Raw genomic sequence first — 52,828 nt, 5'->3', positions numbered from 1 at the left:
TTTTTTATTTTATCTACCATGTTTTTGTTTATGAAGCTTATAATATTCCGCAGTAGCTCAGTGGTAGAGCTATCGGCTGTTAACCGATCGGTCGTAGGTTCGAGTCCTACCTGCGGAGCCATTGCTTCCATAGCTCAGCAGGTAGAGCACTTCCATGGTAAGGAAGAGGTCAGCGGTTCGAGCCCGCTTGGAAGCTTATCTAAAATACGTTGATCTGAAACAGTTTCCGCATGTTATGGAACTGTTATTTTTTTTGTCTAAAAATGATTTGGGTGGCAGAGAGGTGGCAAATTAGCAATTACCTTTAAGATGTTCTTAATAATTTGTTGATTGCGTCTGCCACTAGCGTATCCGATTCTTGGCCGGCATGAGTATAGACATTCAATGTAGTCTGTACATTTGCGTGACCCAGACGTTGAGAAATTGCTTTGATGTTTAATCCCGGCACTTTTCCAATTTGATTTATCAGCATGGTCGCATGGGAATGACGCATGTCATGTAGCCGGCCAGGCTTAATTTTATGTCTTTGAACAAACCTTTGCCAATAGGTATTAGGTGATGTTGGGTATTGGGGTTTCCCTAAGTCTCCCCCAAACAATAAAAGTTTTTCTGTCCCTTGCCAGAGTTCCCCTAACATCAACCGATTTCTCTTTATTTCCCGTAATAAAATCGCTGCTTCTTTCATTACATCTGCAGGCATTGTGATTTTACGGAATGAGTTACTTTTGGGTTCTTTAAATCTGTATCCATTCTTTTTCGTATATTGTAATGACTCATCAATTCTAACTTCGTTTGTGTCAAAGAACAAATCCGATTCATCAATGGCTAACAGTTCACCTTTCCGAAAACCACCGGTAAAGGCGAACTTAATCATAACCCTGTTTCTCAGCGGTGCATGCTCATCGAGTAAATGGAAGATCTCCTTGATTTCTTCTTCAGTATAAATGTCATACTCTTTATATTTCTGTTTTGGACGTTTAACACTTTGAGCTGGATTCTCATCTATGATATGCCATTCTGCAGCTCTTCCTAATATATCTCTTATGATCCGATATCTAGCGTGAACACTTGATGTTGAAACGTTATTTTCTTCTTGGTATTCATCTAAGAAATTTAGAATATGAATTGGTTTAATCTCATCTAAGTACATATCACCAAAGTATGGCAAAATTTCTTTTCCCATAATATATTCATAAGTTTCAATCGTCTGATCATCTAAATGTTGAAGGGCATATTTTTTCTCCCAGTCTTTTATAAACATCCTAAAAGTTCTTTTTCCAGGTGTTATATATGCGCCGGCTTCAATTTCTGTTTTGAATTTATACCATTCGCTCTCAAGATATTGGCGAAGCTTCTTTTTAGTTTTCAATAAGGCTGGATCATCTATTTTTATAGTTTTTACTTTCCGTTTACGTTTGCTCTTAGTGCCAATATCAACGACTAAACGGAAAGATTTATCATTTCTTTTTTCAATAGTTGGCATATAAGATCTCCTCCTCCGTATATTTTTGAGTTAGGAAAGCATGATATTTAAAACTAAATAGCTTGCGGAGATACATATCTAGGCGTATCTCTGCGAATGGATACGTAACTTGAAATAAGTTGGATATGTAGGCTATTGCCTCTCGTTTGGAAGCCGGTAAAACGAGATTCCTCAACATAAAAGTGGGAACAGCGAAGTGATACATAAAAGCATTTGCCTGATTCTCCTGCAGCTCCCTAAATAGGGATGGGATCTTGTATTGAACACCGACATGATTAATGTGATGGCAGAGTTCATGGCAAAAATCTTCCCATTGCTTCTTTTTAGACATACGTGAATCAAGGATAATACAAGCCATCCCCAGTAATTTCACAGCTACACTCTTTTCATTTTTGTAGTAAATTAATATCTTTAATCGTTCTGCGATTTTTTCTAAGTCTCCAGTTCCTGGCTCAGTAATTCCTATACCGGAATAAATAGATCTAATTCTTTCTTCAAGTAATGATAGTTGAAACAAAATAAATCCTCCTGCAGTAACTACAAACCTATGTTCGGTTTTTTGTTTAAAAGAAAAGCCTGAAAAAGCAGGCTCATTTTAATGATCTAAGTTAATCTTTATATCTATTTTATCCCCTAGTGCTGTAGCATTCTCATCGCTTGGGGATGCAACCCTTAGACGAATTGAATCTAAATTTTCTATATCATCTTCATTTTGAAAGATATAAAAAACAGATCCACTGTCTTTCACTTTCCCAATATACTCTCCTAGAAGGTCGTCGCTTTCATCAAGAGAAGGTTCCTCAACTTGTACTCCGGTGCTTGTAGCAAGTTTTATACTATCTGGAGTGAAATTCACTACTCCATCAGATGTATTCTTCGCTTCCAGTTCAAGTTCAATAAAAGGCGTTTTCTCATTAGCCACCGCTGCAATTACTCTTTTCACAGTAAGTTGCATAGGGCCGGATTTAGCTGTGGTTTCTTTATTGCTTATGGCCGTTACTTTTGCTGTTCCACCATCAATTTCATATACATCTCCAACTTCATTGGGCCCGTTTTCGGAAATATCCTGACTCTCCGACGAGCTATTATCAGGAACACTGCTTTTGTTCCCGGAAGATGAAGAAGAAGACTCTTCACTATTTTTGCAGGCTGTGAGTAACACGAGCGAAGCAATCAATAGCAAAGTCCCCAACCTCTTAAACAATTTTTGTCCCCCTTTTGATTTTCTTTATATCTCAATCAATTTACTTATTCGTGAACAGTTTATTTTACAGTACACGCTTACCGCAAAGCCTTGGTAATTATATGTTTTCATGGGGCTGAAAATTTTTAATTTAACAGTTAATTTTCTTTTTGTTAAACAAATGCTAAACAAATGTTTTACCAAAAGAAGAATTAAGAAGTTAAGAATTAAGAAGTGGAGAATGATTGTCTGCTATTCATCGAACCCTTTTTTGAGAAGATACTCTAAAAGCTCTTTCGCTTGTTCCTTGGTGATTTTTCCGTCACGGCCAGCAATTAAAGTTTCAGGGTCATTTAAGAGTTCATCTATTTTTGAGTCATGGGAGTCACCTTTTAGAAGGTAGTCTGTAGAGACATCCAATACTTTAGATAAACTAATAATTTCTGAATCAGTAATAGGGCGAGTACCTTTTTCTATACGGTTCATAACAGCATAATTTAGGTTTACACGGCGAGCCAACTCCCTTTGGGACCAGCCTTTTCTTTCTCTTAATAAAACGATCCGATCACCTATATTCAATGTTTTCACCACTTTCCAAGTAAGACAAATGATATCACGTTTCCGATATGGAAACAAAAAAAGTTTCTAAATTGTAAACAAAAATCGTTGACATTTCTGTTTTAGAAATGTATTATGTGATTACAGTGTTTCTGAAACAGAAACGAAAGGAGTGAAGAAATGCAGCAGCTTAATTTAATTTTCATCAAGAATAGACGTAAAGAATTAAAAATCTCTCTGCAATATATGGCGACAAAATTAGGTTTCAAAACTGGCTCAAGTTATTTGAAATATGAGCAAGGCCTATACGCTTTTAAAGCTGAACAATTGCCGATCTTAGCACACCATTTACAATGCAAAATAACAGATTTTTTTGCAGAAAACGTTTCTGATTTAGAAACAAGTAGTGCTTAAGGGATTTCGTAATGAGAAATAAACCGTTAATCCCTAAAAATAATGATTAATGGTGAGGTGTGAAATTTTGCAACGAACAGCATTAAGCCCTCAAGAAACAGCTGCTTTTTTGGGGGTTCATAAAGAAACCATTTATAGCATGGTAAGAAACAACCAAATCCCTCATTTTAGGGTGGGGAGGAAGATTTTCTTTAGGGTTGATTCACTCAATGCATGGATAAAAGAACAGGAAGAAAACAGCGTGCTTACTATTGAAATGTAGATTTCTTCCACCTAAGAGTACAACATGCTCCGACACAAATCTGTTCTGTTTCAGAACATGTTCCATTTTGGAACATTGAGGGGGGGTGAACAAGTTGAAATTAGGGGCACTACTTCGAAGCACACGGGAGCGGGCGGGTCTTTCTCAAGAACATCTAGCTGAATTACTACACCGATCCCGCAGCTGTATATCAAAATTTGAAAACGACAAAAAATCTTTAGATGTTCCTACATACGTACGATGGATGGAAGCGACAAATGCAAAGGAGGCTATGATTGCAACGTTATGCGGCATTGATCCGAGTGCAGTCGCTCAAAGCATCCAAAACATCATGACTCTATTTGGAGGTTGAAATGAAAAACGAAATGGAAAAGCCAGTCTATACGGGCATTCATCATAGTGGAATAACACTGGAAATGATCTGTATTGAAACATTGCACACAAGAATCATGGAAGCGTTAAAAACGGGAGACACAGCTAAAGCGTTTGAGGCTCATAAAGATGTGTTGCGTTCGTTGATCCAGATCAAACGATATCAGACTGCCGAACGAGTGGAAAAGTTGAAGGCATCATCAAAAATAGTATCTGTCCAGTATCCGGAATCATTAAAAAAATTGAGAGGAATGGTTTGAAATGAAATTTGTCTTGTCTGTCAGCAAAGTCATGAAGGGGCGCCAAGTTAGAGAAAAGATTGAGGAGTCACGTGAAAATCCTGCGAAATTATACTTAGCAGACGCTGAAGCGAGAAAAGAATGTCAAATCAGAATGGAACAAATAAAAAAGCAGCAAGCCGGCACGCTCACTGCATAAAACAAATGTTCGTATCTATTATACCGCTCTTTTGAGAGCACGGCAAGTTTGTTCTTGTCGTCAGGCCAGGGGGAGAGGCGCTATCCCACAACCCCCTTGACTTTGTCTCTTTCTCTGGTCTGACGATGCGTGCAAGCATCAGAAAGGAGTGTGAGTAAATTGGGTAATACGTTTGACGCTGTGGAGGACTTAGTCGCGGCAACAAAAATTATCGGCGAGCTCCGTGCAGATATGTCGATTGTGAAGACAATGGCATCCTTATTGGCAGAGAGTAAAGATATTAACGTTCTGCAGAATACATTGAACAAAATATCTGATGACATTTCAGCATCACTGGCAAAACACAAATTTTAAGCATTAAAAAAGCTCACTGTGCAGAGTGAGCTTCGGAAGGTGTTGCAATCTTTGGTACTACCAAGTTTACTTTATCACCTTCCAAAAATCAAATATTGGAGGTCTTTGACAAATGAACGAAGTTTTTTACACTGAGCCATTTAGCGAGAATTATCGCGATCAGGTCAATCTGGCATCTGCCGGGGGATCTATCTCTTTTGATATTCAAGGGAATGCGGCTTTTCGTTTTCCTACTGCCGCCGCTCGTGAGGAATATCGCGCTCTTAAACAAAGAGCTGAAGGAGGCGGCAACAAATGAAAAAGGAAATGAAGCTATTGAAGTTGGAACTGCTGAATTTCAAGGGTGTTAAGCAATTCACCCTTGATACTCAAGGTGAGAATGCCAAGGTGTACGGAGATAATGCCACTGGTAAAACAACCCTATTTGATGCCTTCATCTGGCTGCTGTTTGACAAAGACAGTCAAAACAAAAAGGATTTTCAAATTAAGACACTGACAAAAGAAAATGAACCGGTATCCGGATTGAATCATGAGGTAACAGGAGTTTTCGTTGTTGACGGTAGTCATCTCACTCTTAAAAAAGTTTATTCCGAGAAATGGACGAGAAAGCGCGGCAGCAGTCAGGCTGTATTTTCTGGCCATACCACAGATTATTTTATTGATGGTGTGCCGGCAAAGAAAAAAGAGTTCAATGATCGTGTAAATGGGATCATTTCGGAAGATATTTTCCGCCTTGTCACTTCTCCATCATTTTTCAATGAACAAATGAAATGGCAGGACAGACGAAAGATTCTCCTTGAAATTTGCGGTGACATTACGCAAGAAGAAGTTTTTAAAGCGAATCCATCCGTAAAGGCTTTAGAGAGCATCTTAAACAAACGATCAATTGAGGATCACAGAAAAGTAATCTCGGCCAAACAAGCGAAGATAAATAAAGAGTTGAAGGCGATTCCTGTCAGGATTGATGAAGCGCTCCGGTCGGTCGAGGATATATCTGACCTAAATGAACAGGAATTAAACGACGAAATCAATTGTCTCCAAAATGATATCGATTTGTTGGATGATCAGCTGCAATCCGCTCGAAATGGAGAGGCGGTATCGGAAAAAAGAAATGCCATCCTGCATATAGAGAACGAGCTTCAGGAAATGAAAAATGCTCATCAGGAGAAAGAATACAGCAATATCAGGGCACTGAAAGAAAAACTGTTCTCAGTAAAAAATAAGCTGGAGGAAATTTCTCTGGAGATTAAATCGAATACCCGTCAGCTGTCGCTTGAAAAAGACAACCAGGAAAGATTAACTGCGGAAATCCAGTCGCTGCGCCAGAATTGGCTCGATAAGAATGAGGAAACGTTTGATCAGCATCAAACTGAATGCCCTACATGCGGCCAGGCATTACCGCCGGAACAGGTTGAACAAGCGAAAGAGAATTTCAATTCTCACAAAAGCAGTGAATTAGAAAAAATTAATGAGCGGGGTAAATCGCGTAGCGAAGAGCTGAAGAGATCAGAAGACATAATTGCAGAAATAGAGTCATCCGCTCAAAAACTGCAGAAGGATTATGAGAGCAAAAGTGAGGAATGGTCACAACTTGATACTGAAATCAAGGCGGCCGAGAGCAACATGTCAGATATCACCACGGATGATGCTTACAAAAACAAACAATCAGAAATTGATAGCATCCGTAAACAGATTGAGCAATTGGAGTCATCAAAGAACGAAGCAATTCAATTGATCAAAGATGATATTAACGGCAAAAAACAGGAGATGCTGCTGCTTCAAAAAGATTTGGCGAAAATTTCGCATTCTAAAAAAGTGAACAAGCGGATCATGCAGCTTGAAGAGGAACAGAAGGGCTTAGCCGAGGAGTATGAAGGGCTTCAGCATCAACTCTATTTGACTGAGGAATTTGTTCGTACAAAGGTAGATCTCCTGGAAGAAAAAATAAACAACAAATTCAAATTTGCCCGCTTTAAGCTCTTTAAGAGTCAGATCAATGGAGGTCTTGAAGAGACGTGCGAAACGCTATATGAAGGCATTCCGTACTCTTCCGGCTTGAACAACGCCGCCCGAATAAATGTTGGACTGGACATCATTAATACCCTTAATGAGCATTACGGCATTTCTGCTCCAATCTTCGTAGATAACTCTGAAGCGGTGACTAAATTGATCGATACAAATTCACAGATTCTCAGTCTGATTGTCTCTGAAAAAGACAAGCAGCTGCGGATTGAATTAGAAGATAGTACGCTCATTCCAGTGGATTGTGAGGTAAGTGCATGAGTGAAATTGTCACAGTAACAGTAGTTACGGGGAAAGGTTGGGAAGATCAACGCCGTGAAACCTTGCGTATAAATTCGGAAGAGATTATGCATGTGGGTCCGCTTTCTGAATGTCCAGAAGATGCGATTTTAGAAAGAGATTTAGTCGGACCCTCCGACTTTGCTGAACTGCTTAAAAATTTTCTAATTGAGCATAAGGGAAAACAGGTGAAATTTGTGTACGAGGATGAGGAGGATTCAAATGAGTAATCAACAAGTAGCAAATACAACGAAGAAGAGCACTGTGGTCGATCAAGTAGCTGCAAAAGTTCAGACGTTTCAGGAAAATGGGGAGATTCATTTCCCCCCTTCATATTCACCGGATAACGCCTTGAAATCGGCATATCTCATGCTACAGAACACGAAAACCGGTAAACAAGATGGGAACCGACCTGTACTCGATGTTTGTACAAAGGAGAGCGTTGCTAATGCACTGCTAGACATGGTTGTGCAGGGTCTTAACCCGATGAAGAAGCAAGGATACTTTATCGCTTATGGGAATACACTGACTTTTCAACGTTCGTATATGGGAACAATGGCTGTAACAAAAAGAGTGGCTAAGGTTAAAGAGATAAATGCTCAAGTCATCTATGAAGGTGATGACGTTGAGTATGAGATCGAAAAAGCGAAAATTACAAATTTCAAACATAAAACCAAATTTGGAAATATCAATAAAGATAAGATCATGGGTGCTTATTGTGTACTTGAATTTGAAAATGATACTGACTATATAGAACTCATGACAATTGATGAAATCAGAAAAGCATGGAGTAAAGCGCAATTTTGGGGAAAAGATCAAACCGCAGAGAAGAAAGGATCGACACATGATGACTATAAGCAGGAGATGGCAAAGAAGACCGTAATAAATCGGGCCTGCAAACGGTTTTTAAATAGCTCAGACGATGAAAGCCTTCTGATGAATACTATTCAAAAATCAGATGATACAGCAATTGAGGAAGCCACAAAGGCCGAGATTGAGGAGAACGCAAATTCTGAGGTTTTGGACATGCAATATGAAGAAGTTTCAGAGACTCAATCCGGGGACGAGCTTAGGGAAGAACCGGCGGTAGAAGCAAAGACTGAAGCTCCAGAGAACAAACCCTCTGCTTTTGAGAACGGACCAGACTTTTGATTGAAATTACAGCCCTGTCATCAAGCAGTAAGGGGAATTGCTATCGGGTTACCGATGGTAAGACCCCGCTTCTTTTGGAATGCGGCATCAGCTTTAAACAGATGCAAAAAGGCTTTCAGTTTAGAATGTCTCAATTCGCTGGCTGCCTTGTCTCTCATGAACATGGGGACCACTGCAAAGCTATTAAGGATGTTCTGAACGCCGGCATTGATTGTTATATGTCTCCTGGGACGGCCGGAGCAATTGGCCTCACTCATAACAGAATTAAGCCTGTGCCCGTAAAACAGCCGTTTAAGGTTGGTTCCTGGTCTATTATGCCCTTTGACGTGCAGCACGATGTAGCGGAGCCGTATGGCTTCCTATTGGCGAATGACGCCGGGGATAAACTGCTTTTCGCCACTGATACCTATTACATACGCTATAGGTTCCCTGGTCTCACTCATATCATGGTGGAATGCAATTACTCAGAGGAGATATTGAATGAAAATATTGAGAGCGGCATTACCGCTCCCGCCATGAAAAAGCGCCTTTTACAATCTCATTTTAGTTTAGAAAACGTCAAGAAATTTTTAATGGCCAATGATTTAAGCAAAGTACAGGAGATATGGCTGCTTCATCTTTCAGAATCAAACAGCGACGAAAAGATCTTTAAAGAAGACATCATGAAATTGACAGGAAAGGTTGTCTATATCCCGTGAGTGAACTGATTAAAACTACGTATCCTTATTGCTATGTGTTTTTGGCACAGACTTCTGCTCCGCATATGAGAAAAGCTGTGCTTGAGAATTATATTAAGACATTCATGAGCAAGTATGAGCCGAGCCTTGAATATGTGGCTATTAAAGGCACTTACGCTCTTTGTCGAAGAAAATAAACTCTTTGGAGAGGAGGAAGGCTCTTGTCAGGCTGGGTGAAATTATACAAGTCAGTCGTCGATCATGAGATCTTTACAGATAATGTGGGCTTTAGGCTATTTACCTTCTTAATGGCTAAAGCAGCTTATCAGGACGGTATGAAAATAAATGATTATGAATTGAAGAAAGGACAATATATCCGCTCGTATTCAAAACTATGTGATGATTTAGCAGTAAAAAAGGGACGAGGGTTAACCAGATTTACGAGAGCGGCAATTAAGGCTGCAGCTGAAAGGCTTCAAGCAAAAGGCATGATTGCTGCAGAGGAAACGGAATACGGAATGCTCTGGACCATTGTGAACTATTCGAAATTTCAAGGCTCTGAAAGAATCGTAAATGAAGAGAGCTTTTCAGAAAGGCGGCAAATATCCCAACCAATTGATGAGAAACTGTCTCCTTTCCAAAAAATCGAGGAAAAGTACCTGTCCCGAAAGGGCGGCATGTTTACAACCCCATATGATGTGGCTGCCATAAACAGAATCCTTGATCAACAAATTCCAATTGGGGACGTCCTGACTTGGATAGATGAAATATTTGATCGTTACGTTCCTAAGCATCGAGCGGATGGTATCAAATCCTTTACTTACTGTGAGCAAGGTATTTTAGACAGGTGGCACGCTAAACAGAATCCACCTCCAAAAACAAACGTTTCGGAGTTCCGGCCGCGCGGATCAAAACAAGAGGAGAGTTTTGCCGCACTTGAAGCATATGCCAAAGAAAACGGCATTTCGATGGGGTGATCATATTGAAAAAAGAAGAAGCAATGAAAATTCTAAGGCGGCTCTCCGCCGCGTATACCCGCTTTGATTTAACAGGGGATGTGGGTATGGAGCGGATTGGATTATGGATGGAGCATCTGACTGAAATGCCGTTCAAACCTGTTTATGACAAAGTCAATGAGCATATTTCTAATAAACCATTTCCTCCGACTATCTCAGAAATTAAAGTCAAACAACCAGAGAAAAATGAGTTTTTAGAGCAACAGAAAGAGTGGGAACGGAATGCAAAACATGCTAAAAAACCTTGAAGCAGAAGAGAGCCTGTTGGGCTGTATCCTTGTTGAAAATGAATTGATTAAGGAAACCACCTTGGAGCCGAAACACTTCGCAGATGAGCGGCATAAACGGATTTTTAAGGCTATGCGAGATGTAGATTCCTCTGGCCAGCCTGTTGAAATCGTGACGGTGGTTACAGAGTTAGGAGAAACTGTCGAAGCGATCGGCGGCACCGGCTATCTTGTCGATTTAGCCAGTGCTGTTCCATCTGTTATTAACTTCGAGACCTATCAGACATTAATCTACGAAGCTTTTAAACTGCGTGATATGCAAAAGGCCGCTCTTGATTTTGCAAATAATCCAAGCGATGAGGGAATTTTGCAGGTTTATCAGAAGACCGTGGAGCTGCAGGAGATCGGTGTTACAAATAAACGAACTAAGATGGATGTTTTAACCGAGATTTACGAAGACATGTATCAAGAAAAAGGAGAAATAACAGGTGTGGAATCCGGTTTGGCCGATTTAGATGCTATGACTGGCGGCTGGCAGGACAGTGATTTAATTATCGTAGCTGCCCGGCCTTCTATGGGAAAGACTGCTTTCGCTCTAAGTTTGGCGCAGAATGCAGCGCTAAAAGGTGGGGTTGTCGATGTTTTTTCTTTGGAGATGTCCGACCGTCAACTCGTTAACCGGATGCTCAGCAATTTAGGTTCAATCGAGGGTACAAAATGGAGAAACCCGCACAAGTATTTCAGTGAAAAAGACTATGAAAATGCAAATCGGGCCATTGGTGAATATGAAAAATTAGACATCTATATTCATGATAAACCGTCACAGTCAGTGGCTGATATTCGTTCTGCCATTCGGAAGACCAAAAAGGACCACCCGGACAAAAAACATTTGGTTGTGATTGATTATCTTCAATTAATCCGACCTATCGGCAAATTTGAAACGAAAAACTTAGAGGTCGCAAGCATAACGGGCGAATTGAAGAACATAGCCCGGACCTTCAATGTGCCAATCATTCTTCTTTCTCAACTTTCTCGCGGCGTTGAGCAGCGGCAAGATAAGCGGCCGATGATGTCTGACCTTCGAGATTCAGGCAGCATTGAGCAGGATGCCGATATCGTTAGTTTTCTCTACAGGGATGACTATTACGATAAACAAAGCGATCTGAAAAACGTAGTGGAAATCATTTTTGCAAAACAAAGAAACGGATCCGTCGGCACTGTCATGGCTGCCTTTATTAAAGAGTACGGACGATTCTTAAACCTTGATAGACAAATGGAAGCCCTTGTGGGTTAAAAAGGAGCGGTTTTATGCCAAATAATGAAGTGGAGAAGCGGAGAGAATTTCTAATCAATGAATTGATTCGGTATGGCTATTCCATTGAAAAAGGAGCGGACTTGAGCCATTTGACGCTATTCGATCTGGAGAACCTCACAATTCAAGTAAAATGCCAGTTTGGCCGCAAGCTATCCGAAGAGGAGGAATCCTGCTGATGTACACCGTCCTGGCACTCATTTACGTGGTAAAGGAAGGCGAACAGCAGGAAATGATCATACAGCAGTGGATTCAGGATGACGGGAGGTAACAGCATGATCCAATTTACTATTTATGGGGAGCCAGTTGCACAGGGGCGCCCCAGGGCAGCCACAAGAAACGGCATGACCAGGTTATATGATCCAAAGAAATCAAGGGATTTTAAGCAATACGTTAAACTTGCCGCCTCAGATCATCGGCCAAGTTCCTTGCTGACGGGCCCGCTTGAGTTAAGAGTCAAGGTCTATAAATCTACCTTGAAGAGTTTCAGTAAGAAAAAAGCGGCTGAAGCTGAACAAGGATTACTAAGACCCAGCAAAAAGCCTGATGTGGACAATTATATAAAGGGCATTAAAGACGGCTTAAATAAAGTCCTCTGGCATGATGACAGTCAAATTGTAGACCTCCATGTCAGTAAGTATTACAGCCAAAACCCAAGAATCGAAATTCTAGTAAAACCACTATCACAAGAGGAGGAACAATTATGTCTTTCGTTGACTTCAAAGGAATCGTAAAAAAGGTGAACCACAAACCCAAAGGAATTACCGAGGTCGTTCTGGAGGTCCCAACTAAAGAGGTAGGAAGCGGCATTCAAAATTTAGCCGAGATGATTGATAAGGACGTTCAGGCGCAACTGGAGAGCGAGGTTGTACAGTTTAATGTACAAGTCAACGCGCTCACCGATCGCCCGATTATTAATTACACAGTTGGCTCTGATGGAATTGTAAAGGTAGCAGATCCGGAACCAGAACAACTTGAGGCAAACCTCGGGCTTCCTAAAGAGAAGCCAAAAATCGAAGAAGTAACAGAGGAAATCGAGAGAAAGGTTGTTGACTCCTTCATTACTGAAGATATGGCCCCGATCCTTGATGGATTCCCTGTATACATTACTGAAATGGCTAAGCGGCGCATAGAGGGTGAATCATACCGGAAGATTGCGAATGATTATGTAATGTCTGCAGAGGGCCTTATAGACCTTATCAACGAGTACAGAAAAGAAGTTGCTCCGTATGCTCAAGCTTGGTGGGACTGGAAGCAGGATCAGGAAGCGGAGGCAGAGCCGATGGAAAAGCAGGCGCCGCGTGTTCCTCTTGATGAAGCTGATAAACCCGAGCCGTCAACCGAGGATGAAAAAGAGGATGAGAATAAGGACGAGGACGAACACGGAGCGGCATAAATGGGGAGAAGGAAAAAGCAGCCGCGTTGGTATCTGCTGTTTCGCATAGAGGATGGACAAGCTGTCCACCTCTATGAACCTTTAAAGAAATACGAGCTGGTGAGCCGGATCCGGAATGGATGGAGGGTAAGAAGATGACAGAGAAGAGAAAAAAGCTCTTAGAAAAATTGAGTGATTTCCGCATGGTTCCTGGCCATGGTCCTGATCTTTCCGCGATGACAGATGAGCAATTAGAAAAACAACTATGGTTTTTAGAAACTGCTTTCAAGACGGCTTGGGAAGAAGCAGATAATGAGGACGGTGATGATATATGAGCGTAAGACATCATCTGAAAATCTTACCGGAATATTTTAAAGCGCTGAAGGATGGCCGAAAAACTTTTGAAATAAGGCACGATGATAGAGGATTTAAGGAAGGGGATACCCTCTCTCTAAATGAATGGCAGGACGGATACACTGGCCGCTCAATTGAAGTAGAAGTGACATACGTTACAGATTTTGAACAGAAGTCAGGCAATGTCGTTCTCGGCATTAAAAAGAAAGTAGGAGAAGGCGATGATTGAGATATTTGAAGGTGATTGGGTAAGAGCAAAGGGGAACGGGATCGTCGTAACGGGATATGTAGAGGAAATCAGAAGGAACTCAGTTGTTATCCGCCTTGTAGATGGAGAAATAATAAATGCTTCAAGCCGGGTAGTGAAGAAGATGGATGACACGCTGCATGCCGAAGACCTTGATACAATGATTGATTTTTCCTTATTTATGGGGGATGAAGAATGGTTTCGGGAATTGTCTGAACTGAAATACAAACGCGGTGCCCGTATAACATAAAAAAACCGCAGCACAAGGCCCCGGTTTTAGTTAATCTCGACAATTAATTATAACACGGGGAGTGCTGCAATATGAACAGACCTGAAAAAATTGAAAATTTACATCAACTTTCCGTTAAGGACTTAATGGAAGATCAAAAAACGAAGCTGATCATCTTGGATGGCTCAAGCGGGTCAGCCTATCTTGTAGATACACCGGAATATGGAAAGACCATTGTACAGACAGCCAATAGCAAGCACACAAAGCTGAATTACGATTATGGCTTCTTGCCGTAACGCGGAGGGGAACTCCCCTCTTTTTTTGGAGGAATGTTTATGGCCATGAAGGGAGAATGTCTCAGCGCAGACATTACACCGCTTGAAAAAGGAAAAGAGTATTTCCTCTTTCCTTTAGGAGAAAGTCATTTCTACGTATCAAAATTTAACAATGTAAACGCCCATTGCGGAGCCTATCAAAAGAAACTATTCCGGATAACTGATGCCAGTCAGAGTGAAGTGCCTGAACCGAATGAATGGCATCAAATGAGTTTGTTTTGATTCCAAATCAAATAGCAGGGACATTCCCTGCGGGGAGGAAACGGAAATGAGTGAGAGAGTTGAACGGTTAAAACAGCTTACTTACATCCCACAAAAGGAAATAGGATGGCTTCTTGAACAAGCTGAACTGGCTGACAAACAGCGGGCTATCATTGAGGAACACCAGCGCCAGCAGGACATTGCGGTCAATCAATTTCGGCAGGCTCAAAAGGACATTCAGCATCTAAGCGGGGAAAGGAGCAGATACAAGAAGGCTTTACAGCAAACTATTAAGAATATGCAATTCACTATAACGGTTGCCCAAAATGAATTGGAGGGGGAAGCAAAATGAATGAATTGGGAGTGAGAAGACATGGACGGAAGATATAAGCGGTTTATCGTATTCGGCTATGATTTGTTTTACCCGAGCGGCGCCCTGTCTGATAGCATATTTGACTTTGATTCAATCGACGAACTGACAGAACAAACACGAAACACACCTGAAAGATTTTTATACGACACTTTGGAGATATTCGACTTGCAAGAACGAAAAATCATCTGGGAAGGCGGTTCGAGTATCTCTTACCGAGATTTAAAAAAGATTGAAGAGATGATGAAGGAGGATGCACAATCATGAAAAAACGATTCAAATCAATCATGCTATCAGCAGTATTACTTACGGGAGCCGCGGCCGTTGCGCCGTCTGCTTCCGCCGCATGGTCCGGTTGGCAAAATGAATCCGGGTACAGCGGCCGGGTGTTTACGGATGCCACGACTTACACGGCCGGCGCCTCAACGGTGGACTGGAAAGCCGAGAAGAAAGGCTCAAGGGCACTTTATTACACGGCTGGCGTGTACAAGAAGCGTAGCGGCGGCGGGCTGACTGATACAAATTTGGTTCAGCGGGGCAGCTTCAAAACGGCAACGCCTCTGAAATCATTCAATGTGAAATCGATCCGGAATAAGACCGGGAAAGGAACCTATGTCATTCAGCTGGACTGCTATTCTGATTCCGGCAAACGGAACTATATCGGAACATTTGAATCAGCGAAATTTTACGTCAAGTGATTCAATTTCGTTACCAAATAAAATGAGCAATTGCGGACATCAGACATTCGGCATAAGGCTGGGTGTTTGACGCCCGCTCTATTACTTTAAGGAGGGAACAGAGTGCAAGCAGTCAAACAATTGTCATTCATTCCAGAAGTAAATGAAAAAGAAGTACGTAACATCGTCATTAAAGAGCTCAAAACGTATAGATCATTAAAAACCCAAGCGGAAAATAGACAAGAGCAAAAGGAAAAGGGAATCATCGGGCTGTTTCCGCAGTTACGAAAAAACACTGATTATAATGAGCTGAAGGTCAAGCAGATGGATAGGGCGCTAGAGAACTGCCTTGACCAAGATGAGCGCAGTATTCTTGAAAAGAAATATTTGTCTCCAAGAAAAATAAAGGATTTAGAAATTATGACTGAGCTCGGCCTCAAAAGAGATAAGTTTTATCAGGTGAAAAGACAGGCCATCTACAATATCGCGACAGCGCTCGGAATAATCTGAGGGCTGTCTTTTTGTCCGTTAAATTAAATTCATCTTTAGAGTCTCAGCCAAGCGAGAAGGCTTTATAGTCAAGGCTTTTTTCACTGGTGCACTTATTGGTTGCACGATAAAATTGCAATAACTGAAAGGAGGGGTGCAAGTGATAAAAAGAAAAAGGACTCAGAGGAGTTTAGATAATGGATGATAAAAAGAAAGAGGTTCAAAGAAAATATAGAGAAGAGATTAAGAGAAAGAAACAGCAAAAAGAAGATGATAAAAACTTCACAAGAGAAGCCTTTATTGTTGTGACGATAATCGTGCTGTTTATTTTTTTGAATTTCATGTTCAAAAGTTTTTAACAAAAAATCCCTTATCCCCACTTGTACTTATTACCTATTAAGTTTATTATTGGAATAGGTAGAATATTACCAATAAGAAAAGAGGGAGAGATGATGAAAGACTTAAAAGTGTGGAAAATACTCTTACTAACGTTGGTTTGTTCAGTGATTTTTTCTGTCGTGTTTGTGACTGTTCAAAGGATTGACCTGTATTTTAATCCGTCAGAAGTACCTGTTAAATCGATTGAAAAAATAAAATAACTTGTGTGGGGGATAAGGGAAAGTGAAAAAAATATTCTTTGTAAGTGCTATTGTTGCAGGGTTTTTTATGTCTGGGATCGGTGTTAACACGGTTAAAGCGGAAGAGTATAAAATTGATCCTATTGGAGATGAAATTGGTTCGGAAGATGGACGATCTGATGTGATTGATCCAGTTGTAGCAAAAGATGGTCCAGAAGATGGGGTTAACGATGAATCTAGCGTGCAGCCTAAGATCAGAAAAATATCAGATGACATAAGCTTATTTTCTCTTCTAGGAGCCGGAGAGTGGGATTACTTAGGTTCTTCAACATTTAAAACTCGTTCAAAAACATTCTATTCTGGTGGAGGAGACCTTGGAATTCAGATTTCTCAGCCATATATTGGCCCTGGATTCGCATGGCAGTATAAGCTTGTAGAAGAAGATCCAGTTATCAATGATACAGTCTCTCGCTTTAATTTAGCTAACCAAAAAGGAACATACGAAGTAGTATTCAATGTACGTAGTTTTGTTGATGGAGATAATAAAAAAGCAGAATTACACCTGGAGAAACTAACAAACCCTGCAACAAGTGTCTCTACAAAATGGTGGGATTGATGTAAAAGAGCAAGCCTGAGTGGTTTGCTCTTTTTGTATGTCCAAAAAAACACCGATAAAAAGCCGAGAAAATGCCGACAAAAAGCCGACAAAACGGGGGATAAAATGGGTACTTTTTTTAGCTGCGGTTTGTCATACGATAGAGACAAGAAGAAAACGAACGTGAATATCTGTCCCAAAAGGAGAAACCTGCGGACGCTGATCTTTTGCATGAGTCTATTTGTGCATCTGATTAGTGGCCGCTTTTTTTATGGCAGATTGGGAGACGCACCTTTCCCGTATCAAGTGTGCACTCGGATGTATCGAATGACAATGAAGGCCGTTAGCTTCACAGGAGGAGCGGCTGGAGTCTATGCAGTATTGCGCGCGATAGTCACGGGGAACGCAAACGGTGAGATCCCGATTGCAAGGAAAGTCTTTTAAACCGGCTCTCCATTTTCTTTGCTTACCTCCTGGGGAAAATCGGCGGGCCACAAATAAATAAAAGCGAATAGCGTAAGGCGGTGCTTATTCGGCAAGGAGAAATGAAAGATGAAGATGAGAGACATTTTATCTGCAGAAACGAAACAGCAACTTGAAAAAGAGAAAAGCCCCTCAACAAAGGAAGCTGATCCTTTGACGAGAAGGGATTGGGAAGAAATCATGGGAGTCAGAAAAGACACCTATAAACGGACAGGCGGCCGTATTCGCCGTAAACAATAGTAATATGTTTTTCGTCCATGTCAATTACCGTTAATAAACCATATTTTATAGTGAGTTAAGCCTCCCATTGTTAAGCGAGGATCAACAAAGAGGGAGGCTTTCTCAGTGAATTCGGGCGGTTCTAACAGCAGCATAATATTTGCTTGCAAAATAATTATTCCCTGCAAAATATGGTTTTATTCAGATGATTTAGGCGCTTTCTTAAGTGGGAGGGCGTTTTTTATGTTCTCTGTAAACTGCTTCTAGTAAGTCTCAGAATAGACAATTGGCGGTTAACGGCTTGAATGTGGAGGCAGCAGGCATTCAAAACCGCTATGACCCACGCTTTGTTATACCGTTCTCCTTTAAAGCGTTGAAAATGAATCTTTTTGACCACGTTGAAAACAATTGTGATATTTTCTTACAAATTTTCTTGAAAAGGTTAAAAATTTACTAAAATTTTTATTAAATAAGACTCAATTGATTGACATGACCGATCGATTTGTCCCGTGGTCTAATTTCTTTTCTGCCCATTTATATGATTTATTACTTATCGGAAAATACTAAATTTTCATCATTTTTCTAAACGAGAAACTTTATATACTGGTTTCATAGAAAGGAGGGGGGCATAAAGCAGGAAACGAGTATTAAGTTGTCTGTTGTTAGCCTATGGATATCTTTAAAATCTAAAGGAGGAATTGAATTGAATAAAAAGATAATCACATCCGTCACCGCTCTGATGCTCGCTACTTCCAGTCTGCCTGCTTTTGCCCACGCTAAAGAAAAAGAGGCTGAACCCACTGTTTCCTCAGCACCAGCCGTTAAACAAACAATGAACCTTAATCAGCCTAAAGCCGGAACTGGTATCCCTGGTGTTAATTTCAATGTAAATCTTGACGTCCTCGGCATAGCAAATTCAATCCGAGATGCTGTTGTGCAAAACGCAAATCGACCGGGTTTTGTCAAAAATATGATGGAATCTACTTTTTACTCTGCGGGGCAGAAATATAATGTCATGGTATTTAATTTGGCCCAGAATTACGACGATCACTTCAGAGGCGTCAAATTCTATGGATCTGCCGTTCTAAATGGAGTGGTATACGGGATCTGGGTGTTTGAAGATGGGGAATTCACAAACCAAGGAGATGGCGGCTGGGATAACTGGGCGTTCAGAGGCTGGTTTGACAGAGATGGCAAATACGTAAAATTTTATAGACCGTAAAACATCAAAAAGGTATGCGGTTGAAAAGTGAAGTGACACACCTTTTTGATGTTTTGTAGAAAGCAAACGGAATATAACTTAAGCATCCTTCGGGGTGCTTTTTTATTTGTACCAGGAGGCGATACATCATGAATATTAGAACTATACCAGTAGAAAAGATTAACCCCGCTACATACAATCCTCGGATTGATCTTCAGCCAGGTAATCCCGATTATGAAAAATTAAAGTCTTCAATAAATAAATTTGGTACTGTAGAACCTCTTGTGTGGAACGAGAGAACAGGGAATTTAGTTGGTGGCCATCAACGATTTAAAATACTTATGGAGCGCCAGCCGGCAGAGTTAGAAGTATCAGTTGTAAACCTGAGTGAAACCGATGAGAAAATACTCAATCTTGCACTCAACAAAACCGGCGGCGACTGGGACGAGGATAAGCTCGAACAAATACTAAGAGAATTAAACGATCTTAATATAGACATTGATCCCACTGGATTTAGTACAGAGGAATTAGAAGGCATACTCGATTTAGATGTATCTGAAGATGTTGATTTTGATTTTAACGAGTCTGGGGAAACAAATACTAATGAGAGTTTAGTTGATAGGTTTATCATCCCTCCGTTTTCAATTTTCGATGCTCGCCAGGGGTATTGGCAGGAAAGAAAACGGGCATGGCACGCTATAGGAATTAGTTCAGATGAAGGAAGAGAAGAGAATCTTTTATACCCGGATTTTTCGAAGTACGCAAAAAAAATGAAAGGAACGTCAATTTTTGATCCTGTCTTATGTGAAATAATTTATAAATGGTTCAATATTGATGGCGGAAAAATTTATGATCCGTTCGCGGGTGGAAGTGTAAGAGGGATTGTGGCTTCTTTCTTAAATTATGAATATTACGGAATCGATATAAGGGAGGAGCAGGTTAAAGCAAATAAAATGAACGCAGCTACTATTGAAGGGCTAAAAATGCCTAACTGGATTTGTGATGACAGTTTAAATGTTAACAGTCACATTACTGAAAATGAAATAGATTTGATGTTTAGCTGCCCGCCTTATGGTGATCTTGAAGTTTATTCCGATAATCCAAATGATATTAGCACTATGGAGTATGATGATTTTGTTGCCGCTTATTCGGAAATAATAAAGAGGGGTGCCTCCAGGCTGAAAAATGATAGGTTTGCAGTTTTTGTGGTCGGTGATATAAGAGATAAAAAAGGCATATACAGAAATTTTGTTGACGATACCAAAAAGGCATTCCTGGAATCGGGCCTTCACTTTTATAACGAGATAGTTCTTATTAATGCATTTGGAACAGCTGGTGTAAGAGCAGCGAATACCTTTGTTAATAGAAAAGTAGTAAAGGTTCATCAAAATGTGTTGGTTTTTTATAAAGGAGATCCAAAGAACATAAAGGATAATTTTAAAGAAATTGATGTTTCCCACTTGGAAGAATTTATTGAGGAAGCATAAATAAAAAGACGCCCCATCAGGCGTCATCTTAAAAAAGAAGTTAATGAAACTTTACGAGGGCGTTGGTTATATTTCTTTGCGATAGCCACTGCTTTTTCATTTACTCTAATCAAGTAAGGTTCTATTTTAATTATCGCTTCCTCTCGGCTTAAGTGCCCCATTTTGTAGGCTGCACGAGCCGCTTCTGCCGTAGTTTTAAGATCTAAAATATCTTTATTCATATCTATCCTCTCCTTTGCTCTGACAGCATATATGAGTCCTACACAGAACTCGAGAGGTTTTTGGGAAAAAATCAAAAAAAGAGGGTGCTGCTAACACCCTCCAATCACAACAGAGATAGCTCCCTGTCGAGAGCGTGATCATGACGCGGCCGCGTTTGTGGGAAATCACGCTCTGATTCATATTGTAATGGAGGACGGGGAGCATGACAAGAGAAAAAACAAACGTATGTTCCTATTCTGATGAAGAGAAGGAAAAGCTTCTGCTTTTACATAAAGCCGATGTTCTTGAAAATATCAGTGAATCAAAAGAGAAGTATCGGAAAATCGTTAGTGCAGGCATTGCACAGTGGATCAGAGACTTTCAAAACGGTCGAATAGAGGTAAACACTGTGGACGACTTAAAAAAGCTCATAGAGCTTGATATACAGCTTCAGAAGGATGAAGAAATATAAGTTATCTCACATTTTTGTGTTTTTCTCTCCTCTTAGTATAATATTCATAAAGGGGAGGTAAAACATGGAAGTCATTCATTATAATAGTTCTTAGTAACTTGTCATAAGTCCTTAGAGAATATAAAAAATATAAGGAGCGAATTTAATGACATTAAATTTTACAAAAGAGCAGCGAGCTATATTAATCAACCAAATGGAAATCCTAAAAAGATTAGACCCTCAAAGCGAGGCTGAATATGAAAGAAACATAGAAGTGCTTTATAATGGCTATTCTCACTTTTATGAAGAGATTTTTGGGCACATTGAAGATGAGTTTTCTCCTGAAATTACCCGTAAGGTTTTTGATGTTTTAACTATGTATAGAGCTCTATATTTTGGCTTCAAGAATCTGACAAGTGAAGAACAAGAGGAAATTTCTGAAGAAGATGTTTTATTCCAAGGGTTTGATGGGAATGAAGAACCGGATCATTACTGTTTTGCAAACCATGTTGTGAAAGAAGCGGGACTTTATTCTGAAATGGAAGACCTGATCAAAGAAGGAAAGATAGAAATGAATTCTCATAGAAACAGAGTTCGTTATTATAATGAGTTGCTCTCACGTTGGACAAAAGTCAGAGAAGATGCTGGCGGAGAACATCTAACACTTCAACAAATAAAAAATGTATTAGGTAAATGATCAAAAGGCCTCGTAAGGCCTTTTTGATTTTCTAAAAACAAACTCAAACTCAATTAGATGGCTCGGGGGTGGGTGATGATGTAATGCCAAGAAAAAGAGATCCACGCAGAGACGAGGCTTTTCATTTGTGGAAAGAGAGCGGCGGAACCAAGAAATTAAAAGACATTGCCGATGAATTGGGCGTCACCAGCAGCACTGTCCGCAAATGGAAAGCGAATGATAAATGGGAAGAAAAAATCAATGGGAGCGCTCCTAAATCGAAAGGGAGCGCTCCTTTTCGTCCGGGCGCTCCAAAAGGTAACAAAAATGCCCGGGGTAATAAAGGAGGCAAGGCGCCGCCTGGCAACAAAAACGCCAAAGGGAACAGAGGCGGTGCCGCTCCCAAAGGAAATAAAAACTCTGTGCGTACAGGTGAGTATGAATCAATCTTGTTTGATTTCATGGATGATACAGAAAAAGAGCTGTTTGATCAGATTGAAACTGACCCGCTCTATCAAATTGAGTTAACGATCCGGGAGCTTTATTTAAAAGAGCGGCGTATGATGCAACGCATTATGAGAATTGAAAATGGATTAAATGAGAAGCAGCGCCGTGTTCTTCAACAAATGCGCAAGGTAAAAGACATCATCCCAACTAATGACAAGAAAACAGGACTTGTAAAGCATGTGCCGCTTATGAACGAGCGGCTGGTTGTCACGGAAGTGGAAGAAACAGCGATGCGGTCCATTGACGATATCTTAAATATTGAAGAAGCAATGACCCGTGTTACCGACAGGCGGCTGAAGGCTATTCGTCAAAAGCATGATATCACCCGCTCTATGGATGAACACGATCTGAAGCTACGCGCCATGTATCTGACAAACGAGACAAAACAAGCTGAGCTTGAACGCTTGACCGCAAGACCTGTGGATAACTCTGTGAATATCATAATAGAGCGTAAGCGCAAGGATAAGGATGACAGCTGATGACTGTTAAAAAAGTAAACCCACATTTCGAGGATTTCCTTTTTGACTGGAACCAAAAGTTTCAGTTTTTGGTTGGCGGCTATGGGTCATCGAAAAGCTATCATGCTGCGCTGAAGATCATTCTGAAATTACTCACAGAGAAGCGGACAGCGCTTGTTATCCGGGAAGTTTATGACACACACAGAGACTCAACCTTTTCTCTCTTCGAAGAGATTGTCAACGAATTAGAGATTGATCACGTTGTTAGGTGTGTTTCGTCACCGATGCAAATACGGTTTCCGAATGGCAGCCGAATTATTTTTAAAGGGCTGGATAAGCCGGCCAAGCTGAAATCAATTAATAACATTTCGATCATATGGATTGAGGAATGTTCTGAGGTGAAGTATGAAGGCTTTAAGGAATTGCTTGGGCGCCTACGTCACCCGACATTGCCGCTCCACATGATTCTTTCTACAAACCCGGTCGGAGAGGATAACTGGACATTCCGGCATTTCTTCAAAGATGACCGCCAAAAACGGTTTGTGCTTGATGATAAAGAGCTTTATGAAAAGCGGACGATCGTTGTGAATGACACCTATTATCATCATTCAACTGCGGAAGATAATCTGTTTCTGCCCGAAAGCTATGTGAAGCAGCTCGATGAACTGAAAGATTATGATCCAGACCTTTACCGTATTGCGCGGAAGGGGCGCTTTGGCGTTAATGGTGTGCGGGTTCTTCCTCAATTTGAAGAGCGTCCGCACGAAGAAGTCATGGAGGCTATCGAAAACATTCACCGCCCACTTAAACGAGTCGGCATGGACTTTGGTTTTGAGGGATCGTATAACGCTATTGTCCGGCTCGCTGTGGACACGGAGAAGAAGTACCTCTATATCTATTGGGAGTATTACAAAAATCAAATGACGGACGATAGGACGGCCGAAGAGATAAAGGAATTTGCGGAGACAAAGGAATTGATCAAAGCGGATGCCGCCGAGCCGAAAACAATCCGTTATTATCAGCAGCAAGGGTTCAATATGGTGGGGGCTCGGAAGTTCCAGGGTTCACGTCTTCAATACATTAAGAAGATCAAGCGGTTTAAAAAGATCATTTGCTCTGACCGTTGTGAAAATACGGTGTATGAGCTGAAGCCGCTCACCTATGCTACCGATAAGCTGGGTCACATCATTGAAGACAAGTTCACGATTGACCCACATACTTTTTCAGCGATATGGTACGCGCTGGATGATTACGAGGTTTCCGATCTTAAAGAAAAACCAAAAGGACGCCCGCAGCGGGCCAGACCGGTTAGGGAAGAAAGGGGGTTATCAGATGACGAAGCAATCAGTCAAAGCACGAGTGATTAAAGCCGCTCCGCCTGCCGAAACGACAAAACAAATATATGCTGATGAATTTGCAGGCCATTACACGGAAAACATGATCATGGAGCCGCCATACAACCTGAAGGAATTAAAAATGATAGCTGAGTATTCAACAATGCTCCAGCAATGTGTGGATGCCTATAGGACAAATATTCTTGGTTTTGGCTTTGACATGCGATACACAAAGGATATCAATTCACATGAAGTAGATCCTGCAGAAAAAGCGGATGCGGATAAAGAATGGCAACAGCTCGAGGAGTTCATAAAGCATCTTCATTTTGATGAATCAGCAGAAACACTGCTCGGCTTCTGTTTAGAAGATCGGGAAAAGACAGGAAACGGATATATAGAGGTTATCCGTAACGGTAAAAATCAGCCTGCCGGCATTGAATACATGGCTGCGGAATATGTCCGGGTGTGCAAGCTATCTGATCCTATAGAAGTTCCTTTCAAATACTTTGAATCAGGTCAACTAAAGACTATGAAAAGGCAGAAGCGGTTTCGGAAATATGCTCAGATGATTGATGGGCGAGTCATTTATTTTAAGGAGTACGGCGACCCGCGCACCCTTAACCTTGAGACAGGGCAGTATGAAGAAAACACTCCTATAGAAAAGCAGGCCAACGAGGTTGTGCATTTTAAGATAGGAAGCGGCGCTTATGGGAAGCCGCGGTGGATCGGTCATATTGTCAATCTATACGGCGCCCGCAAAGCAGAAGAGCTGAATTTCATGTACTTTAAACAAGGCCGGCATATTCCCGCTGCTATTACGATCGAGAACGGAATGCTCTCGGAGGATTCGTATAAACAGCTGCAGGACTATATGAACGGCCTTGAAGGCGTGGAAAACTCACATAAATTTCTTTTGCTCGAAGCTGAAGGGATAGCCAAAGGGAAGAATATTCATGGTGATGAAGAAATCGTACCGGTCAAAGTGGACATCAAGTCACTGGCCGAGATTCTTCAGGAAGATGCTTTGTTCCTGGAATATGACCAAAAGAGCCGGGATAAAATCCGCTCTGCTTTCCGGTTACCGCCGATTTATACCGGGGAAGCGCAGGATTACAACAGGGCGACAGCTGACACAGCCAGAAAGATTACTGAAGAGCAAGTCTTTCAGCCGGAACGAAATGTACTTACCGGCAGACTGAACGCGTTATTTTTAAATGATCTTGAAATTCATAAAGTAGAGCTGCAGTTGAAAGGCCCGGACTTTCAGGATCCGCTTGAAATTGCAAAAGTGCTGACTCCTTTCATTACGGCTGGTGCTGTATCACCTAACGATCTGAGGGATCTGGCCGGGCGCGTACTCGGCAAAACGCTTGAGGAATGGCCGGAGGAAGAATACAATCGGCCAATTGGTAAGAACGAATCAACGCCTGCAGCGGATCCATTTACGGCTCTGTTTAAATCCGAGAGCGGCACTCCTGATGTGATCGGGCTGTTGAAAGATATGCGGGATGTGTTGGAGGATTTGAAAAATGAACAAAACCGATAAGCTGCTGGTCAGTCTTAACTCATTCATTCAAAAAGCCGAGGAAAGCGAAGGTCAGAAGCTTGTGGAGACGATTCCTGACTTCCCCGGCCGCTCTAGGATACCTCGTTACGTGGAAGATTATGAAAAAGGCATCGCCAGATTGTTCAGGAGCCAGCGTAAGAGGTTTTTAAAAGGATTGAACGGCTTTGTAAGCAAAGCTGATTCAGAGACGCTACAGGAGCTTCTGGTGTTTTTTACGCAGAACCTTTTTGCAGAGGATGATTTTCAGGAAGAGTTCCAGGAACTGACCGAGGATTTTCTGCAGCAGACGCTTGAAGAGCTGGCCGCTGTCATAATGGATTCAATCGATCCTGAAGTTCCGTTCAAAGTTCTTTCCGCTCGCTCGATCGACTGGATTAAGGGGTGGTCAAAGAGACTGGCCGAGATTATGCAGCTCAACACACATGAGGCGGTGGAAACGGTGCTGACGGAAGCTATTGACTCAGGCTCGTCTATCCAGGAGATTGAACTGACTCTGAAGGATATGCCGCATTTCGATAGACCGAGAGCCCGGACAACGGCCATAACCGAGGTGCTTGCCGCTTCCTCTGCCGCTCAGCATGAATCTTATACGCAGTCCCCGGCGGTATCTAAAAAGAAATGGCGGCACAGCGGAGGAAAGAAAAACAACCCGCGTGAGAATCATATAGACCTCGACGGCACCATTGTTGGTGTTGATGAAGAATTCAAGATACCAGGAAGCAGCGAAACCTGTATGTATCCGCGAGACACAAAGCTTTCCGCTGCTGAGCGGGTTCATTGTCATTGTGTATTATCTCCTGTAGTAGATAACAAGATTTTAGGTTTGTCAGCTGACGAAAAAGAAGAGATTCGCAGAGAAGCCTTAGCAAACATGGAATAAAATAGTATAATCTCCATATCAAACTAGGAATGGAGAATTAGCTATGGAATGGAGCAAGGTTTTTGATCTTCTAAAAACAATCTTAACTTCATGGCCGTTGGCTGCAGTAGTAATAGTATTTGCTATTCGTAAAAGTCTAAAGACGGTTATAGAAAATAGGCTATTTAGCTTTAAAGTAGGGAACGTAGAGATTATTTTCGATAGACTCTTGGAAAAAGTGGATCAAAGTTTACAAGAGGCGAGTCAACGATCTGAAGAAGAAAAGGTAGATTCTGAGACAATGAAAGAAGCTGAGAATACTAAAACAGAAAAATTTGAATACAAGCTACCAGAGACCCCGCCTTCAATCGTAAAAGAGTCGAATGATTATTCTTACATTGTAGCAACAAAGCCAAGGCTATTAGTGAAAGAATCCTGGAGGGAAGTTGAACGTAAAATTAGAAGTTTAGTGATCGAAAGTGGAGGTAACGATTTTCGTTTCAAGCACCCTAAAAATAGCATGATTTATTTAACTAAAGAATACCCACAGTTAGGGAAAGCACTTAAGTCTCTTTTAGAGCTACGAAACTTCTTATTAAATGAAAACTACGAGCTAAAAAGTGTCGATGCGACTATTTTTCGTTCTCGGTGTCTAAGCGCAATTGACGAATTAAATAAATACATGGAAAAGTCTAATGTTGCAAATTAGTTTCTTGAAAGGAGGTGAACAAAATGCCAAGAGAATTGGTGAACGCAAAAATCACACATGTTTCTTATGTAGACAAGGCTGCTAATCAAAAGCAGTTCTTTTTTATGAAATCAGAAAAACAGCCGGACTTTCAAAAGGAAGTCAAGGTCCTTGCAAAAGAAGCGGACGAGCAAAAACTTGTTTACGGTATCGTTTATGAACCGGACACAGTGGATGCTCACGGGGATTTCATGACAGCTGCAGAAATTGAGAAGGCCGCTCACGGCTTCCTGAAAGATGCCCGTGAAATTGATAAGCAGCATGACTTTCAAGGCGGTGTCGGTGAAGTTGTTGAATCTTATGTCGCCCCTGCTGATTTTGAAATGAACGGTGAAACCATCAAAAAAGGATCCTGGGTGCTTGTGACAAAGGCTTCCGAGGCAGTTTGGGATGAAATCAAAAAGGGCGAGATTACCGGTTATTCAATGGCCGGCATCGCGGATATCGCAAAACAAAAAGAAAAGCCTGTTTCTCCAGAGGACAACCACGAGAAAGGGCTTTTTAATTTGGTCAAAAACTTTTTTAATGCCAGTGTGGCCAAGGGCGCGGTTCGGGACAAATATGACGAGGGGCGCCAACGCCGTGAGTTTTGGGCCGCACAAGATGCGTTAAACTCAGCTTTATTCAAATGGGACTATCCCGGAGAGATGGAAAATGACCCTGCAAAAATCAAAGAAGCTCTGCAAGACTTCGTGGATATCGCTCAGGATGTATTGATTTCCGATGACATTCTAAAAGCGATCGGGCCGAAGCCGGAAGAGCTGCAAAAGGCCGGCCGGAAATTCTCGGCTTCAAGCTTACAAGAAATTAAAAGCGCTCATACCGCTCTCGGCAACTTGCTGAGTCAGGTGGAGACGGAAGGAGAGGAAGAAGAAATGAACTCAGAGGATGTAGCAAAATCCATCGAAGCAGCGTTAGAGCCAATTCAGAAGCGGCTCGCGGAATTGGAAAAAGAGGAAGAACCTAAAAAGAAGAAAGACGAGGAAAAAGCATCTGAGGAAGAAGAGGCTGAGAAGTTGAAAAAAGCCATCACAGACGCTGTTCAACCGCTCGCTGATCGTATTGATGCCATTGAAAAAAGCCGCGGCTTTTCTAAACAAGAAGAGACCACGCAGGAAACCGCAGATGTTAAAAAATCAATCTGGGCCGGGCTTCTTTAAGTAGAAGCGGCAAACACAAGGAGGATCACATGAGAAATCACGAGGTAATTGAAAAGGCAGAGATGACGCTTGCCAGCTTAAAGAGCGGCGGCATGATGAACCCAACACAGGCAAATGCTTTTATTCGAATGGTTCAAGATGCGCCGACTATCTTAAATGAGGCGCGTGTCATTCCTATGGATCACGATACGCAAAAAATTGAGAAGATCGGGTTTGGGCAGCGGATTCTCAGAGCTGCCCAGGAAGGTGTTTCGCTGACAAAAGATCAAAAGGTTGTTCCGTCAACAAGCACTGTCAGCTTGAGCACAAAAGAAGTCATTGCAGAAGTAAATATCACCTATGACACACTTGAAAACAACATTGAAAAAGAGGGATTGCAAAATACAATTATGCAGATGCTCGCTGAACGTGCGGCCGTTGATATTGAAGAGCTGTTAGTAAACGGTGATACAGCATCTTCAGACTCATATCTTGCGCAAATAGACGGAATTCGAAAGCAAGCCACATCTCATATTGTGGATGTAGCGGGCGAAGAGCTGACTCGCCAGGTCTTCAAGCGTGGATATAAAGCAGTTCCTTCAAAATATCTCCGGATTCCGCAGGAGTACCGTTTTTATACCTCTCCTGGCATGGAAGTTGAATGGAAAGACCGAGTGGCTGACCGTCAGACTTCTTTAGGAGACACTGCGGTACAGGGCGGACTTTCTTCAGCGTTTGGTGTTCCGGTCAAAGGCATTGCCAACTTGCAGCCGTACACCACAGGTGAAGGGGATAGCGCGTCAGATGTGTCAGATATTATCCTGACTCACCCGAAAAATATCATTCTCGGTTTTTCGCGCAACATTCGTATTGAAGTAGATAAGGATATCCGCCGCCGTATGTTCGTGATCGTCCTGACGGCTAAGCTGGACAGTAAATTCGAAGAAGAAGACGCTGTGGCTAAAATCATCAAAGTGAAAGAGTAGGTGAATAAAATATGGCCGACACATATACAGCGAAGTTGATAGCAGGTCAGACATACGATGTTATGGGGTATGTCTTCCTGCTTAATCAAAAGCGTGAAGTGGAGAAGCCCGTCTATTCTTATTTGAAGAATAATGAGCAGTTTGAGTGTCATTTAATTAAAGAAGAGCCGAAGGAAACGGAAAAACCTAAAAGCGATGATGACACGGCAACAAAGAAGAAGTACACAGAAACAGATTTGAAGGGCATGAATAAAACTGAACAAGAAGCCATTGTTACTGATCTTGGCGGCAATCCGTCTGACTTCAAGAATGCAGATGAAAGAATTGCCTTCATCCTTGAACAACAAGGAAAAGAAGAGTGAGCGGCATGTTAATTACCCCCGCTGACTTAAAGGCTTACTCGGTTTTTGATTCAGTCAAAGATCGGCCGGACGTGCTGCTTACCCAGGACATCATAGAAGCCGTTGCTGAAATTTCGTTAGAAGTTGGCCATGATTTTTCAGGGGAGGAATATGATCCTCTTCCTGAAAGGGTCAGGCTTGCCGTTTTAAAGATGGCGCAGTTTTATGCACTGATCAATTCGGATGAGTCAATCACAAAAGGATACACGTCCGAGAAGATAGGCGATTATTCGTACACTCTCGGGAATGGAAGCACCATTCAAAAACCCAATATCTATTCACTGATTAAGGATTACGTGGTGCCGGCTGATTCAGATCTTGAAGGCACAGAAGTAAAAATGAGGATGAGGTCTATATGAGTTACCGCTCCTTATTGACTCACCGGTGCGATGTTTATCATCTGCAGGAGAAACACGAAGATCAAAAAATGAGATACGGCGTGCCTGTTCCCGATGCACCGCCTGCTTACTCTTATCCCGATGAGCCTGATATAAAGAGTCAGCCCTGCTATTTTACTGAGAAGAGCCAATCAATTGTTCAGCAGGAGCCGAACGCGGCCATCTATCAGTCATTTATGATTCATTTCCCTGCTTCTGCAGATATTCGAATCAATGACAGAGTGAAATGGGAAGGCACTGCCTACAAACTGCAGCAGCCGCGTTTGATTAAAAATCACCATTGGGAAGTGACGGCGGTCAGGGAGGTTAATTACCTATGAGAATTAAGGGGCTCGATCAATTCGTTCAAGCGCTGCACCAGGCAACCCACGGAGGACTGCGGCAAGAATATGAGATTTGGCTTGAAGGAATGGGGTATCAATTCCTTGATATTGTCCAGGATGAAGTGATCCAGACTCAGACGGTAGACACGCGCCGCCTGCTTAACTCATTTCATAAGGGCGATCAGGAGAACATCTTTTCTATGACAGCCGGTAAATTAAAGCTGGATGTTGGAACGAATCTGGATTATGCCTCTTACGTCAATGACGGGCATTTTACCATTGATCCGTCCAAGAATCAGGACCGTCGCTGGGTGCCGGGCCGGTGGAAAGGTGATCGCTTTGAATATGATCCTGCTGAAAAAAACTCCGGAATGCTGCTGAAGTTCAAATGGGTTGACGGTTCAGGGTATTGGGATAATGCAATGGCCATCTTTGAAATGATGTTTGAGCGCAGTCTTGAGCGGAAGCTCCAGCAATGGATTGAAAATAAATTTTAGGCGGTGGCAGCAGCATGAATAGTGAAGTTGGCTCAATCATGGGCTATCTATACAATTTGTATCCTGTCCAGGTATATGAGGAAGAGATACCGCAAGACTTCGCGGTCCCATCTCTTTACTTCCCGCCGGCTTCTACCGCCGACGGTCCAGACACAGTTTCAACATTTCAGAAAGTCTATGTGCTAAACGTGAAGCTTTTTCATAAAAATGCACAGAAGGCTCATACAGAAGCGGAAAGGATAGCGGATGTCCTTAGAAGTAAGAGAGGATTAATCCCACTCCTGAAGGAATCTGGTGAAGGTACGGGTGATTTTATTCGTCTGTCACGGATTGAAACCCGAGTAACGGATGATTATGCAAGTATTGTCCTGAATTGGACAGGCCGCTATTGGTACGAGCGAGAAGAAAAGCCAGCTCTGAATGATTTTGATTTTACAAGCGGGGTGAAATGATGGCCACTAAGTCAGAAAAAGCAGAAACTGCTTTCTATATCAAGGATTTGAGGGGGCACAGTCGTGAGCTCTTTGGGGTAAAGCCCGAAGTATTTGACGGTGCTCTTTTTCATGTAGACAAAGAAAGAATTACAAAAACAGAAGCGAAGAAGCTCATAACTCAGTTTCTTCAAAAGGAGGTTAAATAGATGAACGGCGGAACATTTACACCAGGCAAGGAAAAAGAGCGTGCGGGTATCTACTTTAATTTTAAAACGACCGCCGAGGATCGTGTGTCTGTCGGTGAAAGGGGAACCGTGGCGCTCCCGATCGCATCTAGTTGGGGAGAGCTGAAAAAATTCATTTCTATCTCTTCCATTGAGGATTTGAATAAGAAGATCGGATTAAACATTGATAATCCTTCGCTCCTTCTGCTGCGTGAAGCAATGAAGAAGGCAAAAACAGTATTGCTTTATCGGTTGACTGAGGGTCTTCGCGCATCTGCAGAAATCAGTGAAGGCGTTAAGGCAACCGCTCTTTATGGCGGGACCAAAGGGAATGACATCATTATCCGTATCACTGAGAATGTCATTGATTCAAAAAAGGTTGATGTCATTACGTATCTCGATGAGTCAGAAGTTGATAAGCAGACCGTAGCGGCCGCGGAGGAATTGAAGGCAAACAGCTATGTATCCTTTACTGGAAAAGGAGATTTGACCGTATCCATCCCGCTTACCGGTACATCACCTGCCGATGCAAGCGGAGACCTACCGGCATCCGCCGGCACCCGTCTTTCCGGCGGCACAGATAAGATCCCAACGAACGCCGACTATATGGATTTCTTAGATGCAGCTGAAACGGAATACTTCGACACCATTGCTCTGCCAGTAGAAGACAATGACCAGCTGAAAGCCACGTTCGTGGCATTTGTGAAGCGGCTAAGAGATAACCAAGGTCAGAAGATTCAAGGCGTCCTCTCGAATTATAAAGGGGATCATGAAGGCATTATCAATGTGACAGGCGGGGTCCTGCTGGAAGACGGTACTGAGATTACGCCTGAAAAAGCTACTGCCTGGGTGGCCGGGGCCAGCGCGGGGGCTACCTTTAACCAATCCCTTACGTTTGTTGAATATGAAGGGGCTGTGGACGTTTTAAACCGCATTGATAATGATGAAATTGTTGAACGACTCGCTAAAGGTGAATTTTTGTTCACTTTCGATCCCCGCGATAAGGCGGTGGCTGTTGAAAAGGATATTAACTCCCTGACCAGCTTAACGGCTGAGAAAAACAAGGTGTTCCAGAAGAACAAAATTGTTAGGGTCCTTGATGCAATTAATAACGATCTGACATCTCAGCTGAAAGCATTAATTAAGTCCAGAAAAGCGAGCGGTAGCGATGTCCCGGCTTCGGATGACGGCCTACAGTTCGTGAAAACCCTGATCACTCAATACATGGGAATCCTTCAAGATGGGGGCGGCATTACGGGGTTTGACTCTGAGTCTGATATCGCGATTGTTCTAAATGAGGATCGGGATGGATTCATCATTGACTTGGCCGTGCAACCTGTTGATGCAGCAGAGAAATTCTACTTTAACGTGGAGGTGAAGTAAGGTGGCTTTTAAAGCGCAGAATACGATATCTGGTAAAGAGGGGCGCCTCTTCTTGGATGGTGAGGAATTGGCTTTTATCAAAACGTTTGAAGCAAACGTGGAGAAAAACAAATCAGAAGTCAATGTCATGGGCCGCCGTATGACCGGCCACAAAACAACTGGTGCGAATGGAACGGGAACAGCGACATTTTATAAAGTCACATCCCGCTTTGTGCAGCTGATGCTGAACTATGTGAAAAAAGGTGAAGATCCGTATTTCACTCTGCAAGCGGTGCTTGATGATAAATCATCTGGCCGGGGGACTGAGCGGGTTACTCTCTATGATGTGAACTTTGATTCTGCGAAGATCGCGGGGCTGGATGTGGATTCCGAAGCATTGGAAGAGGAAGTGCCGTTTACCTTTGAGGACTTTGATCTTCCTGAAAAGCTGAAGGATTCGTTTTAATTAAAATGGTGCCACATTCAGAAACGCCATTTTAGTTACTTTTTGTAATAATTTTTTGTTTGCAATTGCTAATTTATTATTAACTTTGCTATACTAAATGTATATAAAAATGTCAAATAGACGTTTTTAAAAGGTTAACGTCTTGGTTTTTTGCATAAAATAAAAATGACCCGGCTGCAACCGGGTCGGTATAAATGTTGGCCCATCAAGAGGGCTGGCTTAACAACTTCATGAAAGATTTACGGATAGACTTCACCCTTTAACTTTTCCACGAGCTCAAGGGTGGGTCTATTTCTTTTTTATATAAGTCAACAGGGCAATTATAAAAGAGCCGAAAGCAAGCATAAGCATTAATGCTTGAAACGTTGACATGAGCATCACCCCCCTTCATGAGGGAGTGAGCCAGACCGCCCTTGAGGTGTTGAAAGCCAATTCATTTATACTAAACCATATTGTACCATAACACTCTCAAAAGCCGAGAGTGTTTTTTATTGTCTGAAGACAAACAAAACAAAAGGAGCTAATTAACATGAGCGAAAAACAAAACGAAAAAGTATATGATCTTTCATTCTTTATGCCAGGACAAACAATCGAAGCGGAAGAGGTAAAAGTGCCGATTTCAAAGCGGTTTAAAGACAAGGCGGGGAACGTGGTTCCGTTCGTTTTCAAAGCAATTACGACTGAGCGCATCGATGAGTTAGAGAAAGAAAACACAACATACAAAAATGTCAAAGGCCGCGGCCGTGTGAAAGAACTGGACAGCCAGCGCTTCTATGCACGAATTGCTGTTGAAACGACTGTTTACCCGAACTTTAAATCAAAAGAGCTGCGTGAAGCTTACAAGACAGAAGATCCGGTGGAAGTGGCAAAGCGCATCCTTTCTGTCGGCGGGGAATACGCTAACTGGCTGAACAAGGCAATCGAGATCAACGGTTTTGAAGATGATCTGGAAGACCTTGAAGAAGAAGCAAAAAACTAATACGGGGCGGGGATAAGGAGGCTGTGTATTTCTATTTCGCAATGCACGAGCTGAAATATTCCCCGTCTGAATTGAGAGAGCTCTATGAAGCTCCGCGTGAATACAAGGCGCTGCTGTACGGCGCAATTGCTTATAAACTTGATTTGCTTGAAAAAGAAGCGAAAAAATCATAGGTAGCTGTTAGAAAAAGAAGCAGAGAAAGGAGGAAAATAACCATGGCGAAACTAACAGCCACATTTGATCTACACGATAAGATGACCAAAAAGCTCCGCAAAATACAAGGAAATGCTGAAAGACTTCAGAGGGCCGCTAATGGCCCTCTTGTTTTTGAAGCTGATGACCGGACACAACGGACCATACGGAGGATAGACCGCTCAGCTACCCAATTGACGCGGCGCCCCCGCTCTCTCGATGTCCGTCTCGATGATCAAGCTTCAGGAGGGTTAACTCGCATCAGGCGGCAGACTGAGGACATCACAGAAGGGGAACATGAGGTCAGGGTATCGGTGGATGACCGGGCGACCCCGCGTCTGCGTTTAATCAGGGGAAGTCTGTCTGATTTACAACGATCAGACGCAACGCCGACTGTCTCCGTCAGAGACCGCGCATCTGGGGATTTAAATTCTCTCCGACATCGCGTTTCAGATTTAGATGGATCTGAGGCAACGCCGACTGTGTCTATTAAAGACAAAGCTTCCGCTGCTCTCGATGCTATCGAGAAGAGGTTGGACAGCTTAAAGACTGTCACGATTACATTAGCGGCAGCGGGTGGATTATCAGGCGGCGCAATTATGAACTCCGGAAAAAATGCAATGGCTCAGGACGCCTATGTCTCAGCAACCTCAAACGTGAGCAAAAAAGATGCAGGACGGATGACTGACGACATTTTCTACAAAAACAAAGTCGGTGGATCCCGGGAGGAAGTAAGCTCAGCATTAAGGGGACTCTCGCAACTGACGGGGGCATCCGGCCGGGCGCTGGCGGAACTCACCGAGTCTTCAAGCAAAATCGCTCAATTGATGAATGCTGACCAAGCTGAAGTAGACCGGGCGTTCAGTGCTATGTATAACAACTTGAAAATGACTGGTAAAGAGAGCGGGGACACCATCGCTTACATTTACCGGAATGCTGGTGACCAGGCTGACGATTTGCTGGACACAATGAATGAATACAGTTCCACTTTCAAAGACATGAAGCTTACGGGCGGTCAAATCGCAAACGCCATGATAAAAGGGACCAAGGGCGGCGCCCGGAACTTCGACAACCTTGCCGACAGTATGCGTGAATTTAACATCCGTCGCACGGAGATGTCAGATAACCAAGTCGCCGCGTTTGAACAATTATTTGGCGGCAAAGAAACGCAAAAAATGTTCAAAGGCTTCAAAGACGGTTCTATCAGTGGACAGGAAAGCCTCTTTAAAGTGGCTGATGCGCTATCCAAGGTCAAAGACAAGACCAAGCGTGCTGCCATTGCAACTGAGCTTATCGGGACGCAGTACGAGGACTTAAAGCAGCCAATCCTTGATATGGCTGAGGGAATCGGCACAAGTGCGAAAACAACCGGCGAGCTAAACCGCAGCTTTACTCAGCTTCGGAATAACAATCCGATGACGCCTGTAAATGATGCTATTAGGGATTTTGAGAGTATATCAAAGGATATGGGAACCTCATTGTTAACCGGTCTTGGCCCTGCTTTTGATAAGATTAGTGACTTCCTGAACAGTAAAGAAGGCAAAGAAAAGCTGAAAGAGATTAAGAACGACATAACCGATCTTGGAGAAGCTGTCGGTGACAAGCTGAATAAGGCTATCGAATTTACAGTTAATCACTGGGATGAACTGAAAACAGGGTTTAAGGTTGTGGTCCCGCCTCTGATCGGTTTAATAGCTTATCTGAAGATTCTCCGTCCGATCCTGAAAGGAATAGGCACAGCCGGCGGCGATGCTGCCCGCGTCATAAAAAAACTGATTCCTTCACGAGCGGGTTCAGCATCCGCAGATCCCAATACGAGAAACGGTAGAAGAAACGGAAGGGCCGGCAGAGCAAGCCCAACGAGTATAGCAAGGAGCGGCAGTCTGACAGGCTGCTGTTGTGCTGGCGGTTTCGGCGGGGAAGGCCGGGGAAAAGGCAGATCATCTGGCCGACAAGGAGGCGCTGCCCGCAGGAATCCCGCTCGTGGGACAATCAGCGTGCCTGCTGATCGCTTAGGAAGAGAACGGGGGCGTACAGGGGCGGGCTCCGCTGCCGGTAGGGATGGAATTTCAACCACAAGAACAGAACTCCGGTCTGCCGGCCAGGCTTCGTCCAAAATGGGGAAAATCCTTAAACCGCTTTCCGGAGTTGGAAAGTTTGCGAAAGGAATCCCGGTACTTGGTACAGCGTTGGCGGCAACGGGGCTTATCGGTATGAATAAAGATAATGCCGGTGAAAAGCTCGGCTCTTTCGGGGGCAACATGGCAGGGGCGGCTGCAGGCGGGGCAACCGGCGCGGCAATAGGCTCTGTCGTTCCAGTTGTGGGAACAGCTGTCGGTGGATTAGTCGGCAGTGCTGTTGGCGGCATTGCGGGATCAGATGTAGGTTCGTCAGTGGGGCAGTGGTTTGATAAGGGCGGCATGTCAAAGACATGGGATAGCATCAAGACTGGCGGCGGAGATGCCTTTGCCTGGGTATCCGAAAAAGGGCAGGACGCCTTAGACTGGATCACCGACACCTGGGACGATCTATCATCTTGGTTTACGGACAACGTCTGGGACCCAATTGGTGATTGGGTCGGTGATACCCTTGACGACATAAAAAAGAAATTTGAAGACGGAAAAAAGTGGGTTACTGATACCTGGAATACAGTATCAAATTGGTTTGATAAGAATGTGTGGACGCCCATCTACAATACAGCTGTCCCGATTATCAATTTCGTAGTCGGCATTTTTGCTTTTGCTTGGGATGGCATCAAAAAGATATGGTCTATCGCCTCAACTTGGTTCATGGATAATGTTTGGAATCCAATGAGTAAGGCGGTAACCAGCGTGGCAAAATGGATCTGGACAAAGATCACTGATGCGTGGAATTGGATCTCCGATACATGGTCTACAGTCTCAACTTGGTTTATGGATAACGTTTGGAATCCAATAAGTGACGCTGTTGCGACTGTGGCCGGCTGGATACAAACACATATTGATTATGCTCGAATCTGGATCCAATTAAAGTGGCTTCAAGTGGCGACATGGTTCTATGACAACGTCTGGAATCCAATCAGTACAGCAGTTAGTGATGTAGCAAACTGGATTTGGACGAAGCTTAATGATGCGTGGACTTTTATTTCGGACTTATGGTCAACTGTGTCAACTTGGTTCATGGACAATGTCTGGAATCCAGTAAGTGATGCGGTGACAACGGCAGCAAAGTGGATCTGGACGAAGCTTAACGATGCGTGGAATTGGATCTCCGATACATGGAATACGGTTTCCACTTGGTTCACTGAAAATGTATGGAACCCCATTGTCACAAAAGTGGAAAATGCTAAAAAATCAATCACGAAAAAGTTTGAGGATGCCAAAAACGCAGTTACCGGCGCTTGGGGAGGAATTGAGGCTTGGTTCAAAACAAATGTCGGTGATCCCCTGGGGAAAGTGGCCGACGGAATTAAAAAGAAGTTTGAGAAAACGTTTTGGTGGGTCATTAAACTTAAAGAGTTAGCCGACGCCGGTGGGGAGTTTATCGGTTCCATTATACATCGTGGTGAACAAGTCACTGGACTGCACCAAAAGGGGAAAACTTCAACAAACAACAATTCGGCAGGAACAGGAATTGGCTTAGCTCGTACGCAACAACAGCCTGCAAATAGTGTTTTTCCGCCAAAACAAAAAAGCGTACTGCAAAAGAATGCCACAGGCGGCTTCATCACAAAGCCTACTATTTCATGGATCGGTGAAGCCGGTAAGGAGTTTGTTATCCCCGTCGATAATAATCGTGGTCGCGGTAAGATGCTTCTTTCACAGGCGGCTTCTAAGCTCGGCATGAGTGTTGTGGACGATATGGCTGCAGCTTCAAGCGGCGGTGGTGAATCTTCTGTTTCTCCATTATCCAGTGGTGCGGCAGTTTCCGCTTCTGTCTCTCCAACAGTAGACACGTCCAGCCTGAATGACCAGGCAGCTACATTTGGTCAACAGTTCTCACAAGGCTTTGATCAAGGTATAAGCGACAATGTTGTGTCTATGGATGCTTGGAAACAGAAAAACGTTGGTCAGCCTATGAACAGCTTAATTTCCTACTCGCCGAATTATGGGAAACAGGTTATCAATGGGTTTGCCAGTGGCCAGAACAGCACTGCGACAGGTACGGATGGATTTCTGCAAACCAAAGTCAAAACCCCTTTCCAAAATACTGTTAACAAATCAGGGTCATGGGGAAGCGGGACGGTGAAGGGATTCGCTTCCGGCCAGAACAGTACGGATCCCGGCACTGCCCAGTATGTCAGCTCTCGTATAGAAAAGCCTTTTCTCCGTTCTAAAGAGTCCTCCAACGGATGGGGGAGCGGAATGATCGGCAACTTTATTACTGGGATGGCATCCAAGGGCAGCGAAGTATCTGAAGCCGCGAAGGAACTTGCTAAAAAAGTAGAAAAAGCATTCCGTGAGGAGCTTGATATCCATTCGCCTTCCCGTGTCATGATGAGTCTTGGCCGCTTTGCATCAGTAGGGGTTGTTAAAGGTCTCGGCTCAGTCGATGTGAAAAAGTTTGCCGAAAAACAAGCGGGTTCACTTGCGGCTGCCTATTCCGGAATGGGGGCAGTCAGCGGCAACGTGAAGGAATGGCTAATGTCTGCAATGATCGCAACTAAAACTCCATTCAGCTGGCTTCCGGGCTTGATGACAATTGCACAGAATGAATCAGGCGGCAACCCTAATTCCATTAACTTATGGGACAGCAATGCCAAAGCCGGCCACCCGTCACAAGGGTTAATGCAGACGATCCCAAGCACCTTTGAATCTCATAAGGCGCCGGGAATGAATGATATCAGCAACCCAATTCACAACGCTGCTGCCGCTATCGGCTATATTAAAAGCAGATACGGATCGATAAACAATGTGCCCGGGATTAAGAGCCTGGCGCGCGGCGGCCCATACGTCGGTTATGCCAATGGTGGTTTGATCACTAAGGAGCAGATCGCCCGTGTTGGTGAAGGGAATAAACGGGAGTGGATCATTCCTGAAGAGCGGGGCATCCGCGGCCGTTATTTGCTTGGTCGTGCCGCTCAAGCGCTTGGAATGGAGGTAACTGATCCTGCGCAGACGGGAACAACTGAACTCTCTTCCGGGAAAGTATCTGCGGCCACCTCGGGCGGCACGCAGACAGCGGTTGCCGCTTCCGGCAGCAAAGAAATTGTAATTCAACTTAACGGCGATCAACATTTTTATAACAATCAAGACGCCGATAGCCTCGTGGCCAAAATCAAACAAGCTCTGATAGATGAATTAGAGAAGGATATCAATACCGGAACGAAAGGAGTCGTAGCTTTTGACTAAGTCTGTTTATGAGTTTTGGATATCACAGGGTAAGGACAGGCTGCGGCTGCCCGTCCTTCCGGAACAGATCGACATATCTGATACGATTCAAAATGACTCTGTAAAGGTTGCCCGCTTCGGTGAGATTACCTTTATAGATAATCCTGGAGCGAAAGAAATTTCGTTCTCTTCCTTTTTTCCAAAGAAGCATAGTCCGCTCTCCGAATATAAAGGGTTTCCTTCCCCAGAAAACGCAATTGCAAGAATAGACAAATGGTTGAAATCGAAAAAGCCTGTTCAGTTTTTGATTACCGGAACAAAAATAAACTTAACCTGCAGCATTGAGGCTTTTTCGCACAGTGAGGGACAAAAGGACATAGGGGATCGAGATTTTGAAATCAAGCTGAAGGAATACAGGACCGCTTCACCCCGGAAGATAAAACAAAAGAAGAAAACAAAGAAAAAACGGCCGTCAAAATCTGCTCCCAAAACATATACCGTGAAAAAAGGGGATACTCTTTGGGATCTGGCGGGCAAATTCTATGGGAACAGCATGCAATGGCGGAAAATATGGAATGCCAATAAAACGGCAATGATTAAACGCAGCAGAAGAAACATCAGGCAGCCGGGCCACTGGATATTCCCCGGACAAAAATTAAAGATTCCGCAATAGCAGGTGATGACACATGATTGAGCTTTTTGTCATTAAAGAAACAGAATGGCTTGAGCTGGTAACAGAGACAGTCTCTCTTGAAGGACAGCGATATCAAGCGCCGCGTTCAATCACGGCCACGATCATAACAAAGCAAGGAAATCACTCTTATTACAGCGTAACTGAAGGCGATACCGTTCTATTCAAGTGGAAAGGTAAAGAGTTATTCCGCGGCATTGTGTTTTCCCGTAATCCGGATGATCATAAATTGACTTTTACGGCTTATGACATGCTTCAATATCTGGTAAAGAACAAAGATGTTTACGTCTTCTCAAATCAGCGTGCTGATCAAATAGTAAAGCGGCTGGCTCGAGATTTTCAGATTCCCGCCGGGTCTATCACAAAAACAGCCTATACTATTAAATCATTGGTCTTTAAAGATGATACAAGCCTTTATGACATGATATTAAAGGCATTGAAGCAAACAAAAAAACAGACCGGTCATAATTATCAGTTATATGCCTCAAAGGGTAAGCTTTGTCTCAGGGCTTGGCCTGACCCGTCGGAAGTTTGGGTGTTAGAGACAGGCGTAAACATCACAGGATACCAGTATAGCACCTCAATTAATGAGACAGCTACGAAGGTCAAACTCCGGCGCCAGAAAGACAATAAGACGTATACTGCCACTGCAAAAGATAATTCAGGAATTAATAAATACGGGGTTCTGCAGTATGTGGAAACTGTCTCGGATAATATTAATCAGGCGCAGCTTCAGCAGCGAGCGAACGTACTCCAATCACAGAAAAAAGGTGTGAAAAAGGAATTAAAGAGTATTCAAGCTATTGGTATTCCTGACTTGCAGAGCGGGCTTCCGGTGTATATTTCTATTCCGGAAGTGGGGGTCAAGAAAACATATTGGATTGATTCTGACAAGCACGAATTTAAAGGCAGCTCCCACACGATGACAATTGATGTGGTTGAGAAAAACACAATCCCGGACGGGGCTTCATCATGAGGTTAAGTGAAGCAATTAAACATCTGGCTATCGGTGCTGTTGGTTCTGAGTCGCCGGTGGATATGCTGCCGGCTGAAGTCGTTTCTGTTTCCCCTGTTGAAATTAAGCTCAATGAAAACGAAAAATTGATCATTCCTTCTGACTTAATTATTATCCCTAAACGCCTGCGCGCCGGGGGAGAAGATGAGCTTAAAAACGGTGAGAATGTAATGGTTGTCTCCTTAAAAGGCGGACAATCATTTTTTATTCTCGACAAAATATAGGGGGTGCGTGGGTTGGCCCTTTCACCAGAAATAGTATTTGATGATTTTGAAGATGACAGCGAAGCAATAGAGACATCGCGCACATATAGAATTGACTTTGAAAATGGGCGAATTACTAATGAGCTGATCGCAGGACTTGAGGCAATTAAACAATTTGTTTATATGGCCCTGCATACAGAGCGGTATTCCTATTCTGTTTTCAGTCATGACATTGGTAATGAGCTTCAAGAGGTTCTTTCTGATAACGAGACAACAGATGCATATAAAAAAATGGAGATCCCGAGGCTGATCGAAGAAGCTTTAATTTATGATGATCGAATTTCTTCTGTCACTGATTTTGAGATTGATAAATCAGGTGATAGGTTCATAGTTTCTTTTATCGTAGAGACAGACGAGGGCACGCTGGAGATCGAGGAGGTGCTTGGCGAGGATGTTTGAAGATCAAACGTTTGAGGAGATTATGGATCGTATGCTGTCCCGTATCTCTGCGGATATTGATACAAGAGAAGGCAGCGTCATTTACAATGCGCTCGCGCCTGCGGCAGCTGAGCTCGCAAAGTCTTATATTTGGCTTGATACCGTGCTGGAGCTCGTGTTTTCCGATACGGCTCAGGGCGAATTTCTGGACAGGCGGGCTGCTGAAGCGGGGATTGAAAGAACGGCGGCCACAAAAGCTGTAAGGGCGGGCGAATTCACATCAGGGGTGAAAATTCCTGCGGGTTCCCGCTTCTTTGTTGATAATCTCTATTTTCAATATACAGCGGATGGAACATTAGAATGTGAAACGGCCGGTGAAGCTGGTAATGCAAATATCTCCGGACAAAATCTTTTGTCGCTCGATACGATACCAGGACTTCAAAAGGCGATAGTGAAAGAGATCCTGATTCCTGGCCGCGAAGAGGAAGACGACAATAATTTGAGAGAACGCTATTTTACCCGCGTGCGCCGAGAAGCCGTAAGTGCTAATAAAGAGCATTATAAGCAGTGGGCGGAAGAAGTGGACGGAGTGGGTAAAGCGAAGGTCTTCCCGCTTTGGAAGGGAGACGGCACTGTCAAGATTGTGGTGACGGATGCTAAGCTGGAACCGGCTTCGGATATTCTGATAACAAAGGTCAGTGACTATATTGATCCGGAGCCCGGACAAGGAGAAGGCCAGGCGCCAATCGGTGCGTTTGTGACTGTAGAAAGTGCAGAATGGAAAGAGATTGAGATTTCCGCCTCTGTGCTGCCTGAAATCAATAGTTCGATTGACCAAGTTAAAGATGAAATAGAAGCGGGGGTCCTGAATCTTTTCAAGAAGATGGCCTTTGAAGATAATGTGATCCGGCTCTCTCAAATTAACAACATCGTGTATAATTCGCCATCCGTGAGCGATTACTCTGATATTAAAATTAACGGATTGGCTGAAAATTTGGTTCTGGATGATATTGAAATCCCTAAGCTCAGGCAGGTGACGATCGTTGAGCAAACTCGATGAAATGACGGCTTACCTGCCACCGTTCTTAACAAAGTTGAAAGAAATGACTCAAATCCTTCAGACAGAAGCACCGGAATTTGAAAAGCAAAATGAGGGCATCTTTGATCTGACAGATCAGCTGTTTGTCACAACAGCTACCTGGGGGCTTGAACGCTGGGAAAAAATATTAAATGTGCCGCGCGAGTCGGGTGATACGTATGAGATTCGCAGGCTGCGCCTGATTTCCAAAATGTCCAATATTCCTCCGACAACATATTTGGCCATCGAGCGGGCGCTTAACAGGTTCTTGAAAAATCCGTCTGCCTGCGTCCGTCTGATTCCTGGAGAGTATCACTTTAACGTTGATATTGATATAGATGATCTGCAGCACATGACTGAGCTTATTGAGACGTTAGAGAACATGAAGCCGGCACATTTGGCTTACACACTCAGGCCGGCCTTTAATGAGAGTCTGCAAATAAAGGATACAGTGATATTGAATCACAGGAGATACCGTAAAGTGAGTGAGCTTCGCGTAGGTTATTCCGTAACTCTTAATAACAATGAGGTGATCTTGACATGATTTCAGAAGCATATAGAGAGCGAACTGCTGCAGATTTAAAAGATCGAATCAGCAAAGTGCTGCTGAATGGAAAAGAGACTGAAATCGTGGAGCTTTCGATCAGTGGCGCGGTGGTTACGGTGCTCACACATCGTGAAGAGGATATTAAGCACATTGAATCAGTGCAGATCATTGATGACTTGGGAAATGTGATTACTGAACGAAAGACTGATTTAAATGTCAGTGATAACAGAACGTTAGATTTTAGGTTTACTTTTGAGGTGGTATAAGAATGGCTTACGAAGCAAAAACAAATTGGCTTCCAGACGACCCGATTAACGAAGGTGATGTTAACCGCTGGGAAAAAGGAATAAAAGACGCCCATACGGACCTTGCATCTCATAAAAACGACATGAATAACCCGCATAAAACGACAAAGGGACAAGTCGGCCTCGGGAACGTGGACAACGTGCAGCAGGCTCCGAAACGAGACTTTGATATTCATGTGAATGATGCTGAACTTCATATCAATAAAGAAGAGCGGGAAAACTGGAACAACAAAGAAACCCCTGAAGGAGCAAAAGAAAAAGCTAAGCAGGCATTGACTGATGCTATCAATTATGTGGATTCCAATTTCAAAAACGAGAACCTAATTTGCATTCGTGATGGAGATGAAAGAGCGATCGTCGATGCAAGAACACCAGGCACTGATTACCCTGAAGGAATAACTTTTATGGGTATCTATGAGGGCAATGACACAGGCTACCCTCTTGGCTATGGCTTAATTAAAAATGAAAATTTAAACAAATGGCGCTTTGCTCAGTATTTCTATGGTAATGGCGATGGAACAAAGAGGAAGAATATCGGGACATGGATCCGCCATTGGTGGGATAGTACAGGCTGGACAAAATGGGAAAAGATATCAGGTTTTGCTCACGCAAGTGTGGGAGTATCCGATGTTCAATATTTAAAGCAGATTGATCACACCAAGATAGCTTTTAATCGAAAAATAAAAGACAGTCATGATGCTTTTGATATTAAAAATAATAGATTTGTCGCGCCGAATGATGGAATGTACTTGGTGAATGTTGGGCTTTATATGATCAATTACGCTATGTATATCAACTTTCATTTGAAGGTGTATCTGAACGGAAAAGAGTATAAAACCCTTGACCACTATAGAGGATATTTTGATAACGGCAAAGAAATGAATTTAGGGTTAAACGGAACAGCCACTATTCCAATGAACAAGGGCGATTATGTGGAAATCTTCTGCTACTGTAATTATGGCGGAGATGAAACCGTCAAGAGAGGCATTACTGATAAGAATGATGTTTACAACTTCTTTGATATTCAAGAAGTTGGAGGATTAAATTATGCCAATGTGTGAGGAGGTAAAAAATGAATATAGGTGAAGCAATCCTTTATAAATATCCCGATGCCGATCCGACTAAAGATTTTATCATTCAGAATAATGGCGATGGTACCCCCTCTTACATTGCACGATGGAATATCCGGGCTCCTATCCCTACAGAAGCGGATTTACAAGCTTGGTGGGACGAATTAAAACAAAATCCGCCATTTGAACTGCCTGATCAAATTCAATTACTGGCACAGAAGCTTTCGGAAGAAAAACTGGCCCGTAAACAGCTTGAAGAATTAAATCAAACACTTGGACGGCAGCTATCGGAACTAAAGCTCGCCATTATGTCATGGATAGAGAGGGATGAATCAAAATGAATTATTGGGTATTGGCACTATATTATAAATGGGCCACTCCGGAGATGGTGAAAAAGGCAATGTATTACGACGATTGTTCTGCAGCCGATTTACAGCAGGGCGTTGAAAAGAAGCTCGTTACCCCGGAACAGTATATAGAGATCACTGGTAAAGCCTTATAGGCTTTTTTATTTTGCCTTGAAGGGGGTGAGACGTTGTCATAAGTTTGAAAAAAATCTGCTCAAATAAATAAAAACTTTTATGAAGGAGGACAATTATGTCATCTTTAGGATTTACCTTTCCAACGGATGCCGCGGGAAAGCCGGGCGCAGTAAAACCATTTAGAGAAGGGAAAAGCGACTTTGTTGAGCCAGTTGCAGATATTTCAGGAACAGCAGAACTTCTGACTAATGCAACGTTAAAGGCCACAGATTCTTATAGCCAATACGGCCAGGATAGATTGGGACCGATCTTAATTTCTAAAATCAAAGGCGCTGCATATTCAGATCGTGAAGGGACTTTATTTATCGAGCAAAGTAACGATAATGTTTCATGGTCCACCATCACATCATTAGAAGTGAAAGCCAATACTCTATCAGAGACTGATTGGGTCGATTTATCACAGAGATACTACCGCTTCAGATATGCGAATGGTAACCTGCAACAATCAGAATTTTTACTGTATCAGTCGCTCGGGGCAGGCCAGGGAGATGTGAAGATTCGGGATTCAGTCTCAATTGAATCTGATAAACCGCTCCCGCTTGAATTTACATCAAGCAATGTAACCAAAGACGGCCGCTTAAAGGTAGAAACCCAAGGAATCGCGATTAATCCGGCTGATTTTGAAAGTGTACAGGCTAAAACAGCCGATATCGTTTTTCATGACAAAGTGGAGACCCCAGGTGAGGGGAATATTTTGAAAGTCGGTTCCTTTAAAACATTATTGATTGAAGTCTATGGCACGGCTGATACAAGTGAATTGAAGTTCTGGGGGAAATCTCTTTCAGGAACAAAACGCCCGCTGCGCGGCCAAAAAGTTGACGACGGCACTCTGGCTATAAGCACAGTCGGGAAGTCAGAAGCTTGGACTTTTGATATTACAGGATTCAAAGAGATCGTGATGGAGATTACCGCTTTAAATAATGGGAACTTTTCCGTAAAAGGGACAGCCGTCTCATAAAATAGCGGCTGTCCTTTTTAATTGCCTCATACAGGAGGTGAAAACGATGTAATAAAAGGGGGGCGTACTAATGTCAGAAGTGACGGAGGTACCAGATGTGCATGTATTACAAAAAGAGATAATGGAAATGAAGACAGGTCAGAAAGCAATCGAACAGCGCGTAAATGTTCTTGAACGCGTTTCCGATAGGCAAGACCAGCAGATCATGACATTAAACGAAAAACTCAACAAGATCGAAGAGAACACAACTTGGATCAAGCGCACAATCACTGGCGCTATCATTACAGCGGTATGCACTGGCATTATTGGCGGCGCAATCGCTATTTTTTATACTGTTTTGCAGAAATAAGGAGGAAAATACATGAAAAAATTTGAAAAAGGCACGGTCGTCCGGACGGTGCTTCTTTTAATTGCGCTTATTAACCAAACAATGTTGATGTTTGGCAAATCACCTTTGGATATCACAGACGCACAAGTGAATCAGCTTGCTGATGCGCTGTACACTGCCGGCTCTGTAATATTTACTATCAGCACTACGCTTGTAGCATGGTTCAAAAACAACTATGTGACTGAAAAAGGCCAAAAGCAAAGAGCCGTTTTAAAACAGCACGATTTGACCAAGTAAGGGCTACCGTTCGGCGGCCTTTTTATATTTCAAAACAGAATAGGAGAGATTTTTATGTCAGCATACAGAAACCAATATATTGATATTAATAAATGGACGCGGCCGGGAATCAAAAATAACGGCGTGAAGAAACTGGTGGTGCATTACACGGCAAACCCCGGCGCGCCCGCTGCCAATCATTATAGATACTTTGGTCAAACGCTCCCCGCACAGAACAGAAATCTGTCTGAGAAGAAACAGACGTTTGCATCTGCACATATCTTTGTCGATCGTACAGAGGCTATTTGTATCATTCCGTTGAATGAGGTGGCCTATTATGCGAATGACGTTCAGCAATTCGTCAACGGGCAGCCTTACCGAGGTGTCGCGGCGCTGAAGCCGAATGCGAATTTCTTATCTATCGGCGTGGAGCTTTGCATTGAAAAGAACGGCACTTTCCATCCGGATACCATTGCTCGTGCAGAACAAGTTTGTGCCGAGCTGTGCAAAATGTATAAACTCGATCCAATCAGTGACATTGTTCGACATTACGACATTACACATAAAATCTGCCCGGAGCCGTGGGTAAGCAACTCTAAAGGGTTTGCCGATTTTAAGACCCGTGTTGAAAAGCGAATGGATGGTGTGGTTGTAACGGCGCCTGTATCAAATCCGGATGTCACCCATACAGACACAGGAAGATTCATCAAAAACACGGTGGTTTCAAGCGATGGCCTTGTTTTACGTACACAACGGAGCGCCTCTTCTTCCATGGTGCTTAACCTGCCGAATGGCACGGTTGTAAAATATCAGCTTGGATCAACTGTCAACGGATGGGGATATGTTGAATACACCAATTCAAAAGGCCAGACATTCCACGGATATGTGAATGTCTCCTATATCAAAAGCGATAATGAGCTGAAAAGCGGCGGCAAGAAGAAAGTAACAGCCTCAAAGCCAAAAAAACAAAAATCAAAATTCAGCCTACCTGCTGGCATTTTTAAAGTGACAAGCCCCTTAACAAAGGGACCCGCCGTGAAACAGATTCAGACAGCACTGGCGGCTCTCTATTACTATCCGGACAAAGGGGCGAAGAATAACGGAATAGATGGTGCATACGGACCGAAGACAGCAAATGCAGTCAAACGGTTCCAGTCCATGTATGGATTGACTGCGGATGGTATTTACGGACCGAATACGAAAACGAAGCTTGAGTCCCTTCTTAAATAAAAAATGCCCTTCCAATTGGAAGGGTCCCATTTTTGATCTTCTTTATTACAATACGTTAGATGCCTCATTTTATATTGGAAATCCCCAGTACAAACACCCTCAAGATATTAGGATAAGAGAATCGTATCAATTTAGAAAAATATCGCTAAGGAAATCCAAAGGTTAAAAGAGAAATAGAGAGTTCGACAATGAAAATTTGTAAAATATGGTTGTTTGTTGTGGTTGGAAATGATATAACAATAATAGGTAATTCAAATCATTTCCAAAGGAGGAGTTGTTAAACTTGGGTACTTTAAAGAAAAATTGGAAGTCTGTTGTTGCTTTGCTTTGTGCTTTAGCTGTATCTCTAGCGGTATTTACGCCTTTTGCAAATGCTAAAACTTTATCTGAAGAGGATCAATTAGCACAAGATATGCAGTTCATTTTTGATGAAGCATCCCTTCTTAAAGATGGGAAGTACATCGTGAATGAGCAATTAGTCTCTGAAAAATTCGGTCCTGAGAACGTTGCGTCTATTGTTGCCTTTGTTAAAATGGTTAATGGGGATAAACTTACTGAAGAAGATTTAAAAGGTGTTCCGAACCCAGACGGTGACTTCTCAACAGCATCTTATATGGGTTGCTTAAAACAAAAAATCATCGACTTCACTGGGATTGGCTTTATTTCCGGAGGCCTGCAAAAATTACTTGAAAAAAAAATGTGGAAAGAAGCGGCTATTCAAATCATAAAAATTGTAGGGAAAAATGCAGTTAGAGGTGGAGTTGTTGGTTTAGCCGCGAGTCTCGCGTGGTTCAGTGTACGCTGTATAGGACAATAAGGATAATTGAAGGGATGGATTGACATGAATAGTATTAGGTACATATTGTATTTTGTGATTTCTTTCGTTTTACAACTTCTCTGGTTCTTCTTAGTAAAAGAAAATTCTAATGTAACTATACTAGACATGTTGATTATGTCTCTGTTATTCACATTATTTATGTTCATCTTAGATAAATTTCTCAAAAAAAAGCAGGCTGCATAAGGCCTGCTTTTTTTGTTGTAGACTTAAAACTCAAAACTAAGATTTATGATCAAGCCGAATGGAATTTTGCGGTTTTTTTTCGTTTAAACATAATTTGGAAATGTTAGAATATTATATAAAAGGAGGAGTGGCCTTGTGAGTTCTGTTTTACCATCATCAGAGGTAGGCGTTAAGATTAATGAATGGTACAAAATGATACGTCAGTTCAGTGTTCCGGATGCGGAGATTTTGAAAGCGGAAGTGGAACAAGAAATCAATGAGATGGAAGAAGACGAGTATCTACTGATTTACTACACCCTCATGAAATTCCGCCATCAGCTCATGCTGGATTATTTAGAACCGGTGACTACCCGTGTGAGACCGACAATTGACGAGCTGCTGGAAAAAATCGAAGCGTCAAATAAAGGAATTTCCGGCCTGCTGTGCTATTATTCTTTATTTTTCCGCGGCATGTATGAATTTGATCAAAAGCAGTATGTAAAGGCGATCGGCTTTTATAGAGAGGCTGAAAAACAACTCGTTCATGTGCATGATGAAATTGAGAGAGCGGAGTTTCATTTTAAACTGGCTGAAGCATATTACGGTATGAAACAAAGCCACGTCTCTATGCATCACGTAAAGCAAGCGCTCGATATTTACGATCAGTATGAGTTGTATAAGGTCCGGAAAATTCAATGTCTATTTGTCATATCAGGGAATTATATTGATTTTAAGCGTTATGAGAAGAGTCAGCCGCATCTTGAAAAGGCTCTTGAATTATCAAAAGAGTTAGATAACAAGAGATTGATTAGTTCTGCCCTTTATAATTTGGGTACAAATTTCGGAGATAGGGGCGACTATGAAAAGGCTGAGATATTTTTAAGGCAAGCAGTTGAGATAACCGAAAAAGCAAAACTGAGCAACTTGCCGCACTCTTTATTTTCTTATGCAAAATTCCTTTTTAAACAGGGGAAAATGGCTGAGGGTATCCAAGCAAGCAAAAAAGGTTTGTCGGCCGCGGTATATCAAGGCGATAAGCTTTTTGAAAATCTTCAGGGGTATCTGAAGGCACTTTATGTGGATGCAGTGGATCAACAGGGAGTTAATGAAACAATTGAGTATCTGGAGAAGAATAAGAATTACTCATATGTTGAAGATATTGCCTGCGAAACTGCATCTGTTTACGCAGATTCAAGGGAGTTTGAGAATTCTTATTTTTATCATAAAAAAATGGTTGATACGCAAACACAAATTCAAAGGGGAGAGTGCCTGTATGAATTTTAAAAAGAGTATCTTCATCGTCCTAGGTCTGTCATTGACTTTAGTATGTGGATTGGGTATGAACTCAGTAGAAAAACAAGCACAAGATACAATCAAAGTAGCTTCAGATCGCCTTCAAACTTGAATAGCTTACGCCTTTTCTTCGGAAAAGGCTTTTTTAGTTTCCTCATTATAATGTATTCAAAACATCCATCTGTTTTTTTTCTTATTCCATTTCAACATCCGCTGCCGCATAAGGTTCTTGACCGCTTCACGTATAGTCTGTTCATCTTTACCGGTTTTCCTCTTCAACTCATCCAAGGAGGGATCTTTCCCGAATTGGGTCATGTTAAAGATTATCCGGTACACTTTCCGCTCGAAATCATTCATTCGAAATACCTCCTCGAGTAAATAATACCAGAACAAACATTCCCTTTTCAACTTGATGTAGAACAAAGGTTCGTATAAAATAATAGTAAAGAAGGAGGGGGCGCAGCTTGCATTCATTGTTAAACCGCTCATTAAATGAAAAATCAACGCTGGACATGATCTACATAAAGAATGATGGGACAATATCGAAGAGAGCAATCATAGTACATCAAATCAAGAATCAATACATTCGTGCGTTCTGTTTTAAAAGTAGACAGACAAAAACTTTCAGGATGGATAATATTCTCGCTGTGGCCCCCTCTAATTATAGAAGGGGAATCAGCAATCATGCGTAATCTTACAAAAAGGCAAGAAGATGCTTTAAACGCGATATCGAATTTCTTAAATCAGTATGGAGTGGCCCCAACACATCGGGAGTTAATGGAGGAACTTGGTTTGCGGTCCACCAGTTCGGTAAAGGGGCTGCTGGATAGGTTAAGAGAAAAGAATTACGTAACATGGCAAGAAGGATTACCGCGGACAATTAAATTATTATAAGGAAGAGCCCTGGATAAGTAAGGGCTCTTTTTTATTGCGGCGAAACCTGGATGTAGGTGGCTAGGGTGGCAAAGAGGTGGCAAATACGATTAGTCGCCTTCTTTTTAAATTGGTCTAAATCATTTTAACGTTTATCAAAACCTTGTTATAACAGTGATTATCCGACTAAACATTTCTAAGACTTTAACTGAACACTTCCATGGTAAGGAAGAGGTCAGCGGTTCGAGCCCGCTTGGAAGCTTATCTAAATACGTTGATCTGAAGCAGTTTCCGTATGTTATGGAACTGTTATTTTTTGTTTAGTTCAGTAAAAATCTGTTGCTGATTGTACCAGTTAAGGTATAGGTATTTAGCGCGTCTTCTGATGAAGCCTTTCTTCAAGGATGCAAAAGAGATTAACATAATTAATTGTTAAACGGTATTGACTTTTATCAAAACCTTGATATAATTACTTTTGTCATAATGAACAGTATGCTTTAGATTAAACTGCGGGTTATAATGTTTGGAGTTTTACTGAATAAATAACAATACAGTTTTTGGGTTATCTGATGCTGTATTCTGGCTGTACATTACATTTTTACTTGCGGAAGTAGTTCAGTGGTAGAACATCACCTTGCCAAGGTGGGGGTCGCGGGTTCGAATCCCGTCTTCCGCTCCATTTTATCCCAACGGGATATTGTGATATTAATTGCGCCCGTAGCTCAATTGGATAGAGCGTTTGACTACGGATCAAAAGGTTAGGGGTTCGACTCCTCTCGGGCGCGCCATAATATTTTTAAAAATCGGGAAGTAGCTCAGCTTGGTAGAGCACATGGTTTGGGACCATGGGGTCGCAGGTTCGAATCCTGTCTTCCCGACCA

The 52,828-nt window shown here is 42.6% G+C and carries 76 protein-coding genes and 5 tRNA genes; 74 read left to right on the top strand and 7 right to left on the bottom strand.

From position 1 onward, the window contains the following. Positions 1-46 precede the first annotated feature (46 nt). Both ACNFN4_RS21700 and ACNFN4_RS21695 read left to right on the top strand, forming a co-directional pair. Positions 47-121, top strand: a tRNA-Asn gene (locus ACNFN4_RS21700). A gap of 2 nt (positions 122-123) precedes the next feature. Further along, positions 124-196: transfer RNA gene (locus ACNFN4_RS21695), tRNA-Thr, on the top strand. 108 nt (positions 197-304) lie between these two features. Here the strand turns inward: ACNFN4_RS21695 and ACNFN4_RS21690 are convergent. From ACNFN4_RS21690 to ACNFN4_RS21675, 4 genes are all read right to left on the bottom strand, one after another. Continuing rightward, positions 305-1,483, bottom strand: a complete 1,179-nt coding sequence (locus ACNFN4_RS21690; protein ID WP_053285436.1) for a tyrosine-type recombinase/integrase — start codon at positions 1,481-1,483, stop codon at positions 305-307. Further along, a complete protein-coding gene (locus ACNFN4_RS21685; protein ID WP_053285435.1) occupies positions 1,470-2,000 on the bottom strand; it encodes an ImmA/IrrE family metallo-endopeptidase in 531 nt (176 codons plus the stop codon). Before ACNFN4_RS21685 ends, ACNFN4_RS21690 begins: the two co-directional genes overlap by 14 nt. A 78-nt stretch (positions 2,001-2,078) precedes the next feature. Further along, positions 2,079-2,687: a hypothetical protein gene (locus tag ACNFN4_RS21680; RefSeq protein ID WP_053285434.1), complete on the bottom strand. Its 609-nt coding sequence runs from the start codon at positions 2,685-2,687 to the stop codon at positions 2,079-2,081. A 231-nt stretch (positions 2,688-2,918) separates the two neighbouring features. Next, positions 2,919-3,245, bottom strand: a complete 327-nt coding sequence (locus tag ACNFN4_RS21675; protein WP_025284106.1) for a helix-turn-helix domain-containing protein — start codon at positions 3,243-3,245, stop codon at positions 2,919-2,921. Positions 3,246-3,404: 159 nt separating this feature from the next. On the opposite strand from ACNFN4_RS21675, the gene ACNFN4_RS21670 reads away from it, so the two are divergent. The 31 genes from ACNFN4_RS21670 to ACNFN4_RS21520 all read left to right on the top strand — a co-directional run bounded on the left by ACNFN4_RS21670 (position 3,405) and on the right by ACNFN4_RS21520 (position 20,589). After that, positions 3,405-3,638, top strand: a complete 234-nt coding sequence (locus ACNFN4_RS21670; protein WP_053285433.1) for a helix-turn-helix domain-containing protein — start codon at positions 3,405-3,407, stop codon at positions 3,636-3,638. A gap of 67 nt (positions 3,639-3,705) precedes the next feature. After that, the gene (locus tag ACNFN4_RS21665; protein ID WP_053285432.1) at positions 3,706-3,900 is read left to right on the top strand and encodes a helix-turn-helix domain-containing protein; all 195 of its coding nucleotides are present in this window, start codon (positions 3,706-3,708) and stop codon (positions 3,898-3,900) included. A gap of 85 nt (positions 3,901-3,985) precedes the next feature. Then, positions 3,986-4,252 carry a helix-turn-helix domain-containing protein gene (locus tag ACNFN4_RS21660; RefSeq protein ID WP_038455948.1) on the top strand — a complete coding sequence of 89 codons (267 nt, stop codon included), beginning with the start codon at positions 3,986-3,988 and terminating at the stop codon, positions 4,250-4,252. 1 nt (position 4,253) lies between these two features. Beyond that, complete coding sequence (locus ACNFN4_RS21655; protein ID WP_053285431.1) at positions 4,254-4,532, top strand: hypothetical protein; 279 nt, start codon at positions 4,254-4,256, stop codon at positions 4,530-4,532. A gap of 1 nt (position 4,533) precedes the next feature. Further along, positions 4,534-4,710 (top strand): hypothetical protein, encoded by a 177-nt coding sequence (locus ACNFN4_RS21650; RefSeq protein WP_162838276.1) that lies wholly within the window; start codon positions 4,534-4,536, stop codon positions 4,708-4,710. Between the two features lie 159 nt (positions 4,711-4,869). Further along, positions 4,870-5,064 (top strand): hypothetical protein, encoded by a 195-nt coding sequence (locus ACNFN4_RS21645; RefSeq protein ID WP_053285430.1) that lies wholly within the window; start codon positions 4,870-4,872, stop codon positions 5,062-5,064. A gap of 112 nt (positions 5,065-5,176) precedes the next feature. After that, positions 5,177-5,362 carry a hypothetical protein gene (locus ACNFN4_RS21640; RefSeq protein WP_053285429.1) on the top strand — a complete coding sequence of 62 codons (186 nt, stop codon included), beginning with the start codon at positions 5,177-5,179 and terminating at the stop codon, positions 5,360-5,362. Next, complete coding sequence (locus tag ACNFN4_RS21635) at positions 5,359-7,347, top strand: AAA family ATPase (RefSeq protein ID WP_053285428.1); 1,989 nt, start codon at positions 5,359-5,361, stop codon at positions 7,345-7,347. Before ACNFN4_RS21640 ends, ACNFN4_RS21635 begins: the two co-directional genes overlap by 4 nt. Then, positions 7,344-7,595, top strand: a complete 252-nt coding sequence (locus tag ACNFN4_RS21630) for a hypothetical protein (protein WP_053285427.1) — start codon at positions 7,344-7,346, stop codon at positions 7,593-7,595. Before ACNFN4_RS21635 ends, ACNFN4_RS21630 begins: the two co-directional genes overlap by 4 nt. Further along, positions 7,588-8,517: a recombinase RecT gene (locus ACNFN4_RS21625; RefSeq protein ID WP_053285426.1), complete on the top strand. Its 930-nt coding sequence runs from the start codon at positions 7,588-7,590 to the stop codon at positions 8,515-8,517. Before ACNFN4_RS21630 ends, ACNFN4_RS21625 begins: the two co-directional genes overlap by 8 nt. Next, a complete protein-coding gene (locus tag ACNFN4_RS21620) occupies positions 8,514-9,215 on the top strand; it encodes an MBL fold metallo-hydrolase (protein ID WP_053285425.1) in 702 nt (233 codons plus the stop codon). Before ACNFN4_RS21625 ends, ACNFN4_RS21620 begins: the two co-directional genes overlap by 4 nt. A gap of 200 nt (positions 9,216-9,415) precedes the next feature. Then, positions 9,416-10,171 (top strand): hypothetical protein, encoded by a 756-nt coding sequence (locus ACNFN4_RS21615; protein WP_053285424.1) that lies wholly within the window; start codon positions 9,416-9,418, stop codon positions 10,169-10,171. Between the two features lie 5 nt (positions 10,172-10,176). Next, positions 10,177-10,458, top strand: a complete 282-nt coding sequence (locus ACNFN4_RS21610) for a replicative helicase loader/inhibitor (protein WP_053285423.1) — start codon at positions 10,177-10,179, stop codon at positions 10,456-10,458. After that, on the top strand, positions 10,433-11,731 hold the full coding sequence (dnaB, locus tag ACNFN4_RS21605; protein ID WP_053285422.1) for a replicative DNA helicase: 1,299 nt from the start codon (positions 10,433-10,435) through the stop codon (positions 11,729-11,731). The genes ACNFN4_RS21610 and dnaB overlap by 26 nt, the downstream gene beginning before the upstream one ends. Positions 11,732-11,745: 14 nt before the next feature. Beyond that, positions 11,746-11,928: a hypothetical protein gene (locus ACNFN4_RS21600; RefSeq protein ID WP_053285421.1), complete on the top strand. Its 183-nt coding sequence runs from the start codon at positions 11,746-11,748 to the stop codon at positions 11,926-11,928. 96 nt (positions 11,929-12,024) lie between these two features. Then, positions 12,025-12,483 (top strand): RusA family crossover junction endodeoxyribonuclease, encoded by a 459-nt coding sequence (locus ACNFN4_RS21595; protein WP_053285420.1) that lies wholly within the window; start codon positions 12,025-12,027, stop codon positions 12,481-12,483. After that, positions 12,453-13,145, top strand: coding sequence for a hypothetical protein (locus tag ACNFN4_RS21590; protein WP_053285419.1), 693 nt, complete (start codon positions 12,453-12,455; stop codon positions 13,143-13,145). Before ACNFN4_RS21595 ends, ACNFN4_RS21590 begins: the two co-directional genes overlap by 31 nt. A gap of 134 nt (positions 13,146-13,279) precedes the next feature. Beyond that, complete coding sequence (locus ACNFN4_RS21585; RefSeq protein WP_053285418.1) at positions 13,280-13,459, top strand: hypothetical protein; 180 nt, start codon at positions 13,280-13,282, stop codon at positions 13,457-13,459. Next, positions 13,456-13,707 carry a DUF3850 domain-containing protein gene (locus tag ACNFN4_RS21580; RefSeq protein WP_053285417.1) on the top strand — a complete coding sequence of 84 codons (252 nt, stop codon included), beginning with the start codon at positions 13,456-13,458 and terminating at the stop codon, positions 13,705-13,707. The genes ACNFN4_RS21585 and ACNFN4_RS21580 overlap by 4 nt, the downstream gene beginning before the upstream one ends. After that, positions 13,700-13,975, top strand: coding sequence for a hypothetical protein (locus tag ACNFN4_RS21575; RefSeq protein WP_053285416.1), 276 nt, complete (start codon positions 13,700-13,702; stop codon positions 13,973-13,975). Before ACNFN4_RS21580 ends, ACNFN4_RS21575 begins: the two co-directional genes overlap by 8 nt. 71 nt (positions 13,976-14,046) lie before the next feature. After that, entirely contained in the window at positions 14,047-14,250 is a 204-nt protein-coding gene (locus ACNFN4_RS21570; RefSeq protein ID WP_053285415.1) for an XtrA/YqaO family protein, read from the top strand. A gap of 39 nt (positions 14,251-14,289) precedes the next feature. Then, positions 14,290-14,511 carry a hypothetical protein gene (locus tag ACNFN4_RS21565; protein WP_053285414.1) on the top strand — a complete coding sequence of 74 codons (222 nt, stop codon included), beginning with the start codon at positions 14,290-14,292 and terminating at the stop codon, positions 14,509-14,511. A 46-nt stretch (positions 14,512-14,557) separates the two neighbouring features. After that, a complete protein-coding gene (locus tag ACNFN4_RS21560) occupies positions 14,558-14,842 on the top strand; it encodes a hypothetical protein (protein WP_053285413.1) in 285 nt (94 codons plus the stop codon). 21 nt (positions 14,843-14,863) lie between these two features. Then, positions 14,864-15,127 (top strand): hypothetical protein, encoded by a 264-nt coding sequence (locus tag ACNFN4_RS21555; protein WP_053285412.1) that lies wholly within the window; start codon positions 14,864-14,866, stop codon positions 15,125-15,127. Beyond that, on the top strand, positions 15,124-15,558 hold the full coding sequence (locus ACNFN4_RS21550; RefSeq protein WP_053285411.1) for a hypothetical protein: 435 nt from the start codon (positions 15,124-15,126) through the stop codon (positions 15,556-15,558). The genes ACNFN4_RS21555 and ACNFN4_RS21550 overlap by 4 nt, the downstream gene beginning before the upstream one ends. Before the next feature lie 102 nt (positions 15,559-15,660). Further along, on the top strand, positions 15,661-16,047 hold the full coding sequence (locus ACNFN4_RS21545) for an ArpU family phage packaging/lysis transcriptional regulator (RefSeq protein WP_053285410.1): 387 nt from the start codon (positions 15,661-15,663) through the stop codon (positions 16,045-16,047). A gap of 176 nt (positions 16,048-16,223) precedes the next feature. After that, positions 16,224-16,385 carry a hypothetical protein gene (locus ACNFN4_RS21540; protein WP_014304372.1) on the top strand — a complete coding sequence of 54 codons (162 nt, stop codon included), beginning with the start codon at positions 16,224-16,226 and terminating at the stop codon, positions 16,383-16,385. Positions 16,386-16,647: 262 nt separating this feature from the next. Then, positions 16,648-17,220: a hypothetical protein gene (locus ACNFN4_RS21535; RefSeq protein WP_053285409.1), complete on the top strand. Its 573-nt coding sequence runs from the start codon at positions 16,648-16,650 to the stop codon at positions 17,218-17,220. Between the two features lie 531 nt (positions 17,221-17,751). Continuing rightward, positions 17,752-17,922 (top strand): hypothetical protein, encoded by a 171-nt coding sequence (locus tag ACNFN4_RS21530; protein WP_053285408.1) that lies wholly within the window; start codon positions 17,752-17,754, stop codon positions 17,920-17,922. Between the two features lie 718 nt (positions 17,923-18,640). Next, on the top strand, positions 18,641-19,123 hold the full coding sequence (locus ACNFN4_RS21525; protein ID WP_053285438.1) for a hypothetical protein: 483 nt from the start codon (positions 18,641-18,643) through the stop codon (positions 19,121-19,123). A 128-nt stretch (positions 19,124-19,251) separates the two neighbouring features. Continuing rightward, positions 19,252-20,589: a ParB N-terminal domain-containing protein gene (locus tag ACNFN4_RS21520; RefSeq protein WP_053285407.1), complete on the top strand. Its 1,338-nt coding sequence runs from the start codon at positions 19,252-19,254 to the stop codon at positions 20,587-20,589. 23 nt (positions 20,590-20,612) lie between these two features. Here the strand turns inward: ACNFN4_RS21520 and ACNFN4_RS21515 are convergent, their stop codons facing one another. Continuing rightward, positions 20,613-20,810 (bottom strand): hypothetical protein, encoded by a 198-nt coding sequence (locus ACNFN4_RS21515; RefSeq protein WP_053285406.1) that lies wholly within the window; start codon positions 20,808-20,810, stop codon positions 20,613-20,615. A gap of 203 nt (positions 20,811-21,013) precedes the next feature. On the opposite strand from ACNFN4_RS21515, the gene ACNFN4_RS21510 reads away from it, so the two are divergent. The 17 genes from ACNFN4_RS21510 (at position 21,014) to ACNFN4_RS21430 (ending at position 33,620) form a co-directional block, all read left to right on the top strand. Continuing rightward, positions 21,014-21,262, top strand: coding sequence for a hypothetical protein (locus ACNFN4_RS21510; RefSeq protein ID WP_053285405.1), 249 nt, complete (start codon positions 21,014-21,016; stop codon positions 21,260-21,262). Between the two features lie 145 nt (positions 21,263-21,407). Then, positions 21,408-21,938 carry a YfbU family protein gene (locus ACNFN4_RS21505; RefSeq protein ID WP_053285404.1) on the top strand — a complete coding sequence of 177 codons (531 nt, stop codon included), beginning with the start codon at positions 21,408-21,410 and terminating at the stop codon, positions 21,936-21,938. An 83-nt stretch (positions 21,939-22,021) separates the two neighbouring features. Next, the gene (gene terS, locus ACNFN4_RS21500) at positions 22,022-22,903 is read left to right on the top strand and encodes a phage terminase small subunit (RefSeq protein WP_053285403.1); all 882 of its coding nucleotides are present in this window, start codon (positions 22,022-22,024) and stop codon (positions 22,901-22,903) included. Further along, entirely contained in the window at positions 22,903-24,249 is a 1,347-nt protein-coding gene (locus ACNFN4_RS21495; protein ID WP_053285402.1) for a PBSX family phage terminase large subunit, read from the top strand. The genes terS and ACNFN4_RS21495 overlap by 1 nt, the downstream gene beginning before the upstream one ends. Continuing rightward, positions 24,215-25,762 carry a phage portal protein gene (locus ACNFN4_RS21490; protein WP_053285401.1) on the top strand — a complete coding sequence of 516 codons (1,548 nt, stop codon included), beginning with the start codon at positions 24,215-24,217 and terminating at the stop codon, positions 25,760-25,762. Before ACNFN4_RS21495 ends, ACNFN4_RS21490 begins: the two co-directional genes overlap by 35 nt. Continuing rightward, positions 25,746-26,663, top strand: coding sequence for a phage head morphogenesis protein (locus ACNFN4_RS21485; RefSeq protein WP_053285400.1), 918 nt, complete (start codon positions 25,746-25,748; stop codon positions 26,661-26,663). The genes ACNFN4_RS21490 and ACNFN4_RS21485 overlap by 17 nt, the downstream gene beginning before the upstream one ends. 43 nt (positions 26,664-26,706) lie before the next feature. Further along, positions 26,707-27,351, top strand: a complete 645-nt coding sequence (locus tag ACNFN4_RS21480) for a hypothetical protein (protein ID WP_053285399.1) — start codon at positions 26,707-26,709, stop codon at positions 27,349-27,351. Between the two features lie 23 nt (positions 27,352-27,374). Further along, a complete protein-coding gene (locus tag ACNFN4_RS21475; protein WP_053285398.1) occupies positions 27,375-28,550 on the top strand; it encodes an XkdF-like putative serine protease domain-containing protein in 1,176 nt (391 codons plus the stop codon). Positions 28,551-28,579: 29 nt separating this feature from the next. Then, entirely contained in the window at positions 28,580-29,515 is a 936-nt protein-coding gene (locus tag ACNFN4_RS21470) for a phage major capsid protein (RefSeq protein ID WP_053285397.1), read from the top strand. 11 nt (positions 29,516-29,526) lie between these two features. Next, the gene (locus ACNFN4_RS21465) at positions 29,527-29,877 is read left to right on the top strand and encodes a YqbF domain-containing protein (protein ID WP_053285396.1); all 351 of its coding nucleotides are present in this window, start codon (positions 29,527-29,529) and stop codon (positions 29,875-29,877) included. A gap of 5 nt (positions 29,878-29,882) precedes the next feature. After that, a complete protein-coding gene (yqbG, locus tag ACNFN4_RS21460) occupies positions 29,883-30,275 on the top strand; it encodes a protein YqbG (RefSeq protein ID WP_053285437.1) in 393 nt (130 codons plus the stop codon). Next, positions 30,272-30,634, top strand: coding sequence for a DUF3599 family protein (locus tag ACNFN4_RS21455; protein ID WP_053285395.1), 363 nt, complete (start codon positions 30,272-30,274; stop codon positions 30,632-30,634). Before yqbG ends, ACNFN4_RS21455 begins: the two co-directional genes overlap by 4 nt. Further along, the gene (locus tag ACNFN4_RS21450) at positions 30,631-31,134 is read left to right on the top strand and encodes an HK97 gp10 family phage protein (protein ID WP_053285394.1); all 504 of its coding nucleotides are present in this window, start codon (positions 30,631-30,633) and stop codon (positions 31,132-31,134) included. The genes ACNFN4_RS21455 and ACNFN4_RS21450 overlap by 4 nt, the downstream gene beginning before the upstream one ends. Before the next feature lie 14 nt (positions 31,135-31,148). After that, entirely contained in the window at positions 31,149-31,586 is a 438-nt protein-coding gene (locus ACNFN4_RS21445) for a phage tail terminator family protein (RefSeq protein ID WP_053285393.1), read from the top strand. Then, on the top strand, positions 31,583-31,774 hold the full coding sequence (locus tag ACNFN4_RS21440; protein WP_088461988.1) for a hypothetical protein: 192 nt from the start codon (positions 31,583-31,585) through the stop codon (positions 31,772-31,774). Before ACNFN4_RS21445 ends, ACNFN4_RS21440 begins: the two co-directional genes overlap by 4 nt. Continuing rightward, on the top strand, positions 31,775-33,175 hold the full coding sequence (locus ACNFN4_RS21435; protein ID WP_053285391.1) for a phage tail sheath family protein: 1,401 nt from the start codon (positions 31,775-31,777) through the stop codon (positions 33,173-33,175). A gap of 1 nt (position 33,176) precedes the next feature. Continuing rightward, positions 33,177-33,620 carry a phage tail tube protein gene (locus tag ACNFN4_RS21430; protein ID WP_053285390.1) on the top strand — a complete coding sequence of 148 codons (444 nt, stop codon included), beginning with the start codon at positions 33,177-33,179 and terminating at the stop codon, positions 33,618-33,620. Positions 33,621-33,908: 288 nt separating this feature from the next. Here the strand turns inward: ACNFN4_RS21430 and ACNFN4_RS21425 are convergent, their stop codons facing one another. Then, on the bottom strand, positions 33,909-33,998 hold the full coding sequence (locus ACNFN4_RS21425) for a putative holin-like toxin (protein ID WP_073982158.1): 90 nt from the start codon (positions 33,996-33,998) through the stop codon (positions 33,909-33,911). A gap of 151 nt (positions 33,999-34,149) precedes the next feature. On the opposite strand from ACNFN4_RS21425, the gene ACNFN4_RS21420 reads away from it, so the two are divergent. From ACNFN4_RS21420 to ACNFN4_RS21325, 20 genes are all read left to right on the top strand, one after another. Further along, positions 34,150-34,599: a phage tail assembly chaperone gene (locus ACNFN4_RS21420; RefSeq protein ID WP_053285389.1), complete on the top strand. Its 450-nt coding sequence runs from the start codon at positions 34,150-34,152 to the stop codon at positions 34,597-34,599. Positions 34,600-34,640: 41 nt separating this feature from the next. Next, positions 34,641-34,772 carry a hypothetical protein gene (locus ACNFN4_RS21415; RefSeq protein ID WP_223198305.1) on the top strand — a complete coding sequence of 44 codons (132 nt, stop codon included), beginning with the start codon at positions 34,641-34,643 and terminating at the stop codon, positions 34,770-34,772. A 42-nt stretch (positions 34,773-34,814) separates the two neighbouring features. Further along, positions 34,815-40,121, top strand: coding sequence for a phage tail tape measure protein (locus tag ACNFN4_RS21410; RefSeq protein WP_053285388.1), 5,307 nt, complete (start codon positions 34,815-34,817; stop codon positions 40,119-40,121). Further along, positions 40,114-40,773 (top strand): LysM peptidoglycan-binding domain-containing protein, encoded by a 660-nt coding sequence (locus tag ACNFN4_RS21405; protein ID WP_025284113.1) that lies wholly within the window; start codon positions 40,114-40,116, stop codon positions 40,771-40,773. Before ACNFN4_RS21410 ends, ACNFN4_RS21405 begins: the two co-directional genes overlap by 8 nt. A 13-nt stretch (positions 40,774-40,786) precedes the next feature. Further along, positions 40,787-41,767: an XkdQ/YqbQ family protein gene (locus tag ACNFN4_RS21400; RefSeq protein WP_053285386.1), complete on the top strand. Its 981-nt coding sequence runs from the start codon at positions 40,787-40,789 to the stop codon at positions 41,765-41,767. Beyond that, a complete protein-coding gene (locus tag ACNFN4_RS21395) occupies positions 41,764-42,030 on the top strand; it encodes a DUF2577 family protein (protein ID WP_053285385.1) in 267 nt (88 codons plus the stop codon). The genes ACNFN4_RS21400 and ACNFN4_RS21395 overlap by 4 nt, the downstream gene beginning before the upstream one ends. A 12-nt stretch (positions 42,031-42,042) precedes the next feature. After that, the gene (locus ACNFN4_RS21390; protein ID WP_053285384.1) at positions 42,043-42,468 is read left to right on the top strand and encodes a DUF2634 domain-containing protein; all 426 of its coding nucleotides are present in this window, start codon (positions 42,043-42,045) and stop codon (positions 42,466-42,468) included. Further along, complete coding sequence (locus tag ACNFN4_RS21385) at positions 42,461-43,507, top strand: baseplate J/gp47 family protein (RefSeq protein WP_053285383.1); 1,047 nt, start codon at positions 42,461-42,463, stop codon at positions 43,505-43,507. Before ACNFN4_RS21390 ends, ACNFN4_RS21385 begins: the two co-directional genes overlap by 8 nt. After that, a complete protein-coding gene (locus ACNFN4_RS21380) occupies positions 43,491-44,069 on the top strand; it encodes a YmfQ family protein (RefSeq protein WP_053285382.1) in 579 nt (192 codons plus the stop codon). The genes ACNFN4_RS21385 and ACNFN4_RS21380 overlap by 17 nt, the downstream gene beginning before the upstream one ends. Then, entirely contained in the window at positions 44,066-44,338 is a 273-nt protein-coding gene (locus tag ACNFN4_RS21375; protein WP_053285381.1) for a hypothetical protein, read from the top strand. Before ACNFN4_RS21380 ends, ACNFN4_RS21375 begins: the two co-directional genes overlap by 4 nt. Positions 44,339-44,340: 2 nt before the next feature. Beyond that, positions 44,341-45,438 carry a hypothetical protein gene (locus ACNFN4_RS21370; protein WP_053285380.1) on the top strand — a complete coding sequence of 366 codons (1,098 nt, stop codon included), beginning with the start codon at positions 44,341-44,343 and terminating at the stop codon, positions 45,436-45,438. An 11-nt stretch (positions 45,439-45,449) separates the two neighbouring features. Next, on the top strand, positions 45,450-45,788 hold the full coding sequence (locus ACNFN4_RS21365; RefSeq protein WP_053285379.1) for an XkdW family protein: 339 nt from the start codon (positions 45,450-45,452) through the stop codon (positions 45,786-45,788). Next, entirely contained in the window at positions 45,785-45,949 is a 165-nt protein-coding gene (locus tag ACNFN4_RS21360; protein ID WP_053285378.1) for an XkdX family protein, read from the top strand. Before ACNFN4_RS21365 ends, ACNFN4_RS21360 begins: the two co-directional genes overlap by 4 nt. A gap of 95 nt (positions 45,950-46,044) precedes the next feature. Continuing rightward, positions 46,045-46,947 (top strand): phage-like element PBSX protein XepA, encoded by a 903-nt coding sequence (gene xepA, locus ACNFN4_RS21355; protein ID WP_053285377.1) that lies wholly within the window; start codon positions 46,045-46,047, stop codon positions 46,945-46,947. A gap of 70 nt (positions 46,948-47,017) precedes the next feature. After that, positions 47,018-47,296: a hemolysin XhlA family protein gene (locus ACNFN4_RS21350; RefSeq protein ID WP_025284124.1), complete on the top strand. Its 279-nt coding sequence runs from the start codon at positions 47,018-47,020 to the stop codon at positions 47,294-47,296. A gap of 12 nt (positions 47,297-47,308) precedes the next feature. Next, positions 47,309-47,572, top strand: coding sequence for a phage holin (locus ACNFN4_RS21345; RefSeq protein ID WP_053285376.1), 264 nt, complete (start codon positions 47,309-47,311; stop codon positions 47,570-47,572). 54 nt (positions 47,573-47,626) lie between these two features. Further along, positions 47,627-48,781 carry a peptidoglycan-binding protein gene (locus tag ACNFN4_RS21340; protein WP_448200464.1) on the top strand — a complete coding sequence of 385 codons (1,155 nt, stop codon included), beginning with the start codon at positions 47,627-47,629 and terminating at the stop codon, positions 48,779-48,781. A gap of 283 nt (positions 48,782-49,064) precedes the next feature. Next, positions 49,065-49,598, top strand: a complete 534-nt coding sequence (locus tag ACNFN4_RS21335; protein WP_053285374.1) for a hypothetical protein — start codon at positions 49,065-49,067, stop codon at positions 49,596-49,598. Between the two features lie 24 nt (positions 49,599-49,622). Further along, positions 49,623-49,802, top strand: a complete 180-nt coding sequence (locus ACNFN4_RS21330; RefSeq protein ID WP_007410112.1) for a hypothetical protein — start codon at positions 49,623-49,625, stop codon at positions 49,800-49,802. A gap of 135 nt (positions 49,803-49,937) precedes the next feature. Continuing rightward, positions 49,938-51,065: a Rap family tetratricopeptide repeat protein gene (locus ACNFN4_RS21325; RefSeq protein ID WP_021494571.1), complete on the top strand. Its 1,128-nt coding sequence runs from the start codon at positions 49,938-49,940 to the stop codon at positions 51,063-51,065. 177 nt (positions 51,066-51,242) lie between these two features. Here ACNFN4_RS21325 and ACNFN4_RS21320 read toward each other — a convergent pair whose 3' ends face one another. Then, positions 51,243-51,431 carry a hypothetical protein gene (locus ACNFN4_RS21320; RefSeq protein WP_053285373.1) on the bottom strand — a complete coding sequence of 63 codons (189 nt, stop codon included), beginning with the start codon at positions 51,429-51,431 and terminating at the stop codon, positions 51,243-51,245. Positions 51,432-51,758: 327 nt separating this feature from the next. Between ACNFN4_RS21320 and ACNFN4_RS21315 the strand changes: the two genes are divergently transcribed. The 4 genes from ACNFN4_RS21315 (at position 51,759) to ACNFN4_RS21300 (ending at position 52,828) form a co-directional block, all read left to right on the top strand. Next, on the top strand, positions 51,759-51,968 hold the full coding sequence (locus ACNFN4_RS21315; RefSeq protein ID WP_021494575.1) for a LexA family protein: 210 nt from the start codon (positions 51,759-51,761) through the stop codon (positions 51,966-51,968). A gap of 583 nt (positions 51,969-52,551) precedes the next feature. Next, positions 52,552-52,626: transfer RNA gene (locus ACNFN4_RS21310), tRNA-Gly, on the top strand. Between the two features lie 32 nt (positions 52,627-52,658). After that, a tRNA-Arg gene (locus tag ACNFN4_RS21305) sits at positions 52,659-52,735 on the top strand. A 16-nt stretch (positions 52,736-52,751) separates the two neighbouring features. Next, positions 52,752-52,828: transfer RNA gene (locus ACNFN4_RS21300), tRNA-Pro, on the top strand.

Source organism: Bacillus sp. N1(2025), assembly GCF_053470005.1.
The sequence above is the reverse complement of the archived record's forward strand: the minus strand, read 5'-3'. Positions and strand labels throughout refer to the sequence as shown.

Coding starts and splice junctions, on each gene's coding strand:
- ACNFN4_RS21560 (WP_053285413.1), top strand. CDS start 14,558: ATGAGTGAGAGAGTTGAACGGTTAAAACAGCTTACTTACATCCCACAA.
- ACNFN4_RS21320 (WP_053285373.1), bottom strand. CDS start 51,431: ATGAATGATTTCGAGCGGAAAGTGTACCGGATAATCTTTAACATGACC.
- ACNFN4_RS21350 (WP_025284124.1), top strand. CDS start 47,018: ATGTCAGAAGTGACGGAGGTACCAGATGTGCATGTATTACAAAAAGAG.
- ACNFN4_RS21465 (WP_053285396.1), top strand. CDS start 29,527: ATGGCCGACACATATACAGCGAAGTTGATAGCAGGTCAGACATACGAT.
- ACNFN4_RS21635 (WP_053285428.1), top strand. CDS start 5,359: ATGAAAAAGGAAATGAAGCTATTGAAGTTGGAACTGCTGAATTTCAAG.
- ACNFN4_RS21370 (WP_053285380.1), top strand. CDS start 44,341: ATGGCTTACGAAGCAAAAACAAATTGGCTTCCAGACGACCCGATTAAC.
- ACNFN4_RS21690 (WP_053285436.1), bottom strand. CDS start 1,483: ATGCCAACTATTGAAAAAAGAAATGATAAATCTTTCCGTTTAGTCGTT.
- dnaB (WP_053285422.1), top strand. CDS start 10,433: ATGCAAAACATGCTAAAAAACCTTGAAGCAGAAGAGAGCCTGTTGGGC.
- ACNFN4_RS21540 (WP_014304372.1), top strand. CDS start 16,224: ATGGATGATAAAAAGAAAGAGGTTCAAAGAAAATATAGAGAAGAGATT.
- ACNFN4_RS21480 (WP_053285399.1), top strand. CDS start 26,707: ATGGAATGGAGCAAGGTTTTTGATCTTCTAAAAACAATCTTAACTTCA.
- ACNFN4_RS21410 (WP_053285388.1), top strand. CDS start 34,815: ATGGCGAAACTAACAGCCACATTTGATCTACACGATAAGATGACCAAA.
- ACNFN4_RS21530 (WP_053285408.1), top strand. CDS start 17,752: ATGAAGATGAGAGACATTTTATCTGCAGAAACGAAACAGCAACTTGAA.
- terS (WP_053285403.1), top strand. CDS start 22,022: ATGCCAAGAAAAAGAGATCCACGCAGAGACGAGGCTTTTCATTTGTGG.
- ACNFN4_RS21315 (WP_021494575.1), top strand. CDS start 51,759: ATGCGTAATCTTACAAAAAGGCAAGAAGATGCTTTAAACGCGATATCG.
- ACNFN4_RS21640 (WP_053285429.1), top strand. CDS start 5,177: ATGAACGAAGTTTTTTACACTGAGCCATTTAGCGAGAATTATCGCGAT.
- ACNFN4_RS21510 (WP_053285405.1), top strand. CDS start 21,014: ATGACAAGAGAAAAAACAAACGTATGTTCCTATTCTGATGAAGAGAAG.
- ACNFN4_RS21495 (WP_053285402.1), top strand. CDS start 22,903: ATGACTGTTAAAAAAGTAAACCCACATTTCGAGGATTTCCTTTTTGAC.
- ACNFN4_RS21450 (WP_053285394.1), top strand. CDS start 30,631: ATGAGAATTAAGGGGCTCGATCAATTCGTTCAAGCGCTGCACCAGGCA.
- ACNFN4_RS21630 (WP_053285427.1), top strand. CDS start 7,344: ATGAGTGAAATTGTCACAGTAACAGTAGTTACGGGGAAAGGTTGGGAA.
- ACNFN4_RS21475 (WP_053285398.1), top strand. CDS start 27,375: ATGCCAAGAGAATTGGTGAACGCAAAAATCACACATGTTTCTTATGTA.
- ACNFN4_RS21440 (WP_088461988.1), top strand. CDS start 31,583: ATGATGGCCACTAAGTCAGAAAAAGCAGAAACTGCTTTCTATATCAAG.
- ACNFN4_RS21455 (WP_053285395.1), top strand. CDS start 30,272: ATGAGTTACCGCTCCTTATTGACTCACCGGTGCGATGTTTATCATCTG.
- ACNFN4_RS21655 (WP_053285431.1), top strand. CDS start 4,254: ATGAAAAACGAAATGGAAAAGCCAGTCTATACGGGCATTCATCATAGT.
- ACNFN4_RS21585 (WP_053285418.1), top strand. CDS start 13,280: ATGACAGAGAAGAGAAAAAAGCTCTTAGAAAAATTGAGTGATTTCCGC.
- ACNFN4_RS21420 (WP_053285389.1), top strand. CDS start 34,150: ATGAGCGAAAAACAAAACGAAAAAGTATATGATCTTTCATTCTTTATG.
- ACNFN4_RS21670 (WP_053285433.1), top strand. CDS start 3,405: ATGCAGCAGCTTAATTTAATTTTCATCAAGAATAGACGTAAAGAATTA.
- ACNFN4_RS21565 (WP_053285414.1), top strand. CDS start 14,290: ATGGCCATGAAGGGAGAATGTCTCAGCGCAGACATTACACCGCTTGAA.
- ACNFN4_RS21515 (WP_053285406.1), bottom strand. CDS start 20,810: ATGAATAAAGATATTTTAGATCTTAAAACTACGGCAGAAGCGGCTCGT.
- ACNFN4_RS21340 (WP_448200464.1), top strand. CDS start 47,627: ATGTCAGCATACAGAAACCAATATATTGATATTAATAAATGGACGCGG.
- ACNFN4_RS21425 (WP_073982158.1), bottom strand. CDS start 33,998: ATGCTCATGTCAACGTTTCAAGCATTAATGCTTATGCTTGCTTTCGGC.
- ACNFN4_RS21520 (WP_053285407.1), top strand. CDS start 19,252: ATGAATATTAGAACTATACCAGTAGAAAAGATTAACCCCGCTACATAC.
- yqbG (WP_053285437.1), top strand. CDS start 29,883: ATGTTAATTACCCCCGCTGACTTAAAGGCTTACTCGGTTTTTGATTCA.
- ACNFN4_RS21525 (WP_053285438.1), top strand. CDS start 18,641: ATGCTCGCTACTTCCAGTCTGCCTGCTTTTGCCCACGCTAAAGAAAAA.
- ACNFN4_RS21365 (WP_053285379.1), top strand. CDS start 45,450: ATGAATATAGGTGAAGCAATCCTTTATAAATATCCCGATGCCGATCCG.
- ACNFN4_RS21395 (WP_053285385.1), top strand. CDS start 41,764: ATGAGGTTAAGTGAAGCAATTAAACATCTGGCTATCGGTGCTGTTGGT.
- ACNFN4_RS21625 (WP_053285426.1), top strand. CDS start 7,588: ATGAGTAATCAACAAGTAGCAAATACAACGAAGAAGAGCACTGTGGTC.
- ACNFN4_RS21415 (WP_223198305.1), top strand. CDS start 34,641: ATGCACGAGCTGAAATATTCCCCGTCTGAATTGAGAGAGCTCTATGAA.
- ACNFN4_RS21330 (WP_007410112.1), top strand. CDS start 49,623: ATGAATAGTATTAGGTACATATTGTATTTTGTGATTTCTTTCGTTTTA.
- ACNFN4_RS21600 (WP_053285421.1), top strand. CDS start 11,746: ATGCCAAATAATGAAGTGGAGAAGCGGAGAGAATTTCTAATCAATGAA.
- ACNFN4_RS21360 (WP_053285378.1), top strand. CDS start 45,785: ATGAATTATTGGGTATTGGCACTATATTATAAATGGGCCACTCCGGAG.
- ACNFN4_RS21485 (WP_053285400.1), top strand. CDS start 25,746: ATGAACAAAACCGATAAGCTGCTGGTCAGTCTTAACTCATTCATTCAA.
- ACNFN4_RS21550 (WP_053285411.1), top strand. CDS start 15,124: ATGAAAAAACGATTCAAATCAATCATGCTATCAGCAGTATTACTTACG.
- ACNFN4_RS21375 (WP_053285381.1), top strand. CDS start 44,066: ATGATTTCAGAAGCATATAGAGAGCGAACTGCTGCAGATTTAAAAGAT.
- ACNFN4_RS21580 (WP_053285417.1), top strand. CDS start 13,456: ATGAGCGTAAGACATCATCTGAAAATCTTACCGGAATATTTTAAAGCG.
- ACNFN4_RS21590 (WP_053285419.1), top strand. CDS start 12,453: ATGTCTTTCGTTGACTTCAAAGGAATCGTAAAAAAGGTGAACCACAAA.
- ACNFN4_RS21445 (WP_053285393.1), top strand. CDS start 31,149: ATGAATAGTGAAGTTGGCTCAATCATGGGCTATCTATACAATTTGTAT.
- ACNFN4_RS21595 (WP_053285420.1), top strand. CDS start 12,025: ATGATCCAATTTACTATTTATGGGGAGCCAGTTGCACAGGGGCGCCCC.
- ACNFN4_RS21435 (WP_053285391.1), top strand. CDS start 31,775: ATGAACGGCGGAACATTTACACCAGGCAAGGAAAAAGAGCGTGCGGGT.
- ACNFN4_RS21385 (WP_053285383.1), top strand. CDS start 42,461: ATGTTTGAAGATCAAACGTTTGAGGAGATTATGGATCGTATGCTGTCC.
- ACNFN4_RS21575 (WP_053285416.1), top strand. CDS start 13,700: ATGATTGAGATATTTGAAGGTGATTGGGTAAGAGCAAAGGGGAACGGG.
- xepA (WP_053285377.1), top strand. CDS start 46,045: ATGTCATCTTTAGGATTTACCTTTCCAACGGATGCCGCGGGAAAGCCG.
- ACNFN4_RS21650 (WP_162838276.1), top strand. CDS start 4,534: ATGAAATTTGTCTTGTCTGTCAGCAAAGTCATGAAGGGGCGCCAAGTT.
- ACNFN4_RS21505 (WP_053285404.1), top strand. CDS start 21,408: ATGACATTAAATTTTACAAAAGAGCAGCGAGCTATATTAATCAACCAA.
- ACNFN4_RS21490 (WP_053285401.1), top strand. CDS start 24,215: ATGACGAAGCAATCAGTCAAAGCACGAGTGATTAAAGCCGCTCCGCCT.
- ACNFN4_RS21400 (WP_053285386.1), top strand. CDS start 40,787: ATGATTGAGCTTTTTGTCATTAAAGAAACAGAATGGCTTGAGCTGGTA.
- ACNFN4_RS21555 (WP_053285412.1), top strand. CDS start 14,864: ATGGACGGAAGATATAAGCGGTTTATCGTATTCGGCTATGATTTGTTT.
- ACNFN4_RS21570 (WP_053285415.1), top strand. CDS start 14,047: ATGAACAGACCTGAAAAAATTGAAAATTTACATCAACTTTCCGTTAAG.
- ACNFN4_RS21470 (WP_053285397.1), top strand. CDS start 28,580: ATGAGAAATCACGAGGTAATTGAAAAGGCAGAGATGACGCTTGCCAGC.
- ACNFN4_RS21345 (WP_053285376.1), top strand. CDS start 47,309: ATGAAAAAATTTGAAAAAGGCACGGTCGTCCGGACGGTGCTTCTTTTA.